This is a genomic window from Hyphobacterium vulgare (genome assembly GCF_042643335.1).
In the GTDB taxonomy this organism is placed as follows: Bacteria; Pseudomonadota; Alphaproteobacteria; order Caulobacterales; family Maricaulaceae; genus Hyphobacterium; species Hyphobacterium vulgare.
The window spans coordinates 1-54,642 of sequence record NZ_JBHRSV010000002.1 but is presented as its reverse complement, the minus strand read 5'-3'; the positions used below and the strand labels follow the sequence as shown (position 1 = coordinate 54,642).

Sequence of the window (54,642 nt, the reverse complement as noted above, 5' to 3'; positions counted from 1 at the left end):
ACCCAGCCGCTGATTCCGCGCCTCAGGCTGATGCAGTTCGCCTTCACCGAGCTTGCCGCGCAGGAGCGCTATCTGATCGGTCTCTACGACCGGCAGATCGAGGATGTCCGCGCGGCGCTGGAGTGAGGCCGAATACGCACGTTACAAACTTGTTCGGCTTCGCCGCTTGCCCCCCGCGCCCCTGCGATTTAGGTGATGCGCCATGAGCCGTGTGATTGCCTTCGACGGAATCCGGAATTTTCGCCATTTCGGCGAGTACGGAACGCGTGACGGACGCACGGTCCGCCGCGGCCTCTACCGTTCCGGACATTTTGCGCGGGCCTCGAACGAGGATATCGCGCGGCTGACCGACATGCGGCTGACGCTGGTCACGGATCTGCGCCGTCCGCTGGAGCGCGAGCGCGAACCGTCGCGCTGGGACGACGTGCTCAATCCGCGCGTGCTGTCGTCGAGTATCGCGGGACACGCCGAGCCGCCGCACATGGCCTTCCTGCGCGAAGGCGATCTCAGCGCGAAGGGCATTCGTGACTTCATGCTGGCGACCTATCGCCGGCTTCCGACCGATCCGGGCAACAGGCAGGCCTTTGCCGCCGGCTTGCGTGCCCTGGCCGATCACGCCTCCAGCGAATCCTTCGTTGTGCACTGCGCCGCGGGCAAGGACCGGACGGGGATCTTCTGCGCCATGGCGCTGGAACTGGCCGGGGTCGATCGCGGCACGGTGATCGAGGATTATCTGATGACCAATTCGGCGGTCGATTACGACCGCCTGGTTCCGGAAGTCGCTGCCAATATTGCCGACCGGACGGGCCGTGCGGTCGAGGAAAATTCCATGCGGATATTCCTCGGCGTCGATGGCGACTATCTCAACGAAGCCTTCGGTGTGATGGGCAGTGCGGAAGCCTATATGCGCACCGAACTCGGCTTGTCCGACGACGAGATTGCCCGGCTGCGTACCGCGCTGGTGCGGGGGTGACCACCGCCGCCCGGGCGGTCCGTCCCCTGGACTGGATCGACCCACTCGATGCCCTGTCCGTCTTTCAGTCGCACACCGGAACATTGCTGCTCAGCGGCGGTCCGAATTCACAGTCCTTTCTCTTCCCCGGTCCCGCCTCGCCCTTTCCCATCGGCAAGGCCGGAATGCAGGACGGGGGCTGGTTTGACGCGATGGGCGCGGCGCGCAACGCCGCCGCCGCCGGCGACCGGGTGGCGGGGCTGTTCGAATACGAGGCGGCGCGGACCTTCAATGCGCCGCACTGGTCGCCTGACAGACCGCCGATTCATCTCTTCGCCTATCGCGCCTGGCTTCGCTTTGATCCGATGAAGCGCCAGCTGACGCTGGAGGGCTGGCAGACGGCGGCGCGCGATATCGAGCGCCGGCTTGCGGAAGCTTCCGCGTGCGGTCACGTCGCTTCTCCGTCCGGCCGGTTCGAGCCTGTGTGGGGCAAGGCGCGCTACCTTCAGGCCTGCCGCGCCATCCTCGACCACATCCGGGCGGGCGACATCTATCAGACCAATCTGTCCCAGCCCTTTGCCGGGCGGCTGGGGTCCGGTGATACGCCGTTCGACCTGTTCCGCCGCCTCACGGCGAACAGTCCGGCGCCGCACGGGGCGTGGCTTCGCCTGTCGCCGGAGCGGGTGGTCGTCACCAATTCTCCTGAGCGCTTCCTGAAGCTCGACACCGGTGTGGCGGAAGCCCGTCCGATCAAGGGGACACGGCCGCGCGGCGCGACGCCCGAGGAGGATGCGGCGCTGAGAGCCGAGCTCGCGGCGAGCGTGAAGGACCGGGCGGAAAACCTGATGATCGTCGATCTGATGCGCAACGACCTGTCGCGGGTCTGTGCGCCCGGATCGGTCAGCGTGCCGGAATTGTTCAAGGTGGAAAGCTACGCCAATGTGCATCATCTCGTCTCGGCGGTCTCGGGGCGGCTGGCCGAGGGCAAGGATGCGCTCGACCTGCTGGCGGCGGCCTTTCCGCCCGGATCGATCACCGGCGCGCCCAAATTGCGCGCGATGGATATCCTGAGCGATCAGGAAGGCGAGGCGCGCGGCGCCTATTGCGGGGCGCTGGGGTGGATCGGCGACCGCGCGCAATCGATGGATTTCAACGTCATGATCCGCACTCTGACACTCGATGCCGATGCGTCCGGCTGGCGCGTGACGGCCCGGTCGGGCGGGGCGATCACGATCGATTCCGATCCGGAAGCCGAATACGCCGAGACTCTGGCCAAGGCCTCGGCGCTGAAGAAGGCGGTGACCGGATGATGCGCAGCTGGGACGGGCCGGGATGGCGGGAATTCGAAGCCGGCGACATTGCGCCCGACGATCGCGGCTTTCTGCTTGGCGACGGTGTATTCGAGACGATGCGGGTGGCGGGTGGCCAGATCCGCTATTCCGCCGCACACCGCGCGCGCTTCGAGGCGGCCGGCGCGGCGCTCGATCTGGTCAGTCCGGCGCCCTGGCCAGCGGTCGAGGCCGAAGCAGCCGGTTTGCCGGACGGCGCAACATTGCGCCTGACGCTGACACGCGGGCCGGGACCGCGCGGGGTATCGCCTTTCCCTGACAATCACGCGCGGCTGTTCCTCGCGGATTTTCCGCCCGCAACCGGACCGACGTCGGTCACGCTCCAGATCTCCGCGATCCGCCGTTCGCCCGCCAGCCTGGCCTGTCGTCACAAGACGCTGAGCTATGCCGACAATGCGGCGGCGCGGCGCGAAGCCGTGGCGGCCGGTGCGGACATGGCGCTGCTCCTGACGGCGGAGGGGCATGTCTCCGGCGCGGACTGCGCCAATGTGTTCTGGATGTCCGGCGATACGGTCTTCACACCGTCGGCCGATTGCGCGATCCGACCGGGCGTGATGCGCGAAGCGGTCCTGAAAGAGGCGGCGCGGTCCGGTCTCGAGGTCAGGGAAGGGCGTTTCGAGGCCGGTGTGCTGGCGCGGGCGGGCGCCATTTTCGTGACGAATGCCGCAACGGGGCTGGTGCCGGTACAGGCGCTTGACGGCCGTGCCGTCAAGACCGGGCATCCGGCAATGCTGGCGCTTCGGGAGGCGGTTTCTACTGCCGGCTGACCACCAGCGAGCGGCGCGGGCGCAGATAGAAGGTTTCCGCGATATCGAACCGGCCGACACCGATTTCGGCGAAGGCCGAATCGTAGCGATAGGAGACCTCGACCATGATGATCGAGCGGCCGGGCGAAAGGATGCCGGTCGGAGGTGTGTAGCGTGTGCCTTCGCCGAGCGGCGTCATGCCGCGCGCATCGCTCCAGTCGACCTCGGCGTCGCCGGTCAGATTCATCGTGACCGAGGAAATGCGGATCTGCAGCGGGGTTCCGGGATGGGGGGCGACGAGCACCGGCCCCGCCGCCAGGATCTGGGCCATCTCGTCATCGGTGATGACGTCGTCCTGGGCCACGAGGTCGGCGAGCGCGCTGGCCGTCGAGGTCACCTTGCGGTCGACACCGAGCGCCAGGCTGACTTCCACGACACCGAGATAGAACAGCATCATGATCGGGGCTATCAGGGCGAATTCGACCGCCGAGACGCCGTCCTGACGACGCGCGAGTGAGCGAATGAAGCGGATCATGGCGCGCATCATCAGTCCCACGGCTCGTTGCGGAACACGGTCGCCGAGGTGATCAGGCGCTCATTGTTCGACATGTTGGACATCGAATTCAGGAAATTCGGCATCAGCATCGGCCAGCGGTAGAAGACACGCACCATCACGATGTCGCCGGCATCGCCGGGATCGAATCCCATGTCGTCGGTCTGAAGGTCACCGTCTTCATTGACCGGGTCCGTGACGGCGACCGTGTCGAAATCGGCGAAGACGCGAACGTCGAAGTCGAGGCGGGCGCAATCAGCGATGACTTCGATCCGGGTGCAGACGGCGTCGCGGAATCCGTCGGCGTCCATGCCGCCGGCCTGAACCTGACCGGTGCGGATCTCGCGGGCGGATTCCAGCACCGCATTCTCGATCACCGTCGCGGCAAAGAAGACCGCCGCGATTTCGATCAACGCCATGAGAAAAAAGAAGAACGGTCCGGCAATGAGGGCAAATTCGACCGCCGTCGCCCCTTTCCGATCCCGCCGGAATGCTCTGAGTCTGCGCGCGAGTTGCATGGGTCCAACCGTCATCCGTTGAGGAGACTGTCGCCCATCTCACTTAAATGCGCGTAAAGTCCGGTGGTTAACGGATCATTCCTGACCGCCGGCGAGCGGGGCGCTGCCGCCATCGCCCGCGGCGAGGGCCTGGGCGGCCGCCTGTAGCCGGGTATTGCCCTGGTTGGACAGGGCGTCGAAACGCTCCGGATCGTCGCCGATCGCCGGGATCGCCTCGCACTGCGCGCCGCAGGCATAGGTCGTGCGGTTCGCCCCCCTATAGAGAGTCACGCCGCCATCGGGCGTGCCACCCACGACGACATCCTGCGCGTAGATCACGCGCCCGCGCGCGTCGAGCGCGATGATGTTGGTGCGGCCGTGCAGCCGGCCGGTGAGGATCAGGGTGTTGCGGTCGTGGATCACGGCATCGGCGACCGACGGGTTGCCGATCACGACCGTGTAGGCCGGTGCCGGCAGTCGCACGACGTCCGCATGGTCGGCTTCGAGATAGCGCTGCTGCGCGGCAGCCGTGCCGGTGAGGGCAAGCGCGGCGAGCGAGGCAAGAACGAGATGACGCATGGCGTCCTCCGCAGGTCTGGATCCGGCCGACAGGAAACCGCGCCCGCGTGAAGACTTTCTAAACGGAGCCGTATGGAAGTTACCAATTCTTTTTGAATATTCTTGGTTAGCCTTCTTTAACCATAGTCCAGGTTCTTGCATGTAAAGACATAATTAAGCATGCGCTTTAACGTGGCTGAAAGGCTCTTCGTGTTTGATGGCGTCACTTCGGGAGATGTCGGGACGGACTGACCCGGGTGGATGTGTGCTAGCAACACGGGAGAGACCCAAATGAAAATGATTTCGCGCTTCTTCAATGACGAGTCGGGTGCCACGGCCATCGAGTATGGTCTGATCGCGGCGCTCATCGCGGTGGTGATCATCGGTGCCGTTACGGCGCTGGGCACCGGTGTCCGCGACAACCTGCAGACGGTTGCCGACGCGATCTAATCGCGACGACCAGGACTGTAGTCAAAGAAATGGGCCGCCTGGAGATATCCGGGCGGCCCTTTTCCTTTTCGCGTTAAGCCAAAGGCAAGAGCCGCCGGGTTAAGACGAACGTCCGAACACAGCCGGAGTGTCATCGTGGCCGCGCAATACATGCTTCTCGTCTTCGTCTTCCTGATGGCTTTCGCGGCGATCAAGGACGCGATGAGTTTCACCATTCCGAACTGGCTCAACGGGGCGATCGTACTGCTGTTTCCGGTCGCGGCGGTCGCCTTCGGGATGAGCTGGGCGGAGTTCGGCCTTCACCTCGCGGTCGGGGCGGGTGCGCTGGTCCTCGGCATGGCGCTGTTCGCGCCCGGCTGGATCGGCGGCGGCGACGCGAAACTGATCGCGGCGGCGGCGCTCTGGTTCGGCTGGCCGGACGCGGCGATGTTCCTGGCCAAGTCGGCGCTCATGGGCGGCGCACTGGCCGTCATTCTCCTGATGTTGCGCCGGATGGTGCCGGCCACGCGGCTTTCGGCAGGCTGGGTCGCGAAGACTCCGCTCGCGGAGGGCGCGCCCGCACCTTACGGAATTGCGCTCGCCGCGGGGGCATTCTGGACGCTTCCGGGTAGCACGCTGTTAACGCTGGCTCTGGGCTAGCTGCGCGAAGTCGCGAGGCCCATGGCATTGCGGCGTAAATCTTAACGCCCCTTTGAGAATTTCCGAGTCTGATCGCACGCGGAGACCTGTATCCGAGGGGACGTGCCGCGATGAATTCAGCCCGGATTCTGATCCTTGCGTTGGCCGCTGTCGCGGCCGCCGCTGCGGCGTATTTCGTGTATCGAAGTTCCGCCGCGCCGGAACCGCAAATCGTTGAAAGGCCTGTGGAAAGGGCGCCCGCCGTTCGCGTGCTCGCGGCTCGGGGCGATCTTGAGACCGGTCAACGCGTCAGCGCTTCGGATCTGTATTGGCAGCCCTGGCCCGAAGAGGCGGTCAGCCCCGCCTACGTGACCGAATCACGCTCGCCGGATGCGATCGGGGAATTCACGGGAGCGATCGTTCGCGCCTCCATCGCGCAGGGCGAACCGATCACGCCGCGCAAGCTGGTTCCCGCGGGCGAGTCCGGCTTCATGTCGGCGGTGCTTTCGCCGGGCATGCGTGCCGTGGCCGTGCCGCTTTCGGCAGAAACCGGGGCCGGCGGCTTCATCCTGCCGAACGACCGGGTCGATGTGATCGTCACCTATGAGCAGGACGGGCGCGAATCCTACGGGCGCGGCGGCGGATTCATCGCCGAGACCGTGGTGGAAAACACCCGCGTGCTGGCGATCGACCAGATCTTTGGTGAAGACGAGGAAGAAGGCGCGGTGGTCGGATCGACCGCGACGCTTGAGCTTACGCCCGACCAGGCCCGTGCCGTATCGCTGGCCGTGGCACGCGGCGAAGTCTCGCTGGCGCTGCGCAGCCTGAGTGACGGCGAAGGCGGTCCGCGCCTGTCTGTCGTGGAAGTTCCTGCCCGCACCGAAGCCGAGGTCGATCGCGACCGCGGCCGCAACACGATGACGGTCTATCGCTATGGTCAGCGCCAGGATGTGGCGCTCGGCGACGGAGGGCAGTGACATGCTGGCTCGGCTCGTCCTCGCATCCGCGCTTGTCGCTTTCGCACCGATTGCCGCCGCGCAGTCCGGTGAGACCTCGACGCGGCAGGTGCATATCGTCTCCTCTGGCGACGGTCCGGCCGCACAGACGCTGAACCTGCCGGCCTCGCAGGCGGCGATCGTCCATCTGCCGGTCGATGCCGTCGATGTCCTGGTGACCAATCCGGAAGTCGCCGATGCGGTGATCCGTACGCCACGCCGGGCCTATCTGCTCGGCCTCACCACGGGGTCGACCAACGCCTTCTTCTTCGATGCCAGCGGCGAGCTCATTCTCGACCTGCAGATCCGCGTCGACCGGGATTTCGGTGCGCTGCGCGACCAGATCGCGCGCCTCCTGCCGGACTCGCGCATCGAGGTGGATGCGATGAACAACCGCATTGTGCTGTCCGGCTCGGCGCCTGACGCGGCTTCGGCGGATGCTGCCCGCCGGCTGGCCCAGCAATGGGTCGACGATCCCGAACACGTTCTGTCGATGATCGCCGTGGAAGGCCGTCAGCAGGTGATGCTGCGGGTCCGCGTGGTGGAAATGCAGCGCACCATCGTGCGCCAGCTGGGTATCGACCTGTCGGCCGCGGCCCAGCTCGACGATCTCGCCGTGTCGGTGGCGACCGCCAACGAATTCTCGCTGGTCGGGCGTTCGCTCGGCGGTCTGTCGGCCAATCTCGACTACACCAATACGGGCGGCGGCGATCTCTCGAGCGCCGGCGGGCTGATCCAAGCCCTCGAACGGATCGGTCTGGTCCGGACGCTGGCCGAGCCGAACCTGACGGCGACGTCCGGCGAGTCGGCGAATTTTCTCGCCGGCGGCGGTGAATTCCCGGTCCCGACCGGGCGCGACCGCGACGGCAATATCATGGTCGAATACAAGCAGTTCGGGGTCGGCCTCGGCTTCACGCCGATTGTGCTGTCGGAAGGGCGAATCTCGCTCCGGATCTCGACGGAAGTCTCCGAGCTTTCGAGTCAGGGTGCGCTGCAGCTGGGTGAAACCGTGGTGCGCGACGACCAGGGCAATGTCATCGGAACCGTTCCGGGCGTCACCATTCCGGCGCTGAACGTGACGCGCGCGGAAACGACGGTGGAGCTGCCCTCCGGAGGCAGCCTCGTACTCGCCGGACTGATCCAGGAAGAAACCCGCCAGAATCTCGACGGCATTCCGGGGATCCAGAACATTCCCGTGCTGGGTGCGCTGGCGCGCTCGCGCGATTTCGAGAACCAGGAAACCGAGCTTGTCATCATCGTGACGCCCTATCTGGTCGATCCGACCAATGATGCGGCGATCTCGACACCGGAAGACGGCTACGCGACCGCAAGCGAGATCGAGACCCTGTTCTTCGGGCACATCAACCGCGCCTATGGCGTGCCGGGAGCCGACACGGACGGCCGCTCCTGGCGCGGTCCGATCGGCTTCATTCTCGACTAGGGAGAGACAAGGATGACCCGCATCACTCTGCTGCTTCTGTCAGCCGCCGGTCTGGCCCTGTCGGGCTGCTACACCATGCCGCGCGACCGCGCCGGCGATCTGCCCCAGCCTTATGTGACACAGGAAACCGCGCGCTTCGAACTGGCGATGAGCGCGAATGAGGGCGGGCTCGCCTGGTCGCAGATGGGCGCGTTCTCCGCCTTCATCGACGCCTACCGCACCGACGGGGCCGGCCCGCTGGTCGTGACCTTTCCGGACGGCGTGACCGATGCCGAAGTGGCCGACGGTGCGATGAGCGAACTCTACGCCTATCTCGACGGCCGCGGGATCGGCGCACATGTGATCGCGTCGGGCGCGTATGACGCGCAAGGATCGCCGATCGCGCCGATCATTGTCAGCTACATGGTCTATGCAGCCCACGCGCCGCGCGAATGCGAGAATCTCGGCTGGTCGAACCTGGCCGGCGAGTTCGACAACCGCGCCTATCCGCGTTTCGGCTGCGCCACCGCTGCGAATTATGCGGCTATGGTCGGCAATGCCTACGACCTGGTCGGACCATCGAGCTCGGCCCCGGCCGATGCCGGACGCAATGCGACGATCATGGACCGCTGGCGCGCGGGTCAGCCGACCTCGTCGCAGCGGAGCGAAGACGAAAGCGGCGCGGTCAGCCAGGTGGCGGAATAGGTGAATGGCAGGCAATCGGATGGCTGAATCCCACGCATACGAAGACGACGGCTTCCTCGACGGCGACGATGAATTCATCGACGCGGAGGATGTCGAGCGCCGGATTCTCGGCGAACTCGATGCCCCTTCGGCGCGAGACAAATTCGCCGGGCCGGCGCGTCCGTCGGGCGGGCATCGCCCGTTCGGCGGGATGCAGGCCGCATCCGGCGGCGGCCGCGAAGCCGAGCGCTATGACGATTTCGAGTTCGACGACACGCCCGCCGAGCCGGTGCGCGAAGCACCGCGCAAGCGCGCCGCGTTCGACGCCAGCGAATACGAGATGGACGTGCCGCTGTCTCCCGTGGCGGGCGATGCCGCCTATGGCGAGATCGACAATACGCTGTCGGACCAGCCCGTCCCCCGGATCGCGATCCATGCCTTCTGCGAGCGCCCGGAGACCGGCGCGCTGATGCATCACGCAGCGGGAGACCGCCGGATGCACAAGGCCCATGTCGAGGTCGAACTGGGCGGCCTGCCGGCGGCGATCGAGCGGTTCCACGATTCCTCGACGCCGAACCTGCTGATCGTCGAGTCCGGCATGCGCGGGCAGGGCCTGTTCGACCAGCTCGAGGAACTGGCCAGCGTCTGCGACCCCGATACCAAGGTCATCATCATCGGCGCGGCGAACGACATCGCGCTCTATCGCGAACTGATGAAGCGCGGCGTCAGCGAATATCTCGTGCCGCCGATGACGCCGCTGCATGTCATCCGGGCGATTTCCGGCCTCTATCTCGATCCCGAGGCGCCGTTCGCGGGCAAGTCGGTCGCCTTCATCGGCGCCAAGGGCGGCGTCGGGGCCTCGACCGTTGCCCACAACACGGCATGGTGCGTATCGGAGGGGCTCGACAGCGATTGCGTGCTGGTCGATCTCGACCTGTCGTTCGGAACCGCCGGTCTCGACTTCAACCAGGACCCGGCCCAGACGCTGGGCGACGCGCTGCTCGAACCGGACCGTCTCGACGACGCGCTGCTCGACCGCCTTCTGGTGCGCTGCACCGACAAGCTGTCGCTGTTTTCCGCGCCGGCCACTCTGGACAAGGACTGGGACTTCCCGCCCGACGTCTATGACATGGTGCTGGACAAGGTCCGTCGGCAGGCGCCCTTCATGGCGCTTGACCTGCCGCACACCTGGTCGCCCTGGGTGCGTCATACCCTGCTCGGTGCCGACCAGGTGGTTGTCACCGTGACGCCAGATCTCGCCTCGCTCAGGAATGCCAAGAATCTGTTCGACCTCGTCGCCGCGGCGCGGCCGAACGACGAATTGCCGAAGGTCGTGGTGAACATGGCCGGTGTTCCGAAGCGGCCGGAGATTCCGATCAAGGACTTCGCCGAGGCCCTCGGCACGCCGCCGGCCCTGGTGCTGCCGTTCGAACCGCAATTGTTCGGCAAGGCGGCCAATAACGGTCAGATGATCGCGGAGGTCGACCCGAAATCGAAAGCGGCCGAAGGCTTTGCCCATCTCGCTTCGCTGATTTCCGGCCGGGTTTCGACGCCGACGCGCAAATCCATGATTTCGAAACTGTTCGGGAGATAGACCCGGACCATGTTCGGTAAACGCGACGCCACGACGATCCAGCGGCCCGCCCCGGCTCCCGCGCCGACGACGCCTGCCCCGAAGGCCGAGGCGCCGCGACCCGCCGCGCCGGCACCGAAACCCGCGCCCAAGCCCGCGCCGAAACCTGTGGCCGCCGCGCCTCAGCCGGCTGCCAAACCGGCGCAGAAGCCCGGCGGTCCCGCTCCGCGGAGCGCGCCGGCACGGTCGGGCGGACCGACCGAGCAGTATTACGCCATCAAGACAACAATCTTCAACGCGCTGATCGACACGATCGATCTCGGTGCGCTGGCGCAGCTCGACGCCGAGACGGCGGCGGAGGAAATCCGCGACATCGTCACCGAGATCATCTCGATCAAGAATGTCGCGATGTCGATCGCCGAGCAGGAACAGCTGCTCCAGGACATCTGCAACGACGTTCTGGGCTATGGCCCGCTCGAACCCCTGCTGGCGCGCGACGACATCGCCGACATCATGGTCAATGGCGCGGGCGACGTCTTCATCGAAGTCAACGGCAAGGTCGAGAAGACGAATATCCGCTTCCGCGACAACGGCCAGCTGATGAATATCTGTCAGCGGATCGTGAGCCAGGTCGGCCGCCGGGTCGATGAATCGAGCCCGATCTGCGACGCGCGCCTGGCTGACGGCAGCCGGGTCAACGTCATCGCGCCGCCGCTGGCGCTCGACGGCCCGACGCTGACGATCCGGAAATTCAAGCGCGACAAGCTGCGCATGGACAATCTGGTCGAGTTCGGCTCGATCACGCCGGCCGGGGCCCGGGTTCTGGGCGTTATCGGCCGGTCGCGCTGCAATGTGCTGATCTCCGGGGGTACCGGCTCGGGCAAGACCACTCTGCTCAACACGATGACCGCCTTCATCGAGGAAGACGAGCGCATCATCACCTGCGAGGACGCCGCGGAACTGCAGCTGCAGCAGCCCCACGTGGTGCGCCTGGAAACCCGGCCGCCGAACCTCGAAGGGTCCGGCCAGGTGACGATGCGCGACCTCGTCAAGAACTGCCTGCGCATGCGCCCCGAACGCATCATCGTCGGCGAGGTGCGCGGACCGGAAGCCTTCGATCTGCTGCAGGCGATGAATACCGGTCACGACGGGTCGATGGGCACGCTGCACGCCAACAGTCCGCGCGAAGCCCTGTCGCGTATTGAATCGATGATCACGATGGGGGGGTATAACCTCCCGTCCAAGACGATCCGGGAAATGATCTCGGGGTCGATCGACGTGATCGTGCAGGCCGCGCGGATGCGCGACGGCACGCGGAAAATCACGCACATCACCGAGGTGATGGGCATGGAAGGTGATGTCATCGTCACCCAGGATCTCTTCGTCTACGAGATCGAGGGCGAGGACGAGCACGGCAAGATCAAGGGCAAGCATGTCTCGACCGGGATTGCGCGTCCGAAATTCTGGGACCGCGCCCGCTACTACGGAATGGAACGCGAACTGGCCCAGGCCCTCGACGAGTCGGAGGCCTAGTCGTGGGTCCCGATCCCGTCCTCATCGCCGCCGCGATCGCCGCCTTCATCGCGGTGGGCGGGGTCGGCTGGGTCGCGACCGGTGCCATGGGCGACAACCGGGCGGCGCGCCAGCGCAAGGCGATTGCGATCGGCGGGGCGGCCGGCCGCGGCGGTGCGCGACGGGCAACCGTCGTTGATCAGACGCAGCAGCGCCGCAAGCAGGTGCAGGACAGCCTCAAGGAACTCGAAAAGCGCCAGAAGGACCAGCGCAAGAAGACGCTGTCACTCAAGGCGAAGATCGAACAGGCGGGGATGAGCTTCTCGCCGACGACGTTCTGGATCGCCTCGCTGGTGGTCGGCGTCATCGGTGTCGGTGTCTCGCTCTATTTCGGCCAGTCCCTGCTGGTCTCGCTCGCGTCCGGGGTCGGTACAGGCCTCGGCATGCCGCGCTGGTTCCTCGGCATGCGCTGCAAGGGCCGGCAGAAGAAATTCACCGCCGAATTCGCCAATTCGCTCGACATCATCGTGCGCGGCGTGAAGTCGGGCCTGCCGCTGAACGAGTGCCTGAAGATCATCGCGCGCGAATCCCCCGACCCGATCGGCCCGGAATTCGCGCGCCTCGTCGAAGCCCAGTCGATGGGCGTGTCGATCGAGGACGGCATGAAGAAGATGGTCGAGCGCATGCCGCTGCCGGAACTGAACTTCTTCGCCACCGTGCTGCTGATCCAGCAGAAGTCGGGCGGCAATCTCGCCGAGGCGCTGTCGAACCTGTCCGCCGTGCTGCGCGCGCGCAAGATGATGCGCGAGAAGATCGGTGCGCTGTCGTCGGAGGCCAAGGCGTCGTCGATGATCATCGGCGCGTTGCCGCCGGGTGTGCTGGGCATCGTCTATTTCACGACGCCGTCCTACATGAACGCGATGTTCGTCGAGCCGAAGGGCCAGCTGATGCTGCTCGGCGGTGCCATCTGGATGGGTCTCGGCATCCTGATGATGCGCGGCATGATCAACTTCAAGCACTGACGAGGAGGCCATGGACGACATCGCCGAACTCGTCACCGACCCCAGCTTCCTGTGGGCCACGATCGCCGCGCTGATGGTGTTCGCCACCATCGTGACGCTGACCGTCCCGATGATGGGGGCGGACAAGCTCGACAAGCGGATCAAGTCTGTCCAGAACCGCCGCGAAGAGCTGCGCCGCAAGTCGCGCGAGGCGATCGAGAAAAATTCGTCGAAACTGCGCGGGCAGGAAAAGCGCACGCTGATCCGCCAGGTGGTCGAAAGCCTCAACCTGCAGAAGCTGTTCGAGGATCCGGCGATCAAGGAAAAGCTGGGCCAGGCCGGTTTCCGCGGCAATGGCCCGGTGATGACCTTCTATTTCTTCCGGCTGGCCGCACCGATCATCCTGTTCGCCGGGGCGACGCTCTATCTGATGTTCGTCAATGATTTCGGCCTGCCGACGATCACGCGCTGGTGTGCGGCGCTGGGGCTCGGCATGCTCGGCTATTACGCGCCGAACCTGTATGTGACCAATGCGGCCCAGAAGCGGCGCGAATCGATCATGACGTCGTTTCCGGACGCGCTCGATCTGCTGCTGATCTGCGTGGAATCCGGCATGTCGATCGAGGCGGCCTTCCAGAAAGTGTCGGGCGAGATCGGCAGCCAGTCGATCGAACTGGCCGAGGAATTGTCGCTCACAACGGCGGAGCTGTCCTACCTCCAGGACCGCCGCATGGCCTACGAAAACCTCGCCAAGCGGACCAATCATCCCGGCGTCAAGGCGGTCGCGACCGCGCTGATCCAGGCCGAACGCTATGGCACGCCGCTGGGCCAGGCGCTGCGCGTCATGGCCAAGGAAAATCGCGACATGCGCCTGGCCAACGCCGAGAAGAAGGCCGCCTCGCTGCCGGCCAAGCTGACGGTCCCGATGATCGTCTTCTTCCTGCCGGTACTGTTTGTCGTCATTCTCGGACCGGCCTATCTCCGTTACCAAGGCCTGTGACGAAACCTCACATTCGGGTTAGTTAGGCGGGAAGGCGGCCGATCAGGGCCGCGGGGAAAGGCGTTCATGATTCTCCGGCGCACATCGCCAGACAAGCACAGGGAAGCGGTCGAGACGGCGCGCCGCGCGTCGCAGGAGGCCATGCGTGCCCTGTGGGAGGATGATGCCAAGCGTGCCCGGACCGAATTGACCGCCGCGCCGAAGAAGCTGGATTTCGCCGAGATCGGCTGGCGCGTGGCGCTGGTGTCCGCCCTGGTCGAGCTCAAGCTGGGCAAGGTGAAGGCCGGCGTGACGGCGCTGGAAAAGGTCATCGACCGGCTCGACGAAACCGATCTCAGCCGCGACGACAAGGGCTATCTGCGCCTGTTCGCGCTCTACCGGGCTTCCGAAGCCTCGAAGGACAACCGCGCCCCGGCCTCGCTGCGCGAGCGCGTCGAGCATTTCCGCTTCGACCAGACGCTGATCGACCCGGAGATCAAGGCCGACTTCCCCTTGAAGAAGATCGAGGACAAGCCGGTCGACCCGCCGCCCCCGCCGCGGTCGAGCGGCGAAATCGAGTTTTAGCGCGCGCCATCCCCCCGGATGGCATCCCAGCGGCGCTGGGTGGTCAGCATGGAACGGACATAGGCCATGTTGGCCTCGGCGGTTTCCACGCTGACATCGGTGCGGGCAAGGCGTTCGGCTTCATCGAACCGGCCCTGCAGCGCGATCACCAAAGCCAGATTCTGCCGCACCTGCGCGCCGGCGCCGGGCCGCGCGATCGCCTCGCGCAGCATGATTTCGGCCTGCTCGGCCTGGCCGCCCATGGCGTAGGATAAAGCGAGATTGGACAGGATGGCCGCCTCGCCGGGAGCGATGGCGAGCGCTTCGCGGAAGCGGTTGCGCGCTTCTTCGGAGAGACCGGCGACCTCGTAGGCGACGCCGAGCGCATTGATGATCCGCCAGTCGCCGGGCCGTGCGGCGCGGGCGCGCGACAGCGGTTCGATCGCCGTGCCGCCCCGGCCGGATGTCGTCAGTGACAGGCCGTAGAGGTAGAGAAGATCGGCATCGTCGGGGTAGAGCGCCATCGACTGGCGGGCGACGTCGGAGGCGCGCTGCTCATTGCCGAGAGCGCGCAGGATGCGGACGAATTCGATTGCGGCTTCGCGGTCGCCGGGATTGAGGTCGTGCTGTTCGGCCCAGAAGGCGGCCTGGGTCAGCAGGTCCTGGGTGCGGATCGCCTGGCGTTCCGCCTGCCCGGCCGGCACGATGGTTGCCCGCGCTTCCATCGCCGTGGCCAGTTCCTGCTCTTCGGCCGTGCGTGATGTGGCGCAGGCGGAAAGTGCGGCACACACCAATGCGGCAAGGCCGAGACGGGTAACGGAATCGTAGCGGGGCATGGGCTTTCCTCTTTCAGAGGTGCGAATCGCGCCATTCAGGCCCTTGATCGTCGGGCCAGCCCGTCAAAAATGCCTTAACAAAGCCTTTCCGGTTTTCACCCGCCCCTGAAGGGAGCCCATCCGTGACCGACCTGTTCGCGACTTCGCGCGAATCCCAGCATCGCAGCGTGCGCCTGATCCGTGCCAGCCATCTCGACGAGGACCTGTCCGCGCTCGGCGAGGGCGCGCGCGACCTGTTGAAGCGGGGCGGTTTTTCAGGCCGGCCCGGTCAGATCGCTTCGCTGCCGGAAGGATCAGGCGCCGACGCCGTGGCCGGTGTCGGCCTGGCCAATGACCCGCAGGCGCTCGGCCCGGCGGCGCTCGGCCTGGCCGAAGGTGTCTGGCGGCTCGAAGGCCCGCTTCATGGTCTCGATCCGACACTGCTCGCCATCTCCTGGGCGATGGGCGGCTATCAGTTCGCGCGCTACAAGACCTGGCCGCGCCAACCCGCGAAGCTGATGCCGGTCGAGGGCGCGGACATGGCGGAGGCCAAGCGCGTCGCCCGATCGATCCACCTGGTGCGCGACCTGGTGAATACGCCGGCGCAGGACATGGGGCCGCACGCGCTGCAGGACGCGGTTGCCGCGCTGGCCAAGGAATTCGGCGGCAAGTCGAAGGCGACCACGGGCGACAAGCTGCTGAAGGACAATTACCCGATGATCCACGCCGTCGGCCGAGCCGCGGCGGAGGCCCCGCGCCTGATCGAGCTGGAATGGGGCGATCCTGCCCATCCGCTGGTGGCGCTGGTGGGCAAGGGCATCACCTTCGACAGCGGCGGGCTCGACATCAAGCCGTCCGCCGGCATGCGGCTGATGAAGAAGGATATGGGCGGCGCGGCCAATGCGATGGGGCTGGCGCGACTGATCATGGACGCGAAACTGCCGGTGCATCTGAAGCTCTATGTCGCCGCGGCGGAGAATGCGATCGGCGCCGGAGCGTTCCGGCCGGGCGATGTGCTCGCCTCGCGCAAGGGGCTGACGGTCGAGATCGACAACACCGATGCGGAAGGCCGTCTGGTACTGGGTGATGCGATCGCCCGCGCGGTCGAGGACGAGCCGGACCTGCTGCTCGACTTCGCGACCCTGACCGGCGCGGCGCGCGTCGCGCTCGGGCCGGACCTGGCACCCTTCTATTCCAACGATCCGGCATTGTCGGACGCGATCTCGCGCGGCGGTGTGGCCGCCAATGACCCGGTCTGGCAGATGCCGCTCTGGGACAATTACGACAGCTGGCTCGACGGCAGTATCTCGGACCTGAAGAATGCTGCGTCCGGCGGGTTTGCCGGTTCGATCACGGCGGCGCTCTTCCTGCGGCGCTTCGTCGGCAAGACGCGCTGGGCGCATTTCGACATCTTTGCCTGGAACCCGGAGGACCGGCCGGCCCGCCCCAAGGGCGGGGAGATGCTGGGCTCGCGCGCGGCCTGGGCGATGCTCAAGGAACGCTACGGGAAGGGGAAATAGGCATGGATCGCCGAACCACACCCGCGCGTCCCGATCTGGCGGCTTCCCACCTGGAAGGCCAGGTCGAGGCGGAACGCTTCACCGAGCCGGTCGACCGGCAGGTCGGCCACGCCAATGTCTGGCTGCGCTCCGCGCCGAAGGACGACGCACCGGTCGATACCGAGTTGCTGTTCGGCGAAGTGTTCGCGGTGCTCGAGGAGAAGGATGGCTGGGCCTGGGGGTTTTCGCGCAATGACGGCTATACCGGCTATGTCCCGTCGGACGCCCTGGACCGCGATGTGCGGATGGCCAGCCACCGGGTCTCCGCCCTGCGCACCTATGTGCTGTCGAAGCCGGATCTCAAATCGCCTCCTGTCGCGCTGATCAGTCTCAATTCCCGGGTCGCCGCCGGCCGCCGGGAGGGCAATTATGTCGAGGTGATCGGCACCGGCTGGGTGCCGCAATTCCATATTGCGCCGGTCAGTGCGACCGAGCCCGACTTCGTGGCCGTGGCCGAGCGATTCTACGCCGTGCCCTATCTGTGGGGCGGCAAGACCAGTGTCGGGCTCGACTGCTCGGCGCTGGTGCAATTGTCACTGGAGGCGGCGGGCATCCCCGCCCCGCGTGACACGGATCTGCAGGAAGCCGAGCTGGGCGGGCGCTGGCGGCATGTCGCTGCCGATGCGCCGAAACGGCGCGGCGATCTGGTGTTCTGGAAGGGCCATGTCGGCATCATGACCGATGGCGAGCAGCTGCTGCACGCCAATGCCTGGCACATGGCCGTAGCGATCGAACCGCTGGCGGAGGCTGTGGAGCGGATAGAAAAAACCGCAGGACCGGTGACATCGGTCCTGCGGCGTTCACGCTAGGGAGAAAGCGGCGAGGATTATTCCTCGCCGTCTCCGGTCTCGTCTTCGGTGGTTTCCGGTTCGTCGGTCAGGTCTTCACCGCCGGCCGCTGCGGCCTGCGATTCGATTTCCTGCTCTTCGATGACCGGTGTTTCGCCGGATTCAGCGTCCGCAGTCACGGCCGCGTCTTCGCCTTCGATCATCTCGCCGCCGGCTTCGTCGCCGGTGGTGTCCGCTTCGGCCGGAGCCGGGGCGGGGAAGGGAACCGGATCGGCTGACAGGGTCTGGAGATAGGCCAGCAGATCGGCCCGGTCTTCCTCGCCGCGCAGACCGGCGAATGACATGTTGGTGCCCGGCACATAGCCGCGCGGATTCTCGATGAAGGCATCGAGATTCTCGTAGGTCCACGTGCCTTCCATGCTGCTGAGCGCAGCGGAATAGCCGAAGCCGGCATGGGTGGCCTTGTCGGCTCCGACGACGCCCCAGAGGTTCGGGCCGGTGCCATTGGCCCCGCCCTGCTCGAAGGTGTGACAGGAGACGCAGCGGCGGGCGATGCGTTCACCGGCGTCCGCGCTGGCATTGGCGAGCAGCGTACCGAGATCGATTTCCGGTGCTTCCTCGACGGCGGTCGAGCCGGTCCCCAGCGAGGCCAGGTCCAGCGGATAGGCAAATTCGGTTTCTTCCCCGTGTTCCGGGAAAAGACCTTCGGCAATCAGACCGATGACCATGATCGCCAGGATGGTGCCAATCACCACGCCTGCAATTTTGTTCCAGAAGAGATCGCCCATTCTCGTCCCCAGGCAATGCTATTGAGAGCGCGAGCGTGTTTGGCACGCGCCAACGGGAGTGGCAACCGCGCAAGGCGGCAATGCAGACCGTCACTTACGCTGCACGCGCGGCCGCGTCCAGCGGCGAAGGGTCGCGGTCCGGGGTGTTTGCCACATCGCCGCCACAGTCGGGTCACTCCGGTGCCAAACAGCGTTGCGCTTTGGCCGCACCCGGAAATTGCAGCACAGCAAATGGCTGCACTCGCGGAAACATCCCCCTTGCGACCCGTTTCGGTGCTGCTCAGATCAACAGAGCGGACGGCAAAGACCGCTCCGCTGGTTGGTCAACAAACAACAATGAGGGTTCAGAAATGATCCGTATGCTCCTCTCCGCTTCCGCCGCGACGCTCGCGATCACGTCCGTCGCTTCCGCCGATGCCGGCGATTTCCGTCTGTCGGGTGGCTACACCCATGTCGATGCTGACTCGGTGAATTTCGACGCCGTTGCCCTGCGCGCCGGCTATGACTTCACCGAATTCTTCGGCATCGAAGGTGAAGGCAATATCGGCATCAATGGCGACACGGTTGCCGTGGGCGCGACCAATGTCGACGTCGACATGGACTACGCTCTGAGCGGTTTCGTGGTCGGCCGTCTGCCGGTCGCGGAAAACGCGAACCTGTTCGCCCGCGCCGGTTACACCACCGCGTCCTTCGACGCGTCGGCTGGCGGCGCGACCTTTTCCGACGATGACGACGGCTGGTCCTATGGCGTCGGCGGCGAATGGTTCTTCGACGGTGTGAACGGTGTCCGCCTCGACGTCACCCGCACCGAATTCGATCAGGGCGGTGAAGCCGATTCCTTCGGCATCTCCTATGTTCGCCGCTTCGGCACGCGCTAATCGCGCCAGCTGAACGAAAAGAAGAGGGCCCCGCTTTCGGCGGGGCCCTTTTTCTTGGCGGTCAGGGTCAGCGCGACGCCCAGACTTCCAGCAGGCGGCGGGCGATGGCGATTTTCGGCGGCACGTCGGCGTCGGGATGTTCACCGGCCAGCATGGCGGCGATCTCATCCTTCGAGAACCAGCGGGCGGTTTCCAGTTCGGCGGCGTCGATCGTGACCTCGGTGGAGCGGGCCGGAACGATCAGGCCGATCATCAGCGAGGACGGAAACGGCCAGGGCTGTGACGCGACATATTCGGTGCCGGCCTGATCGACGCGAATGCCGGCCTCCTCGGCGATCTCGCGGGCACAGGCTTCCTCGATCGTTTCGCCGGGCTCCATGAAGCCGGCGAGCGCCGACCACATGCGCGGCGGCCAGGCCGCCTGACGGCCCAGAAGGCAGTAGTCACCATCGACGGGCAGCATGATGACGACCGGGTCGGTGCGCGGGAAATGCTGCGCGCTGCAGGCGGTGCAATCACGGCGCAGACCGCCCATGGCCTCCTGCAGACGGTCGCCGCAATTGGAGCAGAAGCTGCGCCGCTCGCGCCAGAGCAGCAGCGAGCGGGCGAAAGCGAAAATCCCGGCCTCGCCCGTGTCGAGCCGCATCCCCGCCGCGCGCGGGTCGGAGAAGCGGGAATCCTCGAACGGGTCGCTGGAATCGGCGGTTTCGCCGGCGAACAGGGCGGTCCCGTCCTCCAGGCCGAGAAAGATCAGTTCCCGCTCCGGAGCGAAGCGGGGATCGGAGAGCGGAAACCGGACCAGCCGGCCATTGTGCGAAATGAGAGGCTCGCCGCCGCGCAGGACGATGCGGCGGCTGTCCGGACTGGCTTCAAGCGCGGCCAGGGCGGCTGCGTCGCGGCGAATCGCCTCGCCGCGATCGAGCGGACAGGCCGAGAAGGCCAGGGGCGGGAGGCCGGCGTCATGCATGGTCCTCATCCTTGCTGTGTCGCCGACGTGCTAATGCGTGCCGGGGGCGTTGCCAACCGCACTTGAAACCGGGCCGGGCGATGCCCACACTCTAATTAAGGATTTCCTGAACCAGCTGGAGCCGTCCCTGAACACCGTGCTTGTCTTCGCCCTGTCGCTGCAGATCGCCGGAACGCCTCTCGAGGCGGGCCCGGTCGAGGCATTCTACGCGGCGCGCGAGGGCGCGCTTGTGTGGACCGGCGAGGCGAATGCGGCGCATTTCGACGCATTGATCGAAGCGCTCGCTTCGGCGTCCGATCATGGCCTCGACCCGAGCGATTATGGCTATGCCGACCTGCGCGCCGCGGATGCCGCAATCGCCGATCCCGCGCTCGACCGGCTGGCGACCGAAGGCTGGATGACGCTGGCGCAGGATCTCGCGACCGGGCGGCTCGATCCGCGGGAATACGGCGCGGCCTTCGACGCGCCCGAGCCGCTGGCCAATCCCGCGGACAGTCTGGCGTTGATGATTGCGTCGGGCGAGGTGGTGACCCGCCTCGAGGTGCTCGCTCCGCACCGCCCCGAATACCGGGCGCTTCAGGCGGCATTGGTGCGCTACCGCGAGATCGCGAAGCAGGGAGGGTGGCACCCGATCGAACCGGGTCCTGCATTGCATCCCGGTGACCGCGATGTGCGGGTGCTGTTCCTGCGCGACCGACTGCAGACCGAGGGGCTGATGCCGGTTCTGGCCTGGCCCGGTCCCGGCCAGTTCGCCGAATTCATCGATTCCGTCATGATCTACGACGATGCGGTCGCAGCGGCGGTTGCCGAAGTGCAGCGCTCGGCGCATCTCGAGCCCGACGGCATTGCCGGAGCGGACACGATCGACTGGCTCAACATTCCCGTCGAACATCGTATTGCTCAGATCGAGGCCGGTCTCGAACGCTGGCGCTGGCTGCCACGCGACCCGGCACCGCTGCGCGTCGAAGTGAACCTGCCCGACTACCGGCTGGCCGTGTACGGTGCTGAGGGGTTCGTCCGGACCCATGACGTGATCGTCGGACGGCCGAGCCGGCCGTCGCCGATGCTGCAAGCGCAGATGCGCTACATGATCCTCAATCCGTGGTGGGAGACGCCGCACCGTCTGGCCGTGCTCGACGAACTGCCGCTGTTCCGCCGCGATCCGGGGGCCGTGGACCGATTGGGTTTCGTGGTGCTTGACCGGGAGACGGGCGAGGCGGTCGATGCGACCGAGATCGACTGGACCACGGTCAGCGCCCGGGACTTCCCCTACCGTCTGCGTCAGCGACCCGGCCCGCACAATGCGCTGGGCGTGGTGAAATTCATCTTTCCCAACCCGTTCTCGACCTTCCTGCATGACACGTCCGCGCGAGAGTTGTTCGACCGGCCTGCGCGCGCCTTTTCCTCGGGCTGCGTGCGGGTGCGCGATGCCGTCGAACTGGCCGAATGGGTCGCGGGACGCGCGAGCGAAACCGACAATGAGCGTTTGCACGACGCCCTCGACAGCGGCCGGGAAACCCGCATCGATCTCCTCCGGCCGATCGATGTGCGTTTCCTCTATTTCACAGCCGTGGCGAACGGGGAGGGCGGCGTGCGTTTCGTGCCGGATGTGTATGGCCTCGACGCGAGGCTGATCGCGGCGCTCGGGGGTGCGCCGGAAACGGGAAATCCTGACGATGAAGACGATCCTGACGAGTTTGTTCTGGCTGACGGCGGCGGCGAGTGCGGCGTCGGCTTCTGACATGGCCCCGGCCCGCGAGCCGGTCGATCTCCATGCCTATGACAATGGCCGCACCGGCCTGACGGTGTCGGTGAATGACACCCTGTCGGTCGACTACCGAGTCTTCGCGCTCTCGGTGATGCCGGGAGAAATGCTGACCCTGTCCGCCGACCGGCCGGTCGAATGGCGATCCGAACGCCCCTTTGCCGACGGATTGGGAGAGGCGGCCGTCTGGCTCGCCCCCGATCAGCCCGGCCTTCACGCGATCGAGGCGGTGGCGGAGAACGGCGAAATCATTCGTCTGAACGTCTTCGTGCTTCGTCCGGCGAGCGAGATCCGCAATGGCCAGCTGTCGGGCTACCGGATCGGCGACTATCCGCGCGAACCCTATCGCGGGCTCGACACCTACCGGGCGCCGGAAGGCTATATCGAAGTGACGCAGGACATGATCGAGATCGAGGTCGCACCGCATTTCATGCTCGGTCAGTTCCTGTGCAAGCAGGAGGCCGGCTGGCCGCGTTATGCCGTGGTGCGCGAAGACCTGCTGCTGTCACTGGAAGACATACTGGAGCGCGTCAACGCCCATGGCTGGCGCACGGACGGCTTCGTGGTGATGAGCGGATACCGCACGCCGGACCACAATCGCGACCTCAGAAATGGCGAACATTCGCGGCACGTCTATGGCGGGGCGGCCGACATCTTCATCGACGAGGACGGCGACAAGGTGATGGATGATCTCAATGGCGACGGCATCCAGAACCAGGAAGACGCGGCGGTGCTGTTCGATTTCATCCATGCGCTGATGGAAGATGAGGCAAGCGGTCTGGCCGGCGGTCTCGGGGAATACCGGGCCAATGGCTATCATGGCCCCTATGTCCACATCGACGAGCGCGGCTTCAATGTGCGCTGGGGGAGGTGACGCGACCCGCCTCTATTGCATTTGCGAATTATTCGCATAAACTCGCTTCATGGCTTTGCCGATTCAGGCGCGGCGAGGCCGGCAATCCGGGAGCGAGCGATGCGATGGGCCGCCAATGATACCGACCGTCTCGGCGACGGTGCGGCGCTGAACACGATGCAGGGCAATGCCGCCGACCGGGCGGTTCGCGACTGGCTTGAAACCCAGTCGCGGGTCGTCACCTGGTGGCGCGACCTGTTGGTGGAGACCGGCGGCGATCCTGACCTGGTGGCGGTACTCGACGACCATGCAGCCTTCCTGCGCGGCGCCTCGGCGGGGTAGGGATGTCATGGGGTCCCCATGAAAATGGGGACCTGAAGTTTTCACCAAGCTTCGGGTTCCCGCTTGCGCGGGAACCCTAGTGAGAACTCGGGAACGATCACCCCACCCCGCTCCCGTTCAAGGGGCGGAAAAGTCGCTGTCACTCCACATTCCGGGTCTCGACGCGGCCAAGCCGGTCGAAGCGGGCGGCGAAGGGCGCGCCATCGATGAAGCTGCGGGCGACGTCGTCGCCGGCCAGCCAGGCGCGGAAGAAGGCGGTCGAGGCTTCCGCCGTGGCGGACTGGATCACCGGATAATTCTCCGGGTCTGGGCGGCCGGGGCGCGACCGGCCGCCGAAGACGCTGTGATCGCCGCCCTCGAACACGATCAGGTATTGCGGGGCCGGCCCCATTGCGGCGAAGGCTTCGAGCCGATCCTCCGGACGGGTCGCGGCATCAAGCGGGCTGCCGTCCTCGGTGCCGGAGAGGTGCAGCACCGGTTCGGCGATGCCGGCATAGACCGCGCCGCCATCCGTGCGGTCATCCGCAGGCGGCGGCGACAGGGCGACGCCGGCCAGCAGGCGGGGGTCGTCGAAATCGATTCGCCCGCCGGGCCCGAAGTCCCTGCCAAGCGCAGCCATCACCGTGTGTGCGCCGAAGGAATGCCCGGCAATGCCCATGCGGGCTGTGTCCGCCGGCAGCTCGTCTGTTGCCGTCCGGCGTTCGATCTCGTCGAGGACGAAGGGAATGTCACGGTAGCGGGCGACGGCGGACCGGGCATTGGCGGCCTGCCGCAGGGCCTGCATGGCGGCGGGACCGCTCTGACCCTGCCACACGCTTTCATCCGAACCAGGGTGCTGGACGAAGACGGCCAGGAAGCCCCAGCTCGCCCAATGCTCGCCGAGATAGGGCGCCGCCTCGCGGCTGCCGCCCAGCCCATGCGAGAAGATCACCACAGGGAAGGGGCCGTCACCGTCGGGGCGATAGATCCGCACCGGGATGTCGCGATCGCGATCGGTGTCCGTCCAGCTGTCGTCGCTGACGGACACGGTATGAGCACCCGGCGCGCCCCACACGCTGGCCTGGTCGGCAGCGGCGAGGCCGGGTGTCAGCAGGACGAGGATGAGGACAAGCGTGCGCATGAAGATCTCCCTGAGCCGATCACTCTAACGCGCCGCGCCCCATGTGTCCGTCGCAGCAAGAATGCGCCGTACGGCGCGGTGCTGGGGCATGCTCAGGCCGTCGCCGGCCGCGAAGCGCAGGACGGCTGACTCCTGCGCCTTGCACCCGCCGCCCCGGCACGCGATATTGGGGGCGGAAGGCCGGCGCGGACGGAGCCCTCGCCAACCCGGTCAGGTCCGGAAGGAAGCAGCCGTAACGAGTTTTGCTCCGGGTCGCTGTCCGGTCTTCCACCTAACGCCGCACCAGCTCCCCAAAGGTCCATGGACGACGCTCCGCCCGACATGCCGGAAAATGCGGAAGGCCCGCCGCTTGGACTGGACACGCCGTCCGGCAAGGTCGGCTATACGGTGCTGGCGCGCAAATACCGTCCGTCGCGATTCGAGGACCTGATCGGCCAGGAAGCGATGGTGAGAACGCTCACCAATGCCTTCGCCTCGGGCCGGATCGCCCATGCCTACATGCTGACCGGGGTGCGCGGGGTCGGTAAGACCACGACGGCGCGCCTGATCGCCCGCGCGCTCAACTACAAGACGGCCGAGGTCGACCAGCCCTCCATCGTGCTCGATCCGCCGGGCGAACATTGTGCCGCGATCCAGAAATCCGCGCATGTCGACATCATTGAGATGGATGCCGCCTCGCGCACCGGCGTCGGTGATATCCGGGAAATCCTCGAAGGCGTGCGCTATGCGCCGGTTTCAGCGCGCTACAAGGTCTATGTGATCGACGAGGTGCACATGCTGTCCACCTCGGCGTTCAACGCGCTCCTGAAGACGCTCGAAGAACCGCCCCCGCATGTGAAGTTCATCTTCGCGACGACGGAGATCCGGAAAGTCCCGGTGACCGTGCTGTCGCGTTGCCAGCGATTCGACCTGAAACGGGTCGATCGCGATGAGCTGGCCGCGCACCTGAAAGGCATCGCCCAAAAGGAAGGCGCGACCATCGAGGACGATGGCCTCGCCCTGATCGCCCGGGCCGCGGAAGGCTCGGTGCGTGATGCGCTCTCCCTGCTCGACCAGGCGATCGTGCAGGGCGGCGACAGCGATGCGCCGGTCAGTGCGCTGCAGGTCCGCGACATGCTGGGCCTGGCCGACCGGGCGCGTGTGCTGGACCTGCTCGAAGCGGCGCTGTCGGGCGATCATGCCAAGGCGCTGGCCGAGATTTCCGAGCTCTACGACGCCGGGGCCGACCCCGCTGTCATCACGCGCGACTGCCTCGATTTCGTGCACGCCATCACGCGGGTGAAGGTGGTCGGGGAGGACGCCGATCTGGCCGAGGCGAAGGAGACGGTCGCGCGTCTGGCCTCAATCGCGGAAGGCCTGTCGCTGGCGCAGCTGACGCGGCTGTTCAAGATATTGTTGACCGGGCTCGACGATGTGCGTCAGGCACCCGAACCGCTGTCGGCGGCGGAAATGACGCTGCTTCGCCTGTCCTCGGCGGCGTCGCTGCCGTCGCCGGAGGATGCGGCGCGGATGATCGCCGAAGGCGGTCCGGCGAAGGAGACAACGCCTGCCCCAAAGCCTGACGCCCCGCAGGGGGCGGAGGCTCCCAGGTCTGAGAATTCGGGCGCGGTGGTGGACGACCGGGACGACGTTCTCGAGGATGCGCCGCCGCTGTCGGCCTATGAGGACGAACAACCGGACTCGCCCGATGCGGACGAACCGGCCCTACCGGCCGAGGCCAAGGGTGTCGAAGCCCCGGTCGAGGGGCCGAAGGATTTCGAGGCGCTGATCGGCCTTCTGGAACGCAAGCGGGACATCCGCCTGCGGTCTGATGTCGAGCGCTTCGTGCGCCCGGTCAGCTACAAGCCCGGCCGGATCGTGTTCGAACCCGAGGCGCATTGTCCGCCCGACCTGGCGCAGCGCCTGTCGCGCGCGCTGACCGACTGGACCGGTTCGACCTGGGCGGTGATGCCCTCGACGGATTCGCGCGGCGGTGAGACCTGGGCGGAACGGCGCAAGCGCGAGCGGCGCGAATTGTTCGAGGTCACGCGCCGCGACCCGGCAGTGGCCGAGGTGCTGAAGCATTTCCCGGACGCGGAACTCGTCGATGTGCGCAGCGCTTCGGAAGACGCGGATGATTTCGCCAGCGATGGCGAGCAGAGACAGGAAAGGTCCTGACATGACCGATCTGATGGGGCTGATGAAGCAGGCCCGCGAAATGCAGCAGAGAATGACCGAGGCGCAGGAAAAGCTCGACCGCGAAGAGGTCACTGGCGAATCCGGCGCGGGTCTCGTCAGTGTCACGATGACGGCCAAGGGCGAGATCAAGTCGGTGAAGCTCGACCCCTCTATGATGGTGCCTTCCGAGGTCGAGGTTGTCGAAGACCTGATCGTCGCGGCGAGCGCCGATGCGCGCCGCAAGGCCGAAGCCGTGCAGCAGCGCGTGATGAAGGAAGCCGCGGGCGGGCTGCAACTGCCGCCGGGCCTGAGCCTGCTGGGGATGTGATGCGCGGCTATGCTGCCTTCCCCTGCCTTCGATTCGCGTGAGCTGATCCCTTGAGCCGAGCCACTGCCGGACCCGAAATCGAGCGCCTGATATCGCTCCTGGCCAAACTGCCGGGGCTGGGGCCGCGTTCGGCGCGCCGGGCGGTGCTGCACCTTCTGAAGAAGCGCGAGGCGCTGATGGGACCGCTGGCCGAGGCGCTCGCCGACGCGGCGGACAAGATCCGCGCCTGTACGACCTGCGGCAATCTCGACGTGACCGATCCGTGCGCCATCTGTGCCGCGCCGGGCCGCGACCCTTCCGTGATCTGCGTCGTCGAAACGGTCGGCGATCTCTGGGCGCTGGAACGCGCCAGCGCCTTCCGCGGCCGCTATCACGTGCTCGGAGGCACGCTGTCGGCGCTCGACGGCATCCGCCCCGACGATCTCAACATTTCGCGGCTGATGGAGCGGGCTTCGGGCGCGGAGGCGAAGGAGATCGTCCTGGCACTCAATGCCACGGTCGACGGGCAGACGACCGCCCACTATCTCGCCGACAAGCTGACCCCGCTCGGCGTCGCCGTCACCTCTCTGGCGCGCGGCGTGCCGGTGGGCGGCGAGCTTGACTATCTCGACGACGGCACGCTGGCTGCTGCGTTCCGGAGCCGGCGTCCCGCCTGACCGGGACGTCTTGCGCCGGGCGCCGATTCGCTCTCACCTTGGCAGGCCAAGGGGGATGTGGTGGTCCTGTCGAATGCATTCGGCCGATGAGTGAACGTCCGTCAAACGCGGACCTTCCTGTCCTGCCCGAACCGGGCCGCGCGGCCTTCGTCTTCATCTTCTGCGTCAGCCTGTTCATCGCCTGCCTGATCAGTGCCGCCGTGCTGGCGGTGAAACCGATCGCCTTCAACCTGTTCGGATTCGGGCTCCTGGTGCCGGTGGGGACGTTCGCGTTTGCGCTGACCTTCACGGCCACGGACGTGATCAGTGAAGTCTGGGGACGGAAGATGGCGACCCATGTCGTGATCTCCGGCCTGATCATTCGCCTGGTCGTCTTCGGCCTGTTCGCCATGGGTCTGACGATCGAGACCTGGGTGCCCTGGGTCGGGCCGGCGGACTACTGGACGGCGGAGAACGAGGCGGCGTTCGAATTCGTTCTGGCCAGCTCGAACCGGACCAATATCGCCGGAATGGCAGCCTTTGGTCTCTCGGCGCTGACCGACGTCTTCATCTATCACTATCTGCGCGAACGCGACCGGGGGAAGAACCGGCTCTGGTGGCGCAACAATGTCTCGACGATCATCGCGCAGATCGTGAATTCGGTGATCTTCATCACCGTCGCGTTCGGCGGCGTCGTGTCGCTGGCGGCCCTGTTCAGCCTGATCCTCGGCCAGGTCGCGTTCAAGATCCTGACGGCCGGACTCGACACGCCGCTCGTTTACATCCTGCGCAACTTTGCGACGGGCCGGAAACTGCTCGACTTCCGGGGCTAGCGTCCGCCACCCCTACCGGGCCGGGATGATCCGCATCAGTGCGCCATCCGGCTCCGGCTCATCGGTCAGGATGTAGAGTGACCCGTCCGGTCCCATGCGGACATCCCGGATGCGTACGCCAAGCTCGCCGAGCAATGCCTCTTCCCCGACGATTTCACCGTCTTGGAGATCGACCCGGCGCAGATGCGAACCGGCCAATGCCCCGACGAAGAGGTCGCCCTGCCATTCGGGGAAGTCCGGACCGTCATAGAAGGCCATTCCCGACGGGGCGATGGACGGGGTCCAGTGCAGCAGCGGGCCTTCAAAGCCGTCGCCTTCGGCGTGGTCCGGGATCATCTCGCCGTCATAGTGATCGCCATTGGAGGCGCGCGGCCAGCCATAATTGGCTCCCGCCACGATGCGGTTGATCTCGTCGCCGCCGCGCGGGCCGTGCTCGATTTCCCAGACATCGCCGCTCGAGGGTTCGATGGCGATGGCCTGCGGATTGCGGTGGCCAAAGCTCCAGACCGCCTCGTCACCCTCCTCGCCATCGGCGAAAGGATTGCCGGGGGCGGGATCGCCGTCCTCGGTCAGGCGCACGATCGTGCCGAAATGATTGGTCGGGTCCTGGGCCTGGTCCATGCGAATGAAGCCCTCGCCAATGGTCAGGAGCAGCGTGCCATCCTCGAGGAAGACCATGCGCCCGCCATAATGCGCGCCGCCGGGCTTGGTGGCTTCGGCCTGAAAGATCACCTCGGTGTCTTCCAGCGCGGTGGCACCCTCGCTCAACCGGCCGCGTGCGATGGCGGTCCGGTTCATCACGGTATTGCCCTGCGCGAAGGACAGGTAGACGAGGCGGTTCTCGGCGAAATCCGGGTGCAGGAGGACGTCGAACAGGCCCGCCTGCCGGTTGTTGAACACGTTCGGCGTTCCGGCGAGCGGTTCGGTGATCAGCGCGCCGCCGCGGATCAGACGTAGCCGTCCGGCGCGCTCCGTGACCAGCATCGAGCCGTCGGGCAGGAAGGCGAGTGACCAGGGATGATCGAGCCCGGCCACGACGGTTTCGGCTTCGACCGCGTAATCCTGCGCCAGGGCAGGGGCGGTGGCGACGAGAAGCAGGACGGAGAGCGCGCGCAGCATGAATGACCTCGATTCCGGTTTCGGGCCTGAGGGTAGAGCGCGGAATTGGCCAGGCAAGTTCCCTCAGAGGGATCAGGCAGCCTGCGGGTCGGGGCGGAGCGAGCGCGCCAGAGTGCCGAGGCGGGCCGGAAGGTCCGGTTCGAAGGCGCTGATCTGGGCCCAGCGCCGCCGCACCCGCGCGGGAATTTCGGCGACGTTCGGCGGCAGGATCCGGGCGCAGGCCTCGGCGGTTTCCCAGCCACGGATCATGAAGGCGGCCAGTCCGGCGTCGAGTACGCGGCCAGTGTCCAGCGGCACTTCGTAATTGCCGTAGTATTTCTTGTACTGGCCGTGGCCCCGGCCGAGATCGATGCGTGTCATGCCGAGACGCTGCGCGTTCTCGATCAGGCCGTGAATCAGAAGCAGGCCCGGCGAAGCGCAGGCGAATTTCGCATCATAGGCGGGGAACCAGGAGTGATAGACACCGCCCGCCATCAGGCCGATTTCCACTGCGGCGAGCCGGTCGCCGAAATAAAGGGCGGCGGTCAGCGTTCCGAACGGGCTGCCTTCGCGGCGGCGAAGATCGGCGAGCAACTGGTCGGCCCAGCCGACCGACAGCACGTCGAGCTTTCCGGTCGCGCGGTATTGCTGGCCTTTCCAGGCTTTCAGCGCGGCATAGTGATCACCCGTCGGGTCGCCGAACACGAAATGTGCCGGCCCGAATTCGGTCTCCGCCTTGCGCAGGCGGCGCGCCATCTTCTTGAAATGATCCCGGTGCAAGAGGCTCTGCGCGGCGAACCAGGCATCGCCGCCTTCGCTGACATCGCAGATCACCGATCCGTCGCGCTCGCGGCGTTCCCGGCTCAGATCATGTCCGGCCGCCAGCCAGTTGTCATAGACCAGGGCACAGGCGCCGGCCCCCGCCAGCACATCTCGCGGATGGATGCGCACGCCTGGTGCCGCCACGACACCCTGATAGTCCGACATTGGCGACCCGACCGGGCGGACAACGCCGCCCTTGGGCGTGTGATGGGCGAAATAGCCTGCCGGTTCGCCGCCATCGCTCAGCACGGAGACCCGCACATCGCGGCGGACGCGGTCGACCGCCTCGGCAAAATCGGGCAGCAGATAGGGGCTGGACAGCTGACCGCCCGGCGCGGTCCAGGCGTTCCAGCGCCGCACATCGGCTGGGGTCAAGTCCCGGATCGAAACGGTTTCCACACGCATGAAAGCCGGTCTCCCTGTTCAGAACCGGACGGGAGCAATGGCCGGGCCAGTTTCCCTTGAGGGTTGATCGCGGGTTAATTTCCCCTCCAGGGCGAGCGGCCGGAAAGGCATACGGGCGTTGGCGTTTCGGATTTGTTCTGTATGCTCTGCGCGATTCAATCGATACGGGAAATCCATGGATTTGATGCTGTTCGGAGCGGGCACGCTCCTCGTCACTCTGGTCCTTTTCGGGCTGCTGCTTCTGGAAAAGCAACGCGCGGGGCGGCTCGAGAAACGCCTCGAGGAGGCGGAGCGCAAGGCGATCCAGGCCGAGGGGATCGAGTCCGCGTTGGCGGAATTGAAGGCGGACCTGAAGGCCGCCGAAACCGCACGCTCGGAAGCCGAGCGCGCCCATGCCAGCCTCAAGGCGACTCTGGAATCGGCCGAGAAACACCACGCCGAGCGGCTGGCCGATCTGGAACAGGCGCGCAAACAGCTCAATGAGAGTTTCCAGCTGACCGCCAACGAGGTGCTGAAGGCGAGCGGCAAGGAGCTGAACGCGAAGAGCGCGGAAAGCCTGCAGACCCTGCTGAACCCGCTGCGCGAGCAGCTCGACGGTTTCCAGAAACGGGTGATCGAGGATGCCAAGGAGCGCACCGGCCAGACCAGTGCGCTGCACACGCTGGTCGATACGCTGCACAAGAATGCCGTGCAGATTTCGCAGGACGCGAACAATCTGACCAATGCACTGAAATCCTCGTCGAAAGTCCGCGGCGACTGGGGCGAGCTGGTGCTCGAACGCATCCTGTCGAAATCGGGGCTTCGCGAAGGCGAGGAATTCGAAACCCAGTCGAACGAGACCGACGGTGAGGGCCGGCGCCTGCGCCCGGACGTGGTCATCAACATGCCGGGCGGACACCGCCTGGTGATCGATTCCAAGGTCAGCCTCAACGCCTTCGAAGCGTGCGTGAATGCCGAGACCGATGAAGAGCGCAGCGCCTTCCTGAAACAGCATCTCGCCTCGGTGCGCACGCATGTGAAATCGCTGGGCGAGAAGGATTATGCGGCGCTTTATCCCGGTGTCGATTTCACGCTGATGTTCATCCCGCTGGAAGGCGCGGCGGTTCTGGCGCTGCAGAATGATCACGACCTGGTGTCGTACGCGCTCGAACGCGGCGTGATGATCGCGTCACCGACCAATCTGACGATGGCGATGCGCACGGTGCAGAATCTGTGGACGATCGAGCGGCAGAACCAGAATGCCCAGGCGATCGCCGACCGGGCGGGCCAACTCTATGACAAGCTGGTTGGCTTCGTCGAAGAGCTCGACAAGGTCGGACAGCGCATTGGCCAGGCCCAGGGCGCGTGGGAAACCGCGCGCGACCGGCTGGCAACCGGCAAGGGCAATGTGATCCGCCAGACCGAGATGCTGAAGGAGCTGGGCGCGAAGACGAAGAAGTCGCTGCCCGATGGCTATATCGATGCCTCCGGCGACTCACCCGCCGCGCTTTCAGCGCCTGAAGACGGCGAGTCTTGAACCCCGGCGCGCTCCGGCATACCTAGGGCGTCATGGCAGTCCGAGACATCCTCACCGTTCCCGATCCGCGCCTGAAACAGGTGTCGAAGCGAGTCGACAAGGTCGACGATGCGCTTCGCGATCTGATGGATGACATGCTGGAGAGCATGTATGCCGCCGACGGGATCGGCCTCGCCGCGATCCAGATCGGCGAGCCGCTGCGCGTCATCGTGATGGACCTCGACTGGGGCAAGGGCGAGCGCAATCCGCGCTATTTCGTGAACCCGGAGATCCTCGATGCGTCCGACTCGAAGCTGCCCTACGAGGAGGGCTGCCTGTCGGTGCCGACCGTCTATGACGAGGTCGAGCGCCCGGATCATGTGCGCCTGAAATATCTCGACTATAACGGCAAGGAAGTGATCGAGGAGGCCGAGGGCCTCTATGCGGTCTGCATCCAGCACGAGATGGATCACCTCGAGGGCGTGCTGTTCATCGACCATCTCTCGCGCCTGAAGCGGGACCGGGCAGTGAAGCGGGTGAAGAAGCTGGGGCTGGAAAAACTCCCGGCAGCCGGGTGAACCGCAACGCCGTCCTGATCCGTGCCGCGACCGCAGCGCTCTTGCTGTTCACGACGCTCGTCATCCTGCAACCGCATATCGAGGCCTGGTTCGCCGCGCGCGACTGCGCGGCCGGGGGCGGGCGCTGGATCGCGGAATTGCGGGCCTGCGCGGTGATTGTCGACACGGCGGACCAATCCGCCGCTTGACCGCCTGCCCGGACCGGGGTCGAGTAAGGTCCATGAAAGCTCTCGCTCCCCTTCTTGCCGCCGCCGCGCTCGCGGCCTGCGGCAATCCCGCCCCTGAGTCCACACCTGCGCCGTCCGCCGCGGCGGAAACGGACCTCTTTACCGCCCTCAGCGCCCGCTGCGGCCAGGCCTATGAGGGCCGGGTGCTCGGAGACGACCCGCGCGACGCCGACTGGCGCTCGGAACGCATGGTGATGCATATCCGCGAATGCAGCGCCGACGAGATCCGCATTCCGCTGCATGTCGGGGAGAATCGTTCGCGCACCTGGGTGGTGACGCGGCAGGGCGAGGGGCTGCGCCTGAAGCATGACCACCGCCACGAGGACGGCAGCGAGGACGTGCTGACCCAGTATGGCGGCGACACGGAGGGGGCGGTGACCGGCCTCACCGCCGAATTCCCGGCCGATGAATTCAGCCGCGACCTCTTCGTGCGTGAAGGCATCCCGGTCTCGGCCGACAATGTCTGGCTGATGCAGATCGAGGGCGAGACCTTTACCTACGGCCTGACGCGGCCGGACCGGAATTTCCGTGCGGTGTTCGACCTGTCGGAGCCGGTTGAAGCGCCGCCCGCGCCCTGGGGGTTCGAGGACTGACAGGCCCGAGTGCACGTTTTGGGGGGCTTGATCGGCGGGCGGGTTCGCGGTCAAACGCGCCCATGACACTGCGCCTCGCCTTTCTCGGAACGCCCGACTTCGCCGCCGCCTCGCTCGCCGAGATCGCCGCGGCGGGCCATGACATCGTCCGCGTCTACACCCAGCCGCCGCGCCCGAAGGGCAGGGGGCATGAGGAGAGGAAGACGCCGGTCCACGAACTGGCCGAAACGCTGGGGCTTCCGGTGGAGACGCCGAAAAGCTTCAAGGACCCTGAAGTGCTGGCGGAATTCGCCGCGCTCGATCTCGATGTCGCGGTGGTCGTCGCCTATGGCCAGATCCTGCCGCAGGCCGCGCTCGACGCGCCGCGCTTCGGCTGTCTCAACCTGCACGGCTCGCTCCTGCCGCGCTGGCGCGGCGCCGCGCCGATCCAGCGCACCATCATGGCGGGCGACGCACGCACGGGCGTGCAGGTGATGCAGATGGAGGCGGGGCTCGATACCGGGCCGATCCTGCTGTCGGAGACGTTGCGCATCGACCCGTTCGACACGGCCGGGAGCCTGCACGACCGGATGATGGCGACCGGCGCGCAGATGTGGCCGCGGGCGCTCGCCGCCCTCGAACGCGGATCGCTGGAGGCCCGGCCCCAGAGCGAGGACGGGGTCACCTATGCCGCCAAGATCACGCCGGAGGAGGCACGGATCGACTGGACGCGTCCGGCCGACGAACTCAGCTGTCACATTCGCGGCCTGTCGCCCTTCCCGGGCGCGTGGTTCACCCTCGACGCGGGGGGCAAGCCGGTGCGGATCAAGGTGCTGAACGCCAAGGCCGAGGAGGGCGAGGGCGTGCCCGGCACGGCGCTCGACGACACGCTGCTGATCGCCTGCAGCGAGGGCGCGGTGCGTCTGACCCGGCTGCAGCGCGAGGGCCGGGGCGCGATGGACGCGGAGGATTTCCTGCGCGGCACCGCCATCCCGGCCGGGACGGTTCTGGGCTGATGCCTCTGATCGTTGAAACCAGCACGCATTCCTTCTCCCTCCCCTTGAGGGGAGGGCAGGGGTGGGGTGCGCATCTCGTCAAATCCCCCCCACCCCGACCCTCCCCCGGAGGGGGAGGGAGTCATGAGCGCGCTCGTAAGCGAGGGTCGCACTGATGCCCCGCTACAGGCTGACCCTGGAATATGATGGCGGACCGTTTGCCGGCTGGCAGCGTCAGGATGATGTGCCGACGGTGCAGGGTGTGCTCGAGGCCGCGGCGGAGGCGATCAATGGCGCGCCGGTGACCGCTCATGCGGCCGGCCGCACCGATGCCGGCGTCCACGCGCTGGGGCAGGTCGCGCATCTCGATCTGGGCAAGGATTTCCGTACCGACACCGTGCGCGATGCGCTCAATCAGCACATGCGCCCGCACCCGGTCGCGGTGCTTGAGGCGGAACGTGTCGGCGAGGATTTTCATGCCCGCTTCTCGGCGAAGCGGCGGCACTATCTCTACCGATTGGTGGACCGGCGACCGCCGCTGACGCTGGACAGGGGACATGTCTGGCGTGTGCCCTATCGGCTCGATGCCGAGGCGATGCACCATGCCGCGCAGGTCCTTGTGGGCCAGCACGACTTCACCACCTTCCGCGACAGCCAGTGCCAGGCCGACAGCCCGGTGAAAACGCTGGAAGCCATTTCGGTGAGCCGTGTGGGCGCGGAGATTCACCTGACCTGCCGCGCCATTTCCTTCCTGCACCGGCAGGTGCGTTCGATGACGGGCAGTCTCGTCGAGGTCGGCAGCGGCAAGTGGAGTGCGCGCGACCTCAAGGCCGCGCTCGACGCCGCCGACCGCCAGCGCTGCGGCCCGGTCGCCCCGCCCGACGGGCTCTACCTGACCAAGGTGGATTACGAGGGCTGACTGGCGCCTACTCGGAGACATCCCGCTGGAAATTCGGTGTGAAAATTTCGCCGGTGTCCGACTGACGCATGAGGAAGTTCAACGTGCGCGTGTTGACTTCAACCGATTGCTGACCTTGCGAAAAGTAGAAACTTGAGGCGGGCCGATTGTACGCCGCCACCCCTGTGACCGGTCCGGCGACGGTACAGGATGCATCGCCGTTGGCTGCAAGCGTACCGGAAATCATCAGGACATGGCGCAACGGGTCAGGCTGAGTCATCAAGCCCGTGAGCGCGCAGGACTCCTCGTCATCACCAAATCCGCGCTGGAAATATCCGGACACTTGCCCGTCGGGCGTGATGGTGAGGCTGTTTTTCGGTTCGGTGACAGGGTTGGCAATCGAGGGAATGTCGCGGAACTCGCCCGCGAGGCTGGACAGCGACACCGGTTCGATCGTGTGGGCGTCAATGTTGGCGCGGACATTGGTATTTTCCGGCCATCTCGTGATTGCGAGACTGGTGGGTTCGTTTGCTGTCCGGGTCAGATTTCCAAAGAAGTAGCCGCTCGGCGCACCCTGGCCGGTCAATGTCGCCGTCGCGCGCGTTTCAACCGCCGGATCGACCGATGTGAATCGCGCCATACCGTCAATCAGCGCGGAAAACGCCTGTGTGTCGCCATCGACTGCTCCAAGCGTGATCTGGCCATATCCGGCAAACTGATGACCGTAGCTGACTTCGGTGAAGCTCGTGCTCAACCGATCAGAGTCCCGATATGTGAGCAGCCAGATACCACCACTGGGGTCGATGACGGCGAACCCGCTGCCTGCATCCTGGGCACCGTTCCACATTTCGCCGTCATTGCTCAGCGTGTTGACATTATAGATTCCCGCATAGCCGGCGAGGGCTCCGGGATCGCTGGAGTTGAGAGGGGTCGCGGCCGGAGCCGTGTAGGCGATATTGGTTTCACCGACGAGATTGCCGTTGGCATCGACGAATTCAAGGCCGACGCGCGACATGTTCGGAAACAGGCGTGCGCCAAAGCCCAGATTGTCGCGAAGGACCACAGCGAAGGTGCGTGCCGTGTCGCCCAAGCTCACATCGATTGACGCCGTGGGAGGAGAAAGACAGACACCGTTGATGGGATCAGTTTCGCACACGAGTGTCTCGAACGGTCCCCCGAAATTCCCGAATCCATAAACGAATTCGCCCAGATTGGGGTATCGCGGACGAACCGTGATCATTTCCGGGTTGCCGCCTGAACCGATATTGATCATCGCGCCAGCGGCGCGCCGCGCACCACCATCCACCCCAATCCGCAGCACGCCGTCGAGGGACGGCGTCACGACCGCCGATACCACGTCGGCGGGCGTGCCGGGCAGCTGGACGAGGTTCAGAGCATTGAGCCTCACAAAGCCTTCGGTGGTGGTGTTGTCGCAAATCAGATTCTGGCTGATCGACAGGATCTGGCCGGTTGTTCCGAAATCTCTGAGGAAATTGTGAGACAGGGCGATGTAGCGGGTGGTCCCTGCCGGGATGTCGAAGGGGGCATTGAGCTCACCATTGTTGGTGATCTCGTTGTTGGCAATCGTCACTTCGAAGATGGAATACTCGAAGTTCGAATTCGCTCCTACTGCCGAGATCGTGCAATTTCGCGCCGTTGATTCCCCATTGTTGATCAGCGCCATGATCGCCGTCCGCGGCTGCCCCGGGACCTGCGACCGGGTGATGGGCGAAACCGCCGTGAACACGCGCGGTTGCGCGAATGTCGGCGCGGACAGGCAGGACAGAAGTCCAGCGAGCATTCCAACGAAGATCGTTACGCGCATGTCCGCACCCCCAACTGGTCACAAGGCTTCAAAATACGTTGGAGAATGCAACAGCGGCACGACACTTTTCGGACATCTGCGGTAAAGTTCCGGACTGCATCAACCGATGCAGCCTCAAGAGGCATTTACCAGGGCGATCGCCTGCGCCAGCGCCTGAATTCCCTCGCGGCTGAGGAAATCCGCCAGCACCACGATCACGCCGGCGCCGGCGACCCGCTGCCACGGGCCGTCGAGCACGGCGAAGGCGATCGACAGGTGCAGCACGGTCAGGAAGGCCGGGTAGAAGATCACGAAGAACAGGGCGAGGAAGGTCTGGTCGGTGATGCCGGCGACGGCGCTGGCCGCGATCAGCATGACGAGAAGCGTCTGCGCCAGAACCGACCAGTTGCGCACGGTCAGCCAGGCGGCGAAATGGCGCTTGGTGCCGGTAACCGACACCGCGACGGCGGCAACGACCGGGAATAGCAGCCACAGCCGGGCGAGATCGAGGAGGTAGTACCAGAGCGGCAGGTCGACCGGTGCCGCCGCGGTCAGCCGGGCGAAGAAGACCTGCATCAGCACATAGACGGGCAGGCCGATGAGAATGGCGCCGAAGCTGCGGTAGAGACCGGCCTCGGTCAGGTTGAAGCGCTCCTGCCAGTCGGGCCGGAACAGAAGAATCCGCCCGATTCCGGCCATGGCGAAGGCGGCTTCGGCGAGGAGGCGGATCATCCCCGTCCCCCGCGCAGATAGCCCTCCAGGAGGCGCGTATAGATGCGCGTCAGCGTCTCGACATCGGCGACCGGGACGCGTTCGTCGACCTGATGCATGGTCGCGCCGACCAGGCCGAACTCGCACACCGCGGCATAGTGTTTGATGAAGCGCGCGTCCGACGTGCCACCGCCCGTGGTGCGGGCGGGGCGGCGGCCGGTCTCGGCCTCGACGGCATCGGACAGCAGGTCGGTGAACCAGTCCGGCGTCGACAGGAAGGCTTCGCCGGTGACCTTGAGGTCGAGCGCGATCCGGCCGGTCCAGCCGAGCCCGGCGGCTTTCGCCTCGTCCCCGATCCAGCGTTTCAGATCGTCGCCCCTATGCGCGGTGTTGAACCGGATGTTGAACTTCGCCGTCGCGTTTTCCGGGATCACGTTGTGCGCGGTGTTGCCGACATCGATGGAGGTGATTTCGAGATTGCTCGCCTGGAAGTGCGGCGCGCCGTTATCGAGCGTGCGCGCTTTCAGCCGGGCGAGCAGGTCCATCATGACAGGGATGGGGTTTTCCGCCTTTTCCGGATAGGCGACATGACCCTGCCGCCCGGTCACGGTGATGACGCCGTTGAGGCTGCCGCGCCGGCCGATCTTGATTGTGTCGCCGATCGTGTGGGGATTGGTCGGTTCACCGACGATGACGTGGTCGAATCGCTCGCCCTCGGCGTGGAGCGCTTCCAGCAGCGGTTTCGTGCCGTTTATAGCCGGGCCTTCCTCGTCACCCGTGATGATGAAGGCGATCGACCCGGCACTGTCCCCGCCCGCCGCGTCGAAGCGGGCGATGGCGGCGGTGAAGGCAGCGATGGCCCCCTTCATGTCGGCCGCGCCACGCCCCCACAGCATGTCGTCGAGGACCGTCGCCTCGAAGGGCGGGTTGGTCCAGGCGGCCTCGCGGCCGGCGGGGACGACATCGGTGTGACCGGCGAAAGCGATCACCGGCCGGGCCGTTCCGCGCCTTGCATAGAGATTATCGACCTCGCCAAACGGATAGCGCCGGCAGGTAAAGCCGAGCGTCTCAAGCGCGGCCTGCAGTCGGTCGAGCGCGCCTTCGTCCTTCGGCGTCACGGACGGCGCGCGGATCAGGTCGCGGGCAAGCGGGATCGGGTCGGAAAGCGATGCGGCATCGGACATGAGGGTATACATAATGCCAGTTGCGTCAGAGCGATACGCGGCGCGGGAGGAAATTCAATGGCCAGGCTGACGTTGAGCAATGTCGAAGTGAAATCCGGGTCAGGCTATCCCGAGCCCTTCAACCGGCCCTGTCAGGCCCGGCAGTGGCAGGAGCTCGGCGAGGCGGCCGGTCTGAGCCAGTACGGGGTCAATCTGGTGCGCGTGCCGCCGGGCAGCTGGTCCTCGCAGCGCCATTGGCACACGCACGAGGACGAATTCGTCTACCTCATCGAAGGCGAGGCGGTGCTGGTGACCGATTCCGGTGAAAGCGTCATGCGGCCCGGCGATTTCGCCGGCTTTCCGGCGGGCGACGGGGACGGGCATCACCTGCAGAACCGGTCGGACCGGGATGCGGTCTTTCTCGTCGTCGGGTCGCGGCGGGAGCTGGAGGACGAGGTCCACTATTCCGACATCGACCTGCATCTGCCGAACACGCCGGACGAGGGGCGGGTGGCTTTCACCCGCAAGGATGGCACGCCCTATTGAGCGTCATTGCCGTTCACGGCGTTGATCTTCGCCATGAACCACAGGGTCGAGACGAGACCCATGGCAATGACGTAGACGACGGCGGCCCACTGGATGACGGTGTCCGACCAGAAATTGTCGGCGATCAGGATGGCAGAGACGAAGAAGACGGCCATCAGGATCTGGAAGATCGCGAAGCGGATACCGGATGCGCGCGTCATGGGTCAGTCCTCCTGAGCCTGTTGACCACCGCCCGCGACCCAGAACCAGGCGAAGACCGCGGACAGGAAGGCGAGGAGGCCGAACGCCCCTGTCGCCAGCGTGACGTATTGGAACGGGGCCGCCAGCGCGGCCACCGCAAAGGCCAGACCGCACAGCACGAAGATGCGGCCGGTGACGCGCTCGGCGGCGGCGCGGCGCGCCGGATTGCGGCCCTGCGCCGCGATCGGCAACACGGTCTTGGGCAGATAATTCCCGGTGATGGCGAGGATCAGGCCGATGCCGACCAGGGTCGCCCGCTTGTCCGCGCCCCCGGCCAGGCCGAATGCGTTGGCGAAAGCCACACCGAGCGCGAGGGACACAAGACCCAGGCCGAGAAACAGGCTGCGGCGCAGATTACGGTCACGTTCGCGCGCCGCTTCGGTCTGTCCGTTCCAGGCGAAGGCGTTGACCGCCAGGGCGGCGAGCGCGGCGGTCAGTACGCCGGCCCAGATGAGCGCATTCGCCGGATCGGCGGCCCAGTTGAGACCGGACAGGGTCGCGGCCAGCAGGGCCACGGCGAAGACGGGGAATCGGTTGGCTGTGCGGGTCATTCCGTCACCTCCTTGTCTGCGGGCGGTGCCGGCGGCGATGCGCCTTCCTTCAGCTCCCACCCGAACATCGATGCGAAGCCGAGCAGTGCGTCTTCCAGCACCGACATCTTGATCTGGTAGATCACGGTCTTGCCCTGCTTCTCCGACGCGACGAGGTCGGCCTCGCGAAGCACCGCGAAATGCGCCGACATGGTCGGCTTCGACACGTCGAAATGCGCCGCGATCTCGCCGGCGCTCATCGGGCGCTGGCGCAACAATTCCAGCACCTTGCGGCGGGTCGGGTCGGACAGGGCCTTGAAAACCGTGCTCATGTATCGACAATTAGCCAATCATCGAAATGACGTCAAGAACGATTTGATGTTTGACTAAATGACGGGGTGGGGGTGTCTTGTTTGCGCGCTCACCCCACCCCGCTCCTGTCTTGCTGTTAGCAAGCCGCTCGCGTCCCTCCCCTTCAAGGGGAGGGTGGGTTGTTCACCCCCGCAGCAATTCGTTGACCGCCGTCTTTGCGCGGGTCTTTTCGTCGACGCGCTTGATGATCACCGCACAATTCAGCGACGGGCCGCCTTTCGGGTCGGGCAGGCTGCCGGGCACGACGACGGCATAGGGCGGGACTTCGCCATAGGTGATCTCGCCGGTCGAACGGTCGACGATCTTGGTCGAGGCCGAGATGAAGACGCCCATGGCCAGCACCGCGCCTTCCCGGACGATCACGCCCTCGACCACTTCGGAGCGCGCGCCGATGAAGGCGCCGTCCTCGATGATGGTCGGATTGGCCTGAAGCGGCTCAAGTACGCCGCCGATGCCCGCTCCCGCGGAGACGTGCACATTCTTCCCGATCTGCGCGCACGAACCGATCGACGCCCAGGTGTCGATCATCGCGCCTTCGCCGACATGGGCGCCGATATTGACGTAGGACGGCATCAGCACCGCGCCCGGCGCGATATAGGCGCCGCGCCGGACCGCACAGGGCGGCACGGCGCGGAAGCCGGCGGCCCTGAACTCGGCCTCGGTCCAGCCCTCGAATTTCGAGGGCACCTTGTCCCACCAAACGCCGCCGCCGGGTCCGCCGGGGATGATCCCCATCGGGTTGAGGCGGAAGGACAGCAGCACCGCCTTCTTCAGCCATTGATGCACGGTCCAGGACCCGTCCGCCTCGCGCGAGGCAACACGCGCCTGGCCGCTGTCGAGCTGGCCGAGCGCTTGCTCCACCGCGCCGCGCAATTCCGCATCATTCGTGTCGATCGCGTCGCGATGGTCCCAGGCGGTCTCGATGACGGACTTCAGCTCGGTCATGGCGGTCACTTCGCGGCGATATGGTTGGCGGTGCGCACCTGGCCGAGGAAGGTTCTCAGGCAGTCGGTGGCGTGATGGACGTGATCGGGGTGGTGGCCGGGCTCGGCGCATTCCTCGTCGCGCGGGCCGGGCTTCGGCCAGACGAGGATGGTCGTCCAGCCGAGTTCGTGCGCGGTCTTCAGATTGCGCACCGAATCCTCGAACAGGGTCGCCTCGGCCGGACGGACCGCGAAGCGTTCGGTGAAGCGGTCGAAGCCGGCGCGGTGCGGTTTGGGCTGGAAGCCGGCGGCCTCGACATCGAACAGATCGTCGAAGCAATGGCTGATCCCGAGCCGGCCGCAGACGCGTTCGGCATGCTTCAGCGAACCATTGGTGTAGACGAGGCGGCGGCCGGGCAGGGCGGTGATCCGCGCGGCCAGTTCCGGGTCCGGTGTGATGACGTCCAGATCGATGTCGTGGACGAAATCGAGGAAGTCGCGCGCGTCGGTCACCTGGCCGTTGGCCATCAGACCGTTCAGCGTGGTGCCGTGTTCGCGCCAGTAACGCTTCTGCACCTCGCGCGCCTTGTCGTGCGGCAGGCCGAGCAGCTTTGCGACATAGTCGGTCATCAGCCGGTCGACCTGCGTCATCACCTCGGCATCGGAGGGGTAGAGCGTGTTGTCGAGATCGAAGACCCAGGTCGAGATATGGCTGAGATCGGGACCGGTCACTCGCTGCCTCCTCCACCTGCCGGAACATGGTCGGGCAGGGCGACCGGCGGGATGAAATTCCCGTTCGTCAGGGTCACGGTGGACAGGCCTTCGACCGGTTCGGCGATGCGCGCGAACCCGGCCTCGGCATAGCCGCGTGCCGCACATGCGGTACGGCCCTCGGCGGAAAAGCGTGACGGCGCGAAGCAAAATCGCTCCGTCCCGCCGAGCAGCGGGCGGCGGGTCTCGCCCAAGAGTTCAGCATAATACCAGATATCGGCCGAAGCCAGCCGGGCGGCGATCGCCCGGGTGCAGGAGCCCGGTTCGAGTCGCCACCAGCCGCGCGATTCCCAGATATCGCCGCGCTGGCGGGCAATCGCGACGGCGGCCCGTTCATCCGTGTCGTTGCAGATCCGCAGGCCGAGCCGCGTATTGCGATTGATCGCGGCGGCCTCGATCGCATCGATCAGTTCGGGGCGTTCCGGTGTGCGCGGCAGGCCGGCATCGCGCACGAAGTTGGCAATGGCGCGGAAGGTGCGCTGGCCTTCGACCCCGTCGATGGCGCGGATGTCGTAGCCGGCGGCCTGAAGCAGGCGCTGCGTGCCGGCCTCCTGCGCCCGGTCGCCGAAGTCGGCGGGTTCGATGAGGACGGCGCGCTGGCGGTGTTCGCCTTCCAGCAGCATGAAGCCGCGCGGCTCCAGCCCGAGCGGTTCGCAATCGGTGATGCCCTCGACCGCGAAGTCGGACGGGCCGACGCACAGCGTGATCGGTCCGCGCCATTCGCGCACGCCTTCGAGATAGGCGGCGCTTGATCGGGCATAGAAGAGGAGGGGTTCGTCGCTGCCCGGATCAATGTCCGGGCCGGCCTCGACGCATTCGCCCGGGCGCAGCCGGGTCCAGCCCTCGACGAGGATGCGGTCATCCTCGCGCCAGGCCAGGGCGACCTGGGCGATGAAGCTGGTCTCGTTGCACAGTTCGGCGGCTTCCGCCCGCGACAGCGGCAGAAGCAGGGTGGCGACAAGGGCGGCGAACAGAATGCGGATCATGGCACCAGTCTAACCGGTGAAATCGGGCGCCAAAGCGGCGACCGCATCGCGGAGTTCATCGATTCCGTCGCCCTTGGACGAGGAGGTGGCGATGATGACCGGGAAGGCGGCCGGACGTTTCTCGATCTTCTTCGCCGTCGCGGCGACAACCGCCTCGATTTCGTCGGGCTTCAGCTTGTCGATCTTGGTCAGCACGATCTGGTAGCTGACGGCGGCGATGTCGAAATCCTTCATCACCGCCTCGTCGCTGGCCTTCAGACCGTGGCGGGAATCGATCAGCAGGAAGACACGCTTCAGATTCGGCCGGCCGCGCAGGAAGTCCGATGTCAGGCGGGTCCAGCGTTCGGCGGCCTTTTTCGGGGCCTTGGCAAAGCCATAGCCCGGCAAGTCGACAAGCCGGATCACCCCGGCAAGATCGAAGAAGTTCAGTTCGCGCGTGCGGCCGGGCTCGCCCGAGGCGCGGGCCAGCTGGCGCTGGTTGGCGAGCGCGTTGATCAGGCTCGACTTGCCGACATTCGAGCGCCCGGCGAAGGCCGCCTCGGGCAGGTCGGCGGGCGGCAGGCCGTCCATCGAGACGGCACCGGTCAGGAAGGTGACGGGCCGCGCGAAGAGCTGGCGGCCACGTCCCTCTTCGGGGGCGGCCGCGCCGGTCAGCTCTCGGCTCCGCGGCTGGTCAGGCGCTTGACCAGCTTGTCGAACTGCGTCTCGACGCCCTGCCGGCGCATGATCACGTATTGCTGGATCACGGACAGGAAGTTGTTCCACGCCCAGTAGATCACCAGGCCGGCCGCGAACGGCGCCAGCATGAAGGTGAAGAGCAGCGGCAGGAAGGCGAAGATGCGCCGCTGCGTCGGGTCCGGCGGGGGCGGGTTCAGCGATTGCTGCGCCCACATCGTGAAGCCCATCAGAATCGGCCAGGCGCCGATCGACAGGAAGGCCAGCCAGCTGATTCCCGACGGGTCGTAGGGCAGGAGGCCGAACAGGTTGAGGATGCTCGTCGGGTCGCGGTCGGACAGATCCTGAATCCAGCCGGGGAAGGGCTGGTGGCGCATTTCCAGCGTCACGAACAGCGTCTTGTAGAGGGCGTAGAAGATCGGGATCTGCAACAGGATGGGCAGACAGCCGGCGATCGGGTTCACCTTCTCGCGCTGATAGAGCTGGATGATTTCCTGCTGCTGCTTCTGCTTGTCCTCGGGATATTGCTTGCGGATTTCTTCCATCTTCGGCTGTAGATTCTTCATCTTCGCCATCGACGCATAGGAGCGGTTGGCAAGCGGGAAGAAGAGCAGCTTCACCAGGACGGTGACGGCCAGAATGGCGAAGCCGAAGCCATAGGGCGGGCCGAACAGCTGGGCCAGCCAGTGCAGCACGGTGAAATAGGGCCGGGTGAGGAACCAGAACATGCCCCAGTCGACCGCCATGTCGAAGCGTTCGATGCCGAGATCGCGCTCATAGGCCTGCAGGATGTCGACATTCTTCGCGCCGGCGAAAATCCGCGAGGTCGAGGTCATCGACGCGCCCGGCGCAAGCTCCGCGGGCTGCAGCAGATAGCTGGTCTGGAAGATGTCGTCGCCCTGGCGCTCGATCAGCTGGAAGGTGCCGGTGTATTCCGCCGACTGGTCGGGGATGACGGCGGTCAGCCAGTTCTTCGTGGTGATGCCGACCCAGCCGCCGGTGCCGGTCCAGCTGTCCTCGTCGCCCGGGTCCATGTTGTTGAACTTCACGTCGCGCAGCTGGCCGCCGACGATGCCGACCGGGCCTTCGTGCAGGATGAAGAAGTTGGTGAAGTCCTCGGGGATGCCGGTCTGGCGCACCATGCCGTAGCGCGACAGGGTGGCGGCGCTGCCGGCGGTGTTCTCCACCGTGTCGGTCAGCGTGAACATGTAGTTCTCGTCGATCTCGATCACGCGGCGGAAGACGAGGCCGTCGCTGCCGCGGTATTCGAGCGTGACCGGCGTGTCCGGGGTCAGCGTGCGGCCCTCGACCAGCGTCCACTCGCTGGTGTTGCCGGGGGTGTCGGTCGGGCCGTCGCCGGCAGCGGACCAGCCGTCCTGCGCGAACAGGGCGCCCGGGGCGCCGCGCGGGTTGAGCAGCACGACCGGCGAATCGTCATCGACCGAAGTGTCATGGCGCAGCAGGCGGAGATCGTCGATGCGCGCGCCGGTCAGCGACAGCGAGCCGGACACGCCGGTGCCGTCGATCGCGATGCGGGTTTCGGCGGCGAGCGCCTGTTCGCGGGTCAGCGCACCCGTCACGCTGCCATCATCGCCGATGGTCGGGTTGGCCAGTTCCGCTTCCTGTTCGACGCGGGCGGCTTCCTGCGCGGCCTGGCGGCGTTCCGAGGCCGGACCCAGGACGAAGACCTGGTAGAGGACGATGAAGACCAGCGATACGCCGATCGCGATGAACATGTTGCGATTATCGCCCATCGGCGCCGGTCCCCGTCTTCTCTGATCCCGAAGGCCCGCCGCGGAGTGCGGGGGCAAGCTGTTCGAGCGCGCTTTTTACATCTTCAAGCAAAAGTGACCAGTCGCGCGCTGCCGTTTGCTGTCGTGCCACGAACACATAGTCTGTCCCGGGCACGCCATGAAGGGGCAGAAGTGCGCGCGCCGCCTCGCGCAGGCGGCGTTTCGCGCGGTTGCGGACCACCGCGCCGCCGACTTTTTTCGTCGCGGTGAAGCCGGCGCGGATCTCGCCTGCAGGGCATTCGCCAGTGCGGGCCTGGATGACTGCGGCGGGTCGGGCGGCCTTAAGGCCTTGGGCCACAAACAGAAACTGCCGGCGCACCGTGAGGTGGCCGACAGCCATTCTGTCTGCACGGGCTTCGATCAGGCCGAAAGCCGCTTGCGGCCTTTCGCGCGGCGGCGGGCCAGAACCTGACGGCCAGCCTTCGTCGCCATGCGCGCGCGGAAGCCGTGCCGGCGCTTGCGGACAAGCTTGGACGGTTGGAATGTACGTTTCACGGGCGCGCTCCATCGGGAGGTATTCAAAAGAGGCGGGGTCAATACGCGCTGGCCATCCGCCCGTCAAGGCGTGTTCGCCGCCTTGCCGCACACGCGGGCGCACGCTATGCGCGGACATGACGGGGTGATGAGCGAAAGCAGGAATGACTCCAGAGCGGGGCCGGGGCGGTTCGCCCTCGCCCGCGCCTTTGGACGGGCAGCGCTTTTCAGCCTGCCCGGACGCCTTCTCCTGTTCATAATCGTCTATGTGATGCTGGCGCAGATGGTGATCTTCCTGCCGCTGGCCTCGGCCTTCCGCTCGTCCTGGATGGTGGAACGGATCCAGGCCGCCCACATCGCGGCGCTGTCCGCCGACGTGGCGCGAACCGGGGCGCTGGGCGAGATGGAAGTGCGCGACCTCCTGTCCGGGGCCGACGCGGTCGCCGTGGCCCGGGTGATCGACGGGAGGAACGAGCTCGTCCTCTATGGCGGGCCGATCGCCGGCACGCTGGTCAATGTCGACAGCAGCGAGCTCAACTGGCTCGACGACATCGTGCAGACGGCGGCCACATTCCTCGCACCGGAGGGGCGCTATCTCAGAATTGTCGATTCGCCGATGAGCCGGCCGGACGTGATCCTCGACGTGATCGTGCCCGAAGCGCCCCTGAAGCGCGAACTCCTCAATTATTCCGCCGGCCTGTTCTGGCTCTCCGCCTTCATCGCGGTCGTCACCGGGGCGCTGATCTATGTCACGCTGTTCTACATGTTCGTGCGGCCGATGCGGCGGCTGTCGGCGGAGATGGCGCGCTTCCAGCGCGACCCGGAAAACCCGGCGAAGGCGATCCGCCCGTCCGGCCGCCGCGACGAGATCGGCCAGGCTGAAGTGGCGCTGTCGGCGATGCAGGACGATATCCGCCAGGCCTTCAAGCAGCGCGAGCGGCTCGCCGCGCTCGGCGCCGCCATCGCCAAGATCAATCACGACCTCCGGAATGTGCTGTCCAGCGCGCAGCTCGTCTCCGACAGTCTCGCCTCCAGCGAGGATGCGCGGGTGCGCCGCCAGGGCGAGCGGCTGGTGCGGGCGATCGGGCGCGGCATAAGACTGTGCGAGGAGACGCTGAAATTCGGCCGGTCGGAGGAAGCCCCGCCCGTGCCGCAGGCGGTGGATATCCACGCCGCGGTGGAGGAAGCCGCCGCCGACGCCTTCCTGTCCGAAGGCCAGGCGGACTGGACGAACGCGCTCCCGGTGGGGCTGACCGTCACGGCGGACCCGGACCATGTCCACCGCATCTTCCTCAACCTGTTCCGCAATGCGCTGCAGGCGATGGGGGAAGAGGGTTGCTGCCTCACCGTCTCACTGGCGGAGGGGGAGGCGGAAGGCGGCAGCGTCACAATCCTCGTCGCCGATACCGGGGCGGGCATACCGGAGAAGGTGAGGGATAAGCTGTTCCAGCCCTTCTCGGGCACATCGCGCAAGGACGGGACGGGCCTGGGCCTCGCCACCGCCCGCGAGCTCGCCCGCGCCAATGGCGGCGATCTCGAACTGGTCTCGACCGGGCTGGACGGGACGGTGTTCGGGGTGCGGTTGGGGGGTTAGCGCCAACATGATTCCCTCTCCCTGCAGGGAGAGGGTTAGGGTGAGGGGTCTTCCCCGCAGGGTGTGATGAGCGCAGAACTTCGCATTTTTCCCGGCAGTATCGTCGACCTCGATGTCGATGCGATCGTGAATGCTGCCAATCGAAGCCTGCTTGGGGGTGGCGGCGTGGACGGTGTCATTCACCGGGCCGCCGGGCCGTGCCTCAAGGAGGAGTGTCGTGCCTTGGGCGGGTGCGAGACCGGCGCGGCTAAGATCACGGGAGGGCATGGTCTTAAGGCCCGCTTCGTCATCCACACGGTGGGCCCGGTCTGGAAAGGTGGAGACTCCGGAGAAGCGGAACTGCTCGCAGCCTGTTACGTGAATTCGTTGCGGCTCGCAGAGGAAAACCGGCTGCGATCGATCGCCTTTCCTGCCATTTCGACAGGCGCTTACGGCTATCCCGTCGAGGAGGCCGCACGCATTGCTGTCGAGAGCGTGCGATCGGTGGCCGAGACGCTCACGCACGTTGAAGACATCGTCTTTGCGTGTATGGGCAGCCGGTCAGTGCGGGCGCACGAAGCCGCACTGAAGGCGCGATAAGACCCCTCATCCGGCCCTCCGGGCCACCTTCTCCCTGAAGGGAGAAGGAAAAACGCTTATCCCCACCCATCCTCCCCCGCCCCATACTCCTCCTACCTCGCCGTGCGGGAAGGGGGCGGTCTGCAGTCGTCCCGGGTCGTGGCGGCGGGGGGTGATGCCTCGAGCCTGACCGGCGAGACGAACCGGACAGGTGAAAGAGCGGCCGGAACGTAGCCCCTGGCAGCGAAAGCGCGGGGGGACCGGGATATCCCGCAGGACCGGCAGCGGAGCGAGGGTTCGGGAGGCCCGAAGCCTGAAAGACGGCCTAGGGAGACATCCACCGGAAACCCGCCGCGAGGCCCCGGCCAGACCCAGCGTATCGGGCGCGGCGCGGGAACGGGTCCGGCGAGGCTGGCGAAAACCGGCTGTGCCGTAAGACGCCCGGACCGGCCGAGAAAACATCACTGCGCGGGAGGCCTCTGCGGGCCACCCACAAAAAATTGCCATCGGTTCGCGAGCTTGCCTCCCGCGCACCCCTTCCTCTCCTCACGCTCCGCGGCGACATGCTGGCGGGGGTGGTGGTGTTTCCTTTCCCCCCTCACCCCAGCCCTCTCCCTCAAGGGAGAGGGAGTCGCGTCGGCGCGTCGTCCACGGCTGCGCTCCATTTCGCGCCAACATAATTCCCTCTCCCTGCAGGGAGAGGGTTAGGGTGAGGGGTCTTCGTAAAGGACGCCGATGCCCGAGAAGCTGACACCGCTGGCGCGCACGCTCCGCCGCAACATGACTGATGCGGAATGGAAGCTGTGGGGGATGCTTCGTGCCCGGCCGCTCGGCTTCAAATTCCGCCGGCAGCAACCGGTCGAGGGCTATATCGCCGACTTCGCCTGCTTTGCTGCACGGCTGATCGTCGAGGCCGATGGCGGGCAACACAATGGGGATCCCGCAGACATCGTGCGCACGCAGGCGCTGGAGGCCGCCGGGTGGCGCGTGCTGCGCTTCTGGAACAACGAGATCCTGACCAATCCCGAAGGCGTATGGACAGTCATCGCCGAAGCGCTGCGCACACCGCCCGCTGGCGATTGAAAGACCCCTCACCCCAGCCCTCTCCCTGCAGGGAGAGGGAGTGGAGTTGGCGCCCGCCTACTCCCCCACCACGCCTTCACGCCGCGGGTCGGCGCCGCCGAGGAGACTGCCGTCCGGCTGGACGATGACGGCGTGGAGGCCGGAGTTTTCCGTGCGGTTGGCGTCGAGCGTGAAACCGAGGTCGGCGAGACCCGCGGCGAGTTCGGCCGGGAAGCTGTCCTCGATGCGGATGATGTCGCCGCGCGCCACGACATTCGGCAGGGCGATCGCCTCGGCGGGGGTCAGGCCCCAGTCGAGCATGCCGACGAGGGATTTGGCGACATAGGCAATGATCGAGCTTCCCCCCGGTGAGCCAGTGGCGAGATAGAAGTCCCCGTCGGCGTCCAGAACGATGGTCGGCGACATGGAGGAGCGGGGGCGCTTGCCGCCCGCGACCGCGTTGGGGACCAGGTTTCCCGCCTCGTCATGCGCAATGAAGGAGAAGTCGGTCAGCTGGTTGTTGAGGAGGAAGCCGCCGACCATGCGCTGATTGCCGAAGACGGATTCCACTGTCGCGGTCATCGAGACGACATTGCCCCATTGGTCGACGATGACGAAATGCGTGGTGCCGCCGGGTTCGGCGGTCGCGTCGGGCTGGGGCGCATCGACGCCCGGCGGCGTGCCGGGCAGGGCGACGGGGATGGCGGTCTCGCGGTCGATCAGCGCGGCGCGCTCGGCGAGATAGCCGGCATCGAGCAGGCCGGCGACCGGGATGTCGGCGAAGGCCGGGTCGCCGATATAGGCGTCGCGGTCGGCATAGGCGAGGCGGCTCGCCTCGATGAAGCGGCGCCAGCCTTCGAGCGTATCGGGGCCGGTCTCGCTCATGTCATAGGGTTCGAGCAGGGCGAGCAGTTCGTTCACCGTCACACCGCCCGAGGCCGGGGGCGGCGCGCCGCAGACGCGCCAGACGCGGTAGGCGCGGCAGATCGCGTCGCGGCGGATCGCTTCGTAGCCGCTCAAATCCTCCAGCGTCATGCCGCCGGGCAGGGCGTCGGCATTGACCGCCGCGACGATCGCTTCGGCGATCTCGCCTTCGTAGAAATTGCGCCAGTCGGCGGCGACGGCGCGCAGCGTGTCGGCGTATTCGGGATTGCGCAGGACATGACCCACGGGCAGGGGCGAGCCGTCCGGCAGATAGTAATGCGCCCGCGTCGACGGACGCTCGGCGAAGGGCAGGCTGCGCAGCTGCATCGCCGCGATCATGCCCTGCATGCGCGGCGAGACTTCGAAGCCGGCCTCGGCGAGGGTGATGGCGGGGGTAAAATTCTCCGCCCAATCGAGGCGGCCGTGATCCTCGTGCGCCAGGGCCAGCATGGCGACGAGGCCGGGCACGCCGACGGCGCGGCCGCTCGTTGCGGCCTGAAGGAAGCCGAGCGGCTGACCGTCCGGGCCGGTGAAGCGGTCGGGCGCAGCGCTCATCGGGGCGGTTTCGCGCCCGTCATAGACGGTGATCTCACCGGTCTCGCCATCGAAAAAGGTCAGGAAGGCGCCGCCGCCAAGCCCGCTCGATTGCGGCTCGACCATGGAGAGGACGGTCTCCACCGCGATGGCCGCGTCGACCGCGCTGCCGCCTGCATTCAGCACCGCCAGCCCGGCCTCGACGGCATAGGGGTTCGCGGCAGACACCATTTGCGGGCGGGCAGAGGCCCGGGCCGCCGCTTCAGGCGCGGGCGCTTCCTGCGCCAGCATCGGCATGGAGGAACAGGCCGCGAGGGCAAGGGCGGCGAAAATCGGCAGAAAACGCATGGAGAGACTTGTCCCTTTCGAAGTGACGGTCACCATAGCGCCGGAATGATCGAGCGGAAGAGGCGAGACATGGCGGGACCGGGCAAACGCAATCTGATCACCGATGTGGCGGGGGTGAAGATCGGCCAGGCCGAGGACGCGGCCGTGCGCACCGGGGTGACGGTGATCCTGCCCGATGACCGCGCGGTCTGCGCCGTCGATGTGCGCGGCGGCGGGCCGGGCACAAGGGAAACCGACGCGCTGGCCCCGCACACGCTGGTCGATGCCGTCGATGCCGTGGTGTTGTCGGGCGGGTCGTCCTGGGGGCTGGCCGCGGGCGATGCGGTGGCCGCGGCACTGGGGGCGAAACGGCGCGGCTATGTGGTGTTCGACGACCCTTCCATTCCGGTGTCGCCCGTCGTGCCGGCGGCGATCCTCTACGATCTCAACAATGGCGGCAGCAAGGCCTGGGGCGAGGATCCGCCCTACCGGACACTGGCCCGCTCCGCGCTCGACCAAGTCGGCGAGGACTTTGTCCTCGGGCGGGCCGGGGCCGGCTATGGTGCCAGGGCCGGTGCGGTGACGGGCGGTCTGGGGTCGGCCTCCTATGTCACCGCCGACGGGATCACGGTCGGGGCGATCGTGGCGGTCAATTCCTTCGGCTCGGTCCTTGTCCCCGGGACTGAGGCCTACTGGGCATCGCCCTTCGAGCTGAACGGTGAATTCGGCGGGCAGGCCATCCCGGCCGGCGCGGCACCGGGCGAGGACTGGGGCGCGGCAAAGATCAATCCCGGCGCGGGGCAGAACACGACGATCGCCTGCATCGCCACCGATGCGGCGCTGACCCCGGCGCAGGCACAGCGCATCGCGGTGATGGCGCAGGGCGGGCTGGCGCGGGCGATCCGCCCCTCGCACACGCCGTTCGACGGCGACACGGTGTTCGTGATGTCGACGGGTCGCGTGCTGCTTCCCGAACCGGCGGCGCTGTCCGTGTCGCGGCTTGGTTCGCTGGCCGCCGACACGCTCGCCCGGGCCATTGCGCGGGGCGTGTACGAAGCCCGCAAGGCGGGCTGATCCGGGGCTTTCCGGGCGCTGCAAACAGGCGCTGCACAAGCCCGCCGCCCGGCCTTGCCATCGCCGGAAAGCGCGGCTAGTTTCCGCGCCTCTCGCGCAGGGGCCTGCCCCCGCGCCGGAACGGCAAGCGCCCGTAGCTCAGCTGGATAGAGCACCAGACTACGAATCTGGGGGTCAGAGGTTCGAATCCTTTCGGGCGCGCCATATTTTTCAAGAAGATAGCGGATTTCAGAGCGCGGTGAATTTCACCGAGGGCGCACCATGGGCGCACCGATCTGCGAACTGCGAAAAGTTGCAACTTCCCAGTCGATCTCTATCGTTTTCGGATGACGTTCGAACATAAGCGAGCCAGTCCCGAATTTCGAAACGGCGCTCAGGTCGTCTATGAATCGTTCGCTATGTGGCAGTACGTTCCAGAAGAGCGGCACGTCCTATCTGGGCAGGCTCGTCTCCGCGCACCCCTATCCCGAATCCTACGCTATATTAAAAAGAGAAGAAAACCGAACGTTGCGCTGAACGCGTTCGTACGGAAACTCGAAATTCAGGAAAAAGCAGTCGGATTGGCTGAGCTTTGGCTCGAAGATTTTGACGCCTTCATTATTCCCAGCCGCAAAGAAGCTTATGGCGTTCAAGCCGAGCGAGAACGTCATCAAGCCGCCTCGCGAGCGGTCAAGTACTTTCACGTTTCGTCATATTATTTTCTTGGCGCGTTTATCAAACGCGATTTCAGCGCGACTGCCTATTTTGCCGTCGAGATGGCAAGCGCGATTTCGAAACTCGATGAATTAATATTTTCCGCTCATGGTCGCTTTATTGTTGAACGAAGGCTCGATGCTGATGCGATCAACCGACGCGAGATCCGGCCGGAGACTATCGAGCGGAATGACGCAATTGTCCGCTCGGCGAGGGCGTTTCTCAGTGGTGAAAGCGTGCAAACCGTGCACCTTCATGCCGAAATCGCACGGTACGTCCGGGAAAACTGCGATGCCGCCAGAAAGCTAAGTTACTCTGAAATCATCGGAATACTCGAGCAACGTCAGGCGATATAGCGACAGGAAAACAGGTACACCACAAGCGGCGATTTTCCGTGGAGGGTCGGTCGGGTCAATGAAATCCTGCCTCCAAGGAAGCCAACATGACCCCTGATTTCCTGCTAACTCCGAAGCAAGCGGCTCGCTACTTGAACTTAGCCGAGATTTCGCTGGCAAAGTGGCGTGTCGATGGTACCGGCCCCGAATATTTCAAACTTGGACGTGCCGTTCGGTATCGCGTCGATAGCTTGGACGCGTGGCTCGAAGAGCGCCTGCAAAGAAGTACGTCTGAAACCCGGCCGGCAAATCGGTAAGCGATCATGGGCTACATCGCAGCAATTCCGGCTGGCATTTTCCAAGATCCAAGGATCAAGCCAGCCCACATCCGCGTGCTGAATGCGCTTGGTACGTTCGCTAACTTGAAGACCGGCAAGGCGATGCCGTCTCACAGCTCCGTCGCTAAAGTGTGCGGCCTGACGAGAGGAACAGTTTGCCGCTCACTCGTACATGTCGAGCAATGTGGTTGGGTCGACGTGGTGCGTCGGGCTCGCAAGTCGGGTGCCCAAACCTCGAATGAGTACACAATTCCATTCAAGCGAACGTACCTGGAAGCATTGGTGATATCAAAACAACGGCAAAATGCGACAGGGGGTGTTGAAGCCACGACGCACCAGCCTGTGCGGCACGGCACGACAGGAAATAGAGAAGGTATAAATAAGAAGGAGGAGAGTGCTCAGTGTGCGCACACGGTCAACTCTCCAACACCAAGCACGTCGGCCGAAGGAGTCGACCCGGATGAGAGCGATGGACCGCGCCTACCGGCTTCGAATGGTGAGCTCTTGGAGGTCCGAAGCCGACTTAGGACGCTTGTTGGTGAACAGGCCTACAGGGAATTTTTCGCACGATGTGCATTCCGAGATACCTCTGTTGTCGCCGTCGACCGATACCATGGCCTGCGGTTGGTCGAAGATTTTTCTCATGAACTAAAGGCGATCGGGGTAACGGACTGCGTTTCAAGCGCCGGCGATTTCGAATGCCCGCTTTGAAATCTGGCTAGGCGAAGGGTGTCTCGTATCGGTGACCCAGCCCCCTGATCCGGGCCGTGAGTTAGTAGAGTCTGTTCGCCTTTCTTTCTGGGTTGGTATGGGTGGTCAAGGCCCGGTGAGCGGAGCCATTGCGTA

At 65.9% G+C, this 54,642-nt stretch carries 60 protein-coding genes, 1 tRNA gene and 1 other RNA gene (1 of these 62 only partly in view); 39 read left to right on the top strand and 23 right to left on the bottom strand.

Translation table 11 applies throughout. The features are described 5' to 3' along the window. The 4 genes from ACFOOR_RS04325 to ACFOOR_RS04310 form a co-directional block, all read left to right on the top strand. Positions 1-126, top strand: partial view of a hypothetical protein gene (locus tag ACFOOR_RS04325; RefSeq protein ID WP_343165047.1) — the 3' portion only. The gene continues 501 nt to the left of window position 1, outside the view; 126 of the gene's 627 nt are visible here — the last part of the coding sequence; its start codon lies beyond the left edge, outside the window; the stop codon is at positions 124-126. Between the two features lie 76 nt (positions 127-202). Next, positions 203-973, top strand: coding sequence for a tyrosine-protein phosphatase (locus tag ACFOOR_RS04320; RefSeq protein ID WP_343165048.1), 771 nt, complete (start codon positions 203-205; stop codon positions 971-973). Then, positions 970-2,262, top strand: coding sequence for an aminodeoxychorismate synthase component I (pabB, locus tag ACFOOR_RS04315; RefSeq protein WP_343165049.1), 1,293 nt, complete (start codon positions 970-972; stop codon positions 2,260-2,262). The genes ACFOOR_RS04320 and pabB overlap by 4 nt, the downstream gene beginning before the upstream one ends. Continuing rightward, entirely contained in the window at positions 2,259-3,068 is an 810-nt protein-coding gene (locus ACFOOR_RS04310) for an aminotransferase class IV (protein WP_343165050.1), read from the top strand. Before pabB ends, ACFOOR_RS04310 begins: the two co-directional genes overlap by 4 nt. Here ACFOOR_RS04310 and ACFOOR_RS04305 read toward each other — a convergent pair. From ACFOOR_RS04305 to ACFOOR_RS04295, 3 genes are all read right to left on the bottom strand, one after another. Next, positions 3,055-3,582 (bottom strand): TadE/TadG family type IV pilus assembly protein, encoded by a 528-nt coding sequence (locus ACFOOR_RS04305; protein WP_343165051.1) that lies wholly within the window; start codon positions 3,580-3,582, stop codon positions 3,055-3,057. The two genes, ACFOOR_RS04310 and ACFOOR_RS04305, sit on opposite strands and share 14 nt — an antisense overlap. Before the next feature lie 11 nt (positions 3,583-3,593). Beyond that, the gene (locus tag ACFOOR_RS04300; RefSeq protein ID WP_380213860.1) at positions 3,594-4,118 is read right to left on the bottom strand and encodes a TadE/TadG family type IV pilus assembly protein; all 525 of its coding nucleotides are present in this window, start codon (positions 4,116-4,118) and stop codon (positions 3,594-3,596) included. A 75-nt stretch (positions 4,119-4,193) separates the two neighbouring features. Beyond that, complete coding sequence (locus ACFOOR_RS04295; protein ID WP_343165053.1) at positions 4,194-4,676, bottom strand: pilus assembly protein N-terminal domain-containing protein; 483 nt, start codon at positions 4,674-4,676, stop codon at positions 4,194-4,196. A 270-nt stretch (positions 4,677-4,946) separates the two neighbouring features. On the opposite strand from ACFOOR_RS04295, the gene ACFOOR_RS04290 reads away from it, so the two are divergent. The 10 genes from ACFOOR_RS04290 to ACFOOR_RS04245 all read left to right on the top strand — a co-directional run bounded on the left by ACFOOR_RS04290 (position 4,947) and on the right by ACFOOR_RS04245 (position 14,472). Further along, positions 4,947-5,105 (top strand): Flp family type IVb pilin, encoded by a 159-nt coding sequence (locus ACFOOR_RS04290; protein ID WP_343165054.1) that lies wholly within the window; start codon positions 4,947-4,949, stop codon positions 5,103-5,105. 135 nt (positions 5,106-5,240) lie between these two features. After that, positions 5,241-5,744 carry an A24 family peptidase gene (locus ACFOOR_RS04285; protein ID WP_343165055.1) on the top strand — a complete coding sequence of 168 codons (504 nt, stop codon included), beginning with the start codon at positions 5,241-5,243 and terminating at the stop codon, positions 5,742-5,744. A gap of 110 nt (positions 5,745-5,854) precedes the next feature. Beyond that, positions 5,855-6,700 (top strand): Flp pilus assembly protein CpaB, encoded by an 846-nt coding sequence (gene cpaB / locus ACFOOR_RS04280; protein ID WP_343165056.1) that lies wholly within the window; start codon positions 5,855-5,857, stop codon positions 6,698-6,700. Position 6,701: 1 nt separating this feature from the next. Then, positions 6,702-8,159 (top strand): type II and III secretion system protein family protein, encoded by a 1,458-nt coding sequence (locus ACFOOR_RS04275; protein WP_343165057.1) that lies wholly within the window; start codon positions 6,702-6,704, stop codon positions 8,157-8,159. 12 nt (positions 8,160-8,171) lie between these two features. After that, positions 8,172-8,843 (top strand): CpaD family pilus assembly protein, encoded by a 672-nt coding sequence (locus ACFOOR_RS04270; RefSeq protein WP_343165058.1) that lies wholly within the window; start codon positions 8,172-8,174, stop codon positions 8,841-8,843. Positions 8,844-8,862: 19 nt separating this feature from the next. Further along, positions 8,863-10,416, top strand: coding sequence for an AAA family ATPase (locus ACFOOR_RS04265; RefSeq protein ID WP_343165059.1), 1,554 nt, complete (start codon positions 8,863-8,865; stop codon positions 10,414-10,416). Between the two features lie 9 nt (positions 10,417-10,425). Continuing rightward, the gene (locus tag ACFOOR_RS04260; RefSeq protein ID WP_343165060.1) at positions 10,426-11,928 is read left to right on the top strand and encodes a CpaF family protein; all 1,503 of its coding nucleotides are present in this window, start codon (positions 10,426-10,428) and stop codon (positions 11,926-11,928) included. 2 nt (positions 11,929-11,930) lie between these two features. After that, positions 11,931-12,929, top strand: coding sequence for a type II secretion system F family protein (locus ACFOOR_RS04255; protein ID WP_343165061.1), 999 nt, complete (start codon positions 11,931-11,933; stop codon positions 12,927-12,929). A gap of 10 nt (positions 12,930-12,939) precedes the next feature. Next, positions 12,940-13,908, top strand: a complete 969-nt coding sequence (locus ACFOOR_RS04250) for a type II secretion system F family protein (RefSeq protein ID WP_343165062.1) — start codon at positions 12,940-12,942, stop codon at positions 13,906-13,908. A gap of 66 nt (positions 13,909-13,974) precedes the next feature. Next, positions 13,975-14,472: a hypothetical protein gene (locus ACFOOR_RS04245; protein WP_343165063.1), complete on the top strand. Its 498-nt coding sequence runs from the start codon at positions 13,975-13,977 to the stop codon at positions 14,470-14,472. Here the strand turns inward: ACFOOR_RS04245 and ACFOOR_RS04240 are convergent. After that, positions 14,469-15,287 (bottom strand): tetratricopeptide repeat protein, encoded by an 819-nt coding sequence (locus tag ACFOOR_RS04240; RefSeq protein ID WP_343165064.1) that lies wholly within the window; start codon positions 15,285-15,287, stop codon positions 14,469-14,471. The two genes, ACFOOR_RS04245 and ACFOOR_RS04240, sit on opposite strands and share 4 nt — an antisense overlap. A 122-nt stretch (positions 15,288-15,409) precedes the next feature. Between ACFOOR_RS04240 and ACFOOR_RS04235 the strand changes: the two genes are divergently transcribed. After that, entirely contained in the window at positions 15,410-16,786 is a 1,377-nt protein-coding gene (locus tag ACFOOR_RS04235) for a leucyl aminopeptidase family protein (protein WP_343165065.1), read from the top strand. Positions 16,787-16,788: 2 nt separating this feature from the next. Further along, positions 16,789-17,634 (top strand): C40 family peptidase, encoded by an 846-nt coding sequence (locus tag ACFOOR_RS04230; RefSeq protein WP_343165066.1) that lies wholly within the window; start codon positions 16,789-16,791, stop codon positions 17,632-17,634. Positions 17,635-17,651: 17 nt separating this feature from the next. On the opposite strand, the gene ACFOOR_RS04225 is transcribed toward ACFOOR_RS04230, so the two are convergent. Then, on the bottom strand, positions 17,652-18,401 hold the full coding sequence (locus ACFOOR_RS04225) for a c-type cytochrome (RefSeq protein ID WP_343165067.1): 750 nt from the start codon (positions 18,399-18,401) through the stop codon (positions 17,652-17,654). A 350-nt stretch (positions 18,402-18,751) separates the two neighbouring features. On the opposite strand from ACFOOR_RS04225, the gene ACFOOR_RS04220 reads away from it, so the two are divergent. Continuing rightward, the gene (locus ACFOOR_RS04220; protein ID WP_343165068.1) at positions 18,752-19,279 is read left to right on the top strand and encodes a porin family protein; all 528 of its coding nucleotides are present in this window, start codon (positions 18,752-18,754) and stop codon (positions 19,277-19,279) included. Between the two features lie 67 nt (positions 19,280-19,346). Here ACFOOR_RS04220 and nudC read toward each other — a convergent pair whose 3' ends face one another. Next, positions 19,347-20,246 carry an NAD(+) diphosphatase gene (gene nudC / locus ACFOOR_RS04215; protein WP_343165069.1) on the bottom strand — a complete coding sequence of 300 codons (900 nt, stop codon included), beginning with the start codon at positions 20,244-20,246 and terminating at the stop codon, positions 19,347-19,349. A 49-nt stretch (positions 20,247-20,295) separates the two neighbouring features. Here nudC and ACFOOR_RS04210 point away from each other — a divergent pair, with 49 nt between their 5' ends. The 3 genes from ACFOOR_RS04210 (at position 20,296) to ACFOOR_RS04200 (ending at position 23,206) form a co-directional block, all read left to right on the top strand. Next, complete coding sequence (locus tag ACFOOR_RS04210; protein WP_343165070.1) at positions 20,296-21,987, top strand: L,D-transpeptidase family protein; 1,692 nt, start codon at positions 20,296-20,298, stop codon at positions 21,985-21,987. Next, the gene (locus tag ACFOOR_RS04205) at positions 21,923-22,885 is read left to right on the top strand and encodes a D-Ala-D-Ala carboxypeptidase family metallohydrolase (protein WP_343165071.1); all 963 of its coding nucleotides are present in this window, start codon (positions 21,923-21,925) and stop codon (positions 22,883-22,885) included. The genes ACFOOR_RS04210 and ACFOOR_RS04205 overlap by 65 nt, the downstream gene beginning before the upstream one ends. 99 nt (positions 22,886-22,984) lie before the next feature. Continuing rightward, positions 22,985-23,206, top strand: coding sequence for a hypothetical protein (locus ACFOOR_RS04200; RefSeq protein WP_343165072.1), 222 nt, complete (start codon positions 22,985-22,987; stop codon positions 23,204-23,206). 139 nt (positions 23,207-23,345) lie between these two features. Here the strand turns inward: ACFOOR_RS04200 and ACFOOR_RS04195 are convergent, their stop codons facing one another. Beyond that, positions 23,346-24,326 (bottom strand): alpha/beta hydrolase family protein, encoded by a 981-nt coding sequence (locus ACFOOR_RS04195; RefSeq protein WP_343165073.1) that lies wholly within the window; start codon positions 24,324-24,326, stop codon positions 23,346-23,348. Positions 24,327-24,500: 174 nt separating this feature from the next. Between ACFOOR_RS04195 and ffs the strand changes: the two genes are divergently transcribed. The 5 genes from ffs (at position 24,501) to ACFOOR_RS04170 (ending at position 28,279) form a co-directional block, all read left to right on the top strand. Further along, positions 24,501-24,598, top strand: an RNA gene (ffs, locus tag ACFOOR_RS04190) — signal recognition particle sRNA small type. Positions 24,599-24,626: 28 nt separating this feature from the next. Next, positions 24,627-26,483 carry a DNA polymerase III subunit gamma/tau gene (locus ACFOOR_RS04185; protein WP_343165074.1) on the top strand — a complete coding sequence of 619 codons (1,857 nt, stop codon included), beginning with the start codon at positions 24,627-24,629 and terminating at the stop codon, positions 26,481-26,483. A gap of 1 nt (position 26,484) precedes the next feature. Further along, the gene (locus ACFOOR_RS04180) at positions 26,485-26,811 is read left to right on the top strand and encodes a YbaB/EbfC family nucleoid-associated protein (protein WP_343165075.1); all 327 of its coding nucleotides are present in this window, start codon (positions 26,485-26,487) and stop codon (positions 26,809-26,811) included. A gap of 50 nt (positions 26,812-26,861) precedes the next feature. Continuing rightward, on the top strand, positions 26,862-27,467 hold the full coding sequence (gene recR / locus ACFOOR_RS04175) for a recombination mediator RecR (RefSeq protein ID WP_343165076.1): 606 nt from the start codon (positions 26,862-26,864) through the stop codon (positions 27,465-27,467). 86 nt (positions 27,468-27,553) lie between these two features. After that, complete coding sequence (locus tag ACFOOR_RS04170; RefSeq protein WP_343165077.1) at positions 27,554-28,279, top strand: queuosine precursor transporter; 726 nt, start codon at positions 27,554-27,556, stop codon at positions 28,277-28,279. A 12-nt stretch (positions 28,280-28,291) separates the two neighbouring features. Here ACFOOR_RS04170 and ACFOOR_RS04165 read toward each other — a convergent pair whose 3' ends face one another. Both ACFOOR_RS04165 and ACFOOR_RS04160 read right to left on the bottom strand, forming a co-directional pair. Continuing rightward, positions 28,292-29,398 (bottom strand): PQQ-dependent sugar dehydrogenase, encoded by a 1,107-nt coding sequence (locus tag ACFOOR_RS04165; RefSeq protein ID WP_343165078.1) that lies wholly within the window; start codon positions 29,396-29,398, stop codon positions 28,292-28,294. Positions 29,399-29,470: 72 nt separating this feature from the next. Continuing rightward, a complete protein-coding gene (locus tag ACFOOR_RS04160) occupies positions 29,471-30,604 on the bottom strand; it encodes a GNAT family N-acetyltransferase (protein ID WP_343165079.1) in 1,134 nt (377 codons plus the stop codon). Between the two features lie 175 nt (positions 30,605-30,779). Between ACFOOR_RS04160 and rmuC the strand changes: the two genes are divergently transcribed. The 6 genes from rmuC (at position 30,780) to truA (ending at position 35,390) form a co-directional block, all read left to right on the top strand. After that, on the top strand, positions 30,780-32,120 hold the full coding sequence (rmuC, locus tag ACFOOR_RS04155) for a DNA recombination protein RmuC (RefSeq protein WP_343165080.1): 1,341 nt from the start codon (positions 30,780-30,782) through the stop codon (positions 32,118-32,120). 32 nt (positions 32,121-32,152) lie between these two features. Continuing rightward, on the top strand, positions 32,153-32,677 hold the full coding sequence (gene def, locus ACFOOR_RS04150) for a peptide deformylase (protein WP_343165081.1): 525 nt from the start codon (positions 32,153-32,155) through the stop codon (positions 32,675-32,677). Beyond that, positions 32,674-32,865, top strand: a complete 192-nt coding sequence (locus ACFOOR_RS04145; protein ID WP_343165082.1) for a hypothetical protein — start codon at positions 32,674-32,676, stop codon at positions 32,863-32,865. Before def ends, ACFOOR_RS04145 begins: the two co-directional genes overlap by 4 nt. A 32-nt stretch (positions 32,866-32,897) precedes the next feature. After that, the gene (locus tag ACFOOR_RS04140) at positions 32,898-33,497 is read left to right on the top strand and encodes a hypothetical protein (RefSeq protein ID WP_343165083.1); all 600 of its coding nucleotides are present in this window, start codon (positions 32,898-32,900) and stop codon (positions 33,495-33,497) included. Between the two features lie 68 nt (positions 33,498-33,565). Continuing rightward, positions 33,566-34,492, top strand: a complete 927-nt coding sequence (fmt, locus tag ACFOOR_RS04135; protein WP_343165107.1) for a methionyl-tRNA formyltransferase — start codon at positions 33,566-33,568, stop codon at positions 34,490-34,492. A 154-nt stretch (positions 34,493-34,646) separates the two neighbouring features. Further along, on the top strand, positions 34,647-35,390 hold the full coding sequence (gene truA, locus ACFOOR_RS04130; RefSeq protein WP_343165084.1) for a tRNA pseudouridine(38-40) synthase TruA: 744 nt from the start codon (positions 34,647-34,649) through the stop codon (positions 35,388-35,390). 7 nt (positions 35,391-35,397) lie between these two features. Here truA and ACFOOR_RS04125 read toward each other — a convergent pair whose 3' ends face one another. From ACFOOR_RS04125 to dapE, 3 genes are all read right to left on the bottom strand, one after another. Continuing rightward, the gene (locus tag ACFOOR_RS04125) at positions 35,398-37,194 is read right to left on the bottom strand and encodes a hypothetical protein (RefSeq protein ID WP_343165085.1); all 1,797 of its coding nucleotides are present in this window, start codon (positions 37,192-37,194) and stop codon (positions 35,398-35,400) included. A gap of 114 nt (positions 37,195-37,308) precedes the next feature. Further along, positions 37,309-37,905, bottom strand: coding sequence for a hypothetical protein (locus tag ACFOOR_RS04120; protein WP_343165086.1), 597 nt, complete (start codon positions 37,903-37,905; stop codon positions 37,309-37,311). Continuing rightward, positions 37,902-39,068 carry a succinyl-diaminopimelate desuccinylase gene (dapE, locus tag ACFOOR_RS04115; RefSeq protein WP_343165087.1) on the bottom strand — a complete coding sequence of 389 codons (1,167 nt, stop codon included), beginning with the start codon at positions 39,066-39,068 and terminating at the stop codon, positions 37,902-37,904. The genes ACFOOR_RS04120 and dapE overlap by 4 nt, the downstream gene beginning before the upstream one ends. 57 nt (positions 39,069-39,125) lie before the next feature. Between dapE and ACFOOR_RS04110 the strand changes: the two genes are divergently transcribed. Next, a complete protein-coding gene (locus ACFOOR_RS04110; protein ID WP_343165088.1) occupies positions 39,126-39,593 on the top strand; it encodes a cupin domain-containing protein in 468 nt (155 codons plus the stop codon). Here the strand turns inward: ACFOOR_RS04110 and ACFOOR_RS04105 are convergent. From ACFOOR_RS04105 to rpmH, 10 genes are all read right to left on the bottom strand, one after another. Next, a complete protein-coding gene (locus ACFOOR_RS04105; RefSeq protein WP_343165089.1) occupies positions 39,587-39,793 on the bottom strand; it encodes a hypothetical protein in 207 nt (68 codons plus the stop codon). The genes ACFOOR_RS04110 and ACFOOR_RS04105 overlap by 7 nt on opposite strands. 3 nt (positions 39,794-39,796) lie before the next feature. Beyond that, positions 39,797-40,384, bottom strand: coding sequence for a hypothetical protein (locus ACFOOR_RS04100; RefSeq protein ID WP_343165090.1), 588 nt, complete (start codon positions 40,382-40,384; stop codon positions 39,797-39,799). Next, complete coding sequence (locus tag ACFOOR_RS04095; protein ID WP_343165091.1) at positions 40,381-40,695, bottom strand: autorepressor SdpR family transcription factor; 315 nt, start codon at positions 40,693-40,695, stop codon at positions 40,381-40,383. The genes ACFOOR_RS04100 and ACFOOR_RS04095 overlap by 4 nt, the downstream gene beginning before the upstream one ends. A 163-nt stretch (positions 40,696-40,858) precedes the next feature. Beyond that, a complete protein-coding gene (dapD, locus tag ACFOOR_RS04090; protein ID WP_343165092.1) occupies positions 40,859-41,680 on the bottom strand; it encodes a 2,3,4,5-tetrahydropyridine-2,6-dicarboxylate N-succinyltransferase in 822 nt (273 codons plus the stop codon). Between the two features lie 5 nt (positions 41,681-41,685). Then, positions 41,686-42,390: a pyrimidine 5'-nucleotidase gene (locus ACFOOR_RS04085; RefSeq protein WP_343165093.1), complete on the bottom strand. Its 705-nt coding sequence runs from the start codon at positions 42,388-42,390 to the stop codon at positions 41,686-41,688. After that, on the bottom strand, positions 42,387-43,415 hold the full coding sequence (locus tag ACFOOR_RS04080) for a DUF1036 domain-containing protein (protein ID WP_343165094.1): 1,029 nt from the start codon (positions 43,413-43,415) through the stop codon (positions 42,387-42,389). The genes ACFOOR_RS04085 and ACFOOR_RS04080 overlap by 4 nt, the downstream gene beginning before the upstream one ends. A gap of 9 nt (positions 43,416-43,424) precedes the next feature. Then, positions 43,425-44,069 (bottom strand): ribosome biogenesis GTP-binding protein YihA/YsxC, encoded by a 645-nt coding sequence (gene yihA / locus ACFOOR_RS04075; protein ID WP_380213897.1) that lies wholly within the window; start codon positions 44,067-44,069, stop codon positions 43,425-43,427. After that, a complete protein-coding gene (gene yidC, locus ACFOOR_RS04070; protein ID WP_343165095.1) occupies positions 44,066-45,844 on the bottom strand; it encodes a membrane protein insertase YidC in 1,779 nt (592 codons plus the stop codon). Before yidC ends, yihA begins: the two co-directional genes overlap by 4 nt. Further along, positions 45,834-46,223 (bottom strand): ribonuclease P protein component, encoded by a 390-nt coding sequence (rnpA, locus tag ACFOOR_RS04065; protein ID WP_343165096.1) that lies wholly within the window; start codon positions 46,221-46,223, stop codon positions 45,834-45,836. The genes yidC and rnpA overlap by 11 nt, the downstream gene beginning before the upstream one ends. 20 nt (positions 46,224-46,243) lie before the next feature. Next, positions 46,244-46,378, bottom strand: coding sequence for a 50S ribosomal protein L34 (gene rpmH / locus ACFOOR_RS04060; RefSeq protein ID WP_236955547.1), 135 nt, complete (start codon positions 46,376-46,378; stop codon positions 46,244-46,246). Between the two features lie 127 nt (positions 46,379-46,505). Between rpmH and ACFOOR_RS04055 the strand changes: the two genes are divergently transcribed. The 3 genes from ACFOOR_RS04055 (at position 46,506) to ACFOOR_RS04045 (ending at position 49,592) form a co-directional block, all read left to right on the top strand. Beyond that, entirely contained in the window at positions 46,506-47,951 is a 1,446-nt protein-coding gene (locus tag ACFOOR_RS04055; RefSeq protein ID WP_343165097.1) for a HAMP domain-containing sensor histidine kinase, read from the top strand. A 66-nt stretch (positions 47,952-48,017) separates the two neighbouring features. Further along, positions 48,018-48,530, top strand: a complete 513-nt coding sequence (locus ACFOOR_RS04050; protein ID WP_343165098.1) for an O-acetyl-ADP-ribose deacetylase — start codon at positions 48,018-48,020, stop codon at positions 48,528-48,530. A gap of 714 nt (positions 48,531-49,244) precedes the next feature. Beyond that, entirely contained in the window at positions 49,245-49,592 is a 348-nt protein-coding gene (locus tag ACFOOR_RS04045; RefSeq protein WP_343165099.1) for an endonuclease domain-containing protein, read from the top strand. 57 nt (positions 49,593-49,649) lie between these two features. Here the strand turns inward: ACFOOR_RS04045 and ggt are convergent, their stop codons facing one another. Next, positions 49,650-51,377, bottom strand: coding sequence for a gamma-glutamyltransferase (gene ggt / locus ACFOOR_RS04040; RefSeq protein WP_343165100.1), 1,728 nt, complete (start codon positions 51,375-51,377; stop codon positions 49,650-49,652). A 69-nt stretch (positions 51,378-51,446) separates the two neighbouring features. Here ggt and ACFOOR_RS04035 point away from each other — a divergent pair, with 69 nt between their 5' ends. The 4 genes from ACFOOR_RS04035 (at position 51,447) to ACFOOR_RS04020 (ending at position 53,775) form a co-directional block, all read left to right on the top strand. Next, complete coding sequence (locus tag ACFOOR_RS04035) at positions 51,447-52,430, top strand: P1 family peptidase (RefSeq protein ID WP_343165101.1); 984 nt, start codon at positions 51,447-51,449, stop codon at positions 52,428-52,430. 127 nt (positions 52,431-52,557) lie between these two features. Beyond that, positions 52,558-52,634 (top strand) — tRNA-Arg (locus ACFOOR_RS04030). 356 nt (positions 52,635-52,990) lie between these two features. Further along, positions 52,991-53,479, top strand: coding sequence for a hypothetical protein (locus ACFOOR_RS04025; protein ID WP_343165102.1), 489 nt, complete (start codon positions 52,991-52,993; stop codon positions 53,477-53,479). An 86-nt stretch (positions 53,480-53,565) separates the two neighbouring features. Next, positions 53,566-53,775 (top strand): helix-turn-helix transcriptional regulator, encoded by a 210-nt coding sequence (locus ACFOOR_RS04020; protein ID WP_343165103.1) that lies wholly within the window; start codon positions 53,566-53,568, stop codon positions 53,773-53,775. Positions 53,776-54,642: the final 867 nt, after the last annotated feature.

Bases quoted from the DNA above. Each gene is read 5' to 3' on its own strand.
- ACFOOR_RS04320 (WP_343165048.1), top strand. From the start codon at position 203: ATGAGCCGTGTGATTGCCTTCGACGGAATCCGGAATTTTCGCCATTTC.
- ACFOOR_RS04310 (WP_343165050.1), top strand. From the start codon at position 2,259: ATGATGCGCAGCTGGGACGGGCCGGGATGGCGGGAATTCGAAGCCGGC.
- ACFOOR_RS04305 (WP_343165051.1), bottom strand. From the start codon at position 3,582: ATGATCCGCTTCATTCGCTCACTCGCGCGTCGTCAGGACGGCGTCTCG.
- ACFOOR_RS04300 (WP_380213860.1), bottom strand. From the start codon at position 4,118: ATGCAACTCGCGCGCAGACTCAGAGCATTCCGGCGGGATCGGAAAGGG.
- ACFOOR_RS04295 (WP_343165053.1), bottom strand. From the start codon at position 4,676: ATGCGTCATCTCGTTCTTGCCTCGCTCGCCGCGCTTGCCCTCACCGGC.
- ACFOOR_RS04290 (WP_343165054.1), top strand. From the start codon at position 4,947: ATGAAAATGATTTCGCGCTTCTTCAATGACGAGTCGGGTGCCACGGCC.
- cpaB (WP_343165056.1), top strand. From the start codon at position 5,855: ATGAATTCAGCCCGGATTCTGATCCTTGCGTTGGCCGCTGTCGCGGCC.
- ACFOOR_RS04275 (WP_343165057.1), top strand. From the start codon at position 6,702: ATGCTGGCTCGGCTCGTCCTCGCATCCGCGCTTGTCGCTTTCGCACCG.
- ACFOOR_RS04270 (WP_343165058.1), top strand. From the start codon at position 8,172: ATGACCCGCATCACTCTGCTGCTTCTGTCAGCCGCCGGTCTGGCCCTG.
- ACFOOR_RS04265 (WP_343165059.1), top strand. From the start codon at position 8,863: ATGGCTGAATCCCACGCATACGAAGACGACGGCTTCCTCGACGGCGAC.
- ACFOOR_RS04260 (WP_343165060.1), top strand. From the start codon at position 10,426: ATGTTCGGTAAACGCGACGCCACGACGATCCAGCGGCCCGCCCCGGCT.
- ACFOOR_RS04250 (WP_343165062.1), top strand. From the start codon at position 12,940: ATGGACGACATCGCCGAACTCGTCACCGACCCCAGCTTCCTGTGGGCC.
- ACFOOR_RS04245 (WP_343165063.1), top strand. From the start codon at position 13,975: ATGATTCTCCGGCGCACATCGCCAGACAAGCACAGGGAAGCGGTCGAG.
- ACFOOR_RS04240 (WP_343165064.1), bottom strand. From the start codon at position 15,287: ATGCCCCGCTACGATTCCGTTACCCGTCTCGGCCTTGCCGCATTGGTG.
- ACFOOR_RS04230 (WP_343165066.1), top strand. From the start codon at position 16,789: ATGGATCGCCGAACCACACCCGCGCGTCCCGATCTGGCGGCTTCCCAC.
- ACFOOR_RS04225 (WP_343165067.1), bottom strand. From the start codon at position 18,401: ATGGGCGATCTCTTCTGGAACAAAATTGCAGGCGTGGTGATTGGCACC.
- ACFOOR_RS04220 (WP_343165068.1), top strand. From the start codon at position 18,752: ATGATCCGTATGCTCCTCTCCGCTTCCGCCGCGACGCTCGCGATCACG.
- nudC (WP_343165069.1), bottom strand. From the start codon at position 20,246: ATGCATGACGCCGGCCTCCCGCCCCTGGCCTTCTCGGCCTGTCCGCTC.
- ACFOOR_RS04205 (WP_343165071.1), top strand. From the start codon at position 21,923: ATGAAGACGATCCTGACGAGTTTGTTCTGGCTGACGGCGGCGGCGAGT.
- ACFOOR_RS04200 (WP_343165072.1), top strand. From the start codon at position 22,985: ATGCGATGGGCCGCCAATGATACCGACCGTCTCGGCGACGGTGCGGCG.
- ACFOOR_RS04195 (WP_343165073.1), bottom strand. From the start codon at position 24,326: ATGCGCACGCTTGTCCTCATCCTCGTCCTGCTGACACCCGGCCTCGCC.
- ACFOOR_RS04185 (WP_343165074.1), top strand. From the start codon at position 24,627: ATGGACGACGCTCCGCCCGACATGCCGGAAAATGCGGAAGGCCCGCCG.
- ACFOOR_RS04180 (WP_343165075.1), top strand. From the start codon at position 26,485: ATGACCGATCTGATGGGGCTGATGAAGCAGGCCCGCGAAATGCAGCAG.
- ACFOOR_RS04170 (WP_343165077.1), top strand. From the start codon at position 27,554: ATGAGTGAACGTCCGTCAAACGCGGACCTTCCTGTCCTGCCCGAACCG.
- ACFOOR_RS04165 (WP_343165078.1), bottom strand. From the start codon at position 29,398: ATGCTGCGCGCGCTCTCCGTCCTGCTTCTCGTCGCCACCGCCCCTGCC.
- ACFOOR_RS04160 (WP_343165079.1), bottom strand. From the start codon at position 30,604: ATGCGTGTGGAAACCGTTTCGATCCGGGACTTGACCCCAGCCGATGTG.
- rmuC (WP_343165080.1), top strand. From the start codon at position 30,780: ATGGATTTGATGCTGTTCGGAGCGGGCACGCTCCTCGTCACTCTGGTC.
- def (WP_343165081.1), top strand. From the start codon at position 32,153: ATGGCAGTCCGAGACATCCTCACCGTTCCCGATCCGCGCCTGAAACAG.
- ACFOOR_RS04140 (WP_343165083.1), top strand. From the start codon at position 32,898: ATGAAAGCTCTCGCTCCCCTTCTTGCCGCCGCCGCGCTCGCGGCCTGC.
- truA (WP_343165084.1), top strand. From the start codon at position 34,647: ATGCCCCGCTACAGGCTGACCCTGGAATATGATGGCGGACCGTTTGCC.
- ACFOOR_RS04125 (WP_343165085.1), bottom strand. From the start codon at position 37,194: ATGCGCGTAACGATCTTCGTTGGAATGCTCGCTGGACTTCTGTCCTGC.
- ACFOOR_RS04120 (WP_343165086.1), bottom strand. From the start codon at position 37,905: ATGATCCGCCTCCTCGCCGAAGCCGCCTTCGCCATGGCCGGAATCGGG.
- dapE (WP_343165087.1), bottom strand. From the start codon at position 39,068: ATGTCCGATGCCGCATCGCTTTCCGACCCGATCCCGCTTGCCCGCGAC.
- ACFOOR_RS04110 (WP_343165088.1), top strand. From the start codon at position 39,126: ATGGCCAGGCTGACGTTGAGCAATGTCGAAGTGAAATCCGGGTCAGGC.
- ACFOOR_RS04105 (WP_343165089.1), bottom strand. From the start codon at position 39,793: ATGACGCGCGCATCCGGTATCCGCTTCGCGATCTTCCAGATCCTGATG.
- ACFOOR_RS04100 (WP_343165090.1), bottom strand. From the start codon at position 40,384: ATGACCCGCACAGCCAACCGATTCCCCGTCTTCGCCGTGGCCCTGCTG.
- ACFOOR_RS04095 (WP_343165091.1), bottom strand. From the start codon at position 40,695: ATGAGCACGGTTTTCAAGGCCCTGTCCGACCCGACCCGCCGCAAGGTG.
- dapD (WP_343165092.1), bottom strand. From the start codon at position 41,680: ATGACCGAGCTGAAGTCCGTCATCGAGACCGCCTGGGACCATCGCGAC.
- ACFOOR_RS04080 (WP_343165094.1), bottom strand. From the start codon at position 43,415: ATGATCCGCATTCTGTTCGCCGCCCTTGTCGCCACCCTGCTTCTGCCG.
- yidC (WP_343165095.1), bottom strand. From the start codon at position 45,844: ATGGGCGATAATCGCAACATGTTCATCGCGATCGGCGTATCGCTGGTC.
- rnpA (WP_343165096.1), bottom strand. From the start codon at position 46,223: ATGGCTGTCGGCCACCTCACGGTGCGCCGGCAGTTTCTGTTTGTGGCC.
- ACFOOR_RS04055 (WP_343165097.1), top strand. From the start codon at position 46,506: ATGAGCGAAAGCAGGAATGACTCCAGAGCGGGGCCGGGGCGGTTCGCC.
- ACFOOR_RS04050 (WP_343165098.1), top strand. From the start codon at position 48,018: ATGAGCGCAGAACTTCGCATTTTTCCCGGCAGTATCGTCGACCTCGAT.
- ACFOOR_RS04045 (WP_343165099.1), top strand. From the start codon at position 49,245: ATGCCCGAGAAGCTGACACCGCTGGCGCGCACGCTCCGCCGCAACATG.
- ggt (WP_343165100.1), bottom strand. From the start codon at position 51,377: ATGCGTTTTCTGCCGATTTTCGCCGCCCTTGCCCTCGCGGCCTGTTCC.
- ACFOOR_RS04035 (WP_343165101.1), top strand. From the start codon at position 51,447: ATGGCGGGACCGGGCAAACGCAATCTGATCACCGATGTGGCGGGGGTG.
- ACFOOR_RS04020 (WP_343165103.1), top strand. From the start codon at position 53,566: ATGACCCCTGATTTCCTGCTAACTCCGAAGCAAGCGGCTCGCTACTTG.